Source organism: Lactiplantibacillus sp. DA1, from assembly GCF_032681335.1.
Lineage (GTDB): Bacteria > Bacillota > Bacilli > Lactobacillales > Lactobacillaceae > Lactiplantibacillus.
The window spans coordinates 173,014-230,684 of the sequence record NZ_JAWHTQ010000007.1; the positions used below are offsets into that span (position 1 = coordinate 173,014).

55 protein-coding genes (2 of these 55 only partly in view) are annotated in these 57,671 nt (G+C 43.9%); 15 read left to right on the plus strand and 40 right to left on the minus strand.

Annotated features, from left to right (window positions below):
* A protein-coding gene (locus RXV91_RS12265; RefSeq protein WP_316440084.1) for an NADP-dependent oxidoreductase crosses the window boundary here: on the plus strand, window positions 1-160 show its 3' end. The gene continues 755 nt to the left of window position 1, outside the view; 160 of the gene's 915 nt are visible here — the last part of the coding sequence; its start codon lies off the left edge, out of view; the stop codon is at window positions 158-160.
* Between the two features lie 156 nt (window positions 161-316).
* Here RXV91_RS12265 and RXV91_RS12270 read toward each other — a convergent pair whose 3' ends face one another.
* Genes RXV91_RS12270 through RXV91_RS12280 form a run of 3 tightly spaced genes read right to left on the minus strand, consistent with a single transcriptional unit; the run spans window position 317 to window position 4,480 of the window.
* Window positions 317-1,993: an alpha-glucosidase gene (locus tag RXV91_RS12270; RefSeq protein ID WP_316440085.1), complete on the minus strand. Its 1,677-nt coding sequence runs from the start codon at window positions 1,991-1,993 to the stop codon at window positions 317-319.
* Between the two features lie 20 nt (window positions 1,994-2,013).
* Window positions 2,014-2,994 carry a LacI family DNA-binding transcriptional regulator gene (locus tag RXV91_RS12275; RefSeq protein WP_316440086.1) on the minus strand — a complete coding sequence of 327 codons (981 nt, stop codon included), beginning with the start codon at window positions 2,992-2,994 and terminating at the stop codon, window positions 2,014-2,016.
* Window positions 2,975-4,480, minus strand: coding sequence for a sucrose-6-phosphate hydrolase (locus RXV91_RS12280; protein WP_316440087.1), 1,506 nt, complete (start codon window positions 4,478-4,480; stop codon window positions 2,975-2,977). The genes RXV91_RS12275 and RXV91_RS12280 overlap by 20 nt, the downstream gene beginning before the upstream one ends.
* 255 nt (window positions 4,481-4,735) lie before the next feature.
* On the opposite strand from RXV91_RS12280, the gene RXV91_RS12285 reads away from it, so the two are divergent.
* Both RXV91_RS12285 and RXV91_RS12290 read left to right on the plus strand, forming a co-directional pair.
* Entirely contained in the window at window positions 4,736-6,691 is a 1,956-nt protein-coding gene (locus tag RXV91_RS12285; protein WP_316440088.1) for a sucrose-specific PTS transporter subunit IIBC, read from the plus strand.
* A 137-nt stretch (window positions 6,692-6,828) separates the two neighbouring features.
* Entirely contained in the window at window positions 6,829-7,695 is an 867-nt protein-coding gene (locus RXV91_RS12290; RefSeq protein ID WP_316440089.1) for a fructokinase, read from the plus strand.
* Between the two features lie 78 nt (window positions 7,696-7,773).
* Here the strand turns inward: RXV91_RS12290 and RXV91_RS12295 are convergent, their stop codons facing one another.
* From RXV91_RS12295 to dhaK, 15 genes are all read right to left on the minus strand, one after another.
* A complete protein-coding gene (locus RXV91_RS12295; RefSeq protein WP_003641779.1) occupies window positions 7,774-8,046 on the minus strand; it encodes a SemiSWEET family transporter in 273 nt (90 codons plus the stop codon).
* A 323-nt stretch (window positions 8,047-8,369) separates the two neighbouring features.
* Window positions 8,370-10,640: a glycoside hydrolase family 65 protein gene (locus tag RXV91_RS12300; RefSeq protein ID WP_316440090.1), complete on the minus strand. Its 2,271-nt coding sequence runs from the start codon at window positions 10,638-10,640 to the stop codon at window positions 8,370-8,372.
* Between the two features lie 26 nt (window positions 10,641-10,666).
* Window positions 10,667-11,773 carry an ABC transporter ATP-binding protein gene (locus RXV91_RS12305; protein ID WP_316440091.1) on the minus strand — a complete coding sequence of 369 codons (1,107 nt, stop codon included), beginning with the start codon at window positions 11,771-11,773 and terminating at the stop codon, window positions 10,667-10,669.
* Between the two features lie 98 nt (window positions 11,774-11,871).
* On the minus strand, window positions 11,872-13,194 hold the full coding sequence (locus RXV91_RS12310; protein ID WP_316440092.1) for an alpha-amylase family glycosyl hydrolase: 1,323 nt from the start codon (window positions 13,192-13,194) through the stop codon (window positions 11,872-11,874).
* A 33-nt stretch (window positions 13,195-13,227) separates the two neighbouring features.
* Window positions 13,228-14,058: a sugar ABC transporter gene (locus RXV91_RS12315; protein ID WP_316440093.1), complete on the minus strand. Its 831-nt coding sequence runs from the start codon at window positions 14,056-14,058 to the stop codon at window positions 13,228-13,230.
* Between the two features lie 27 nt (window positions 14,059-14,085).
* Window positions 14,086-14,970 (minus strand): sugar ABC transporter permease, encoded by an 885-nt coding sequence (locus RXV91_RS12320; RefSeq protein ID WP_396426777.1) that lies wholly within the window; start codon window positions 14,968-14,970, stop codon window positions 14,086-14,088.
* 4 nt (window positions 14,971-14,974) lie between these two features.
* Complete coding sequence (locus RXV91_RS12325; protein ID WP_021730465.1) at window positions 14,975-16,264, minus strand: carbohydrate ABC transporter permease; 1,290 nt, start codon at window positions 16,262-16,264, stop codon at window positions 14,975-14,977.
* 108 nt (window positions 16,265-16,372) lie between these two features.
* Complete coding sequence (locus tag RXV91_RS12330; protein ID WP_316440094.1) at window positions 16,373-17,626, minus strand: extracellular solute-binding protein; 1,254 nt, start codon at window positions 17,624-17,626, stop codon at window positions 16,373-16,375.
* A 255-nt stretch (window positions 17,627-17,881) separates the two neighbouring features.
* Window positions 17,882-19,555 carry an alpha-glucosidase gene (locus tag RXV91_RS12335; RefSeq protein WP_316440095.1) on the minus strand — a complete coding sequence of 558 codons (1,674 nt, stop codon included), beginning with the start codon at window positions 19,553-19,555 and terminating at the stop codon, window positions 17,882-17,884.
* Between the two features lie 15 nt (window positions 19,556-19,570).
* Window positions 19,571-20,533, minus strand: a complete 963-nt coding sequence (locus RXV91_RS12340; RefSeq protein ID WP_316440096.1) for a LacI family DNA-binding transcriptional regulator — start codon at window positions 20,531-20,533, stop codon at window positions 19,571-19,573.
* 37 nt (window positions 20,534-20,570) lie between these two features.
* On the minus strand, window positions 20,571-21,590 hold the full coding sequence (locus RXV91_RS12345) for a LacI family DNA-binding transcriptional regulator (protein WP_021730461.1): 1,020 nt from the start codon (window positions 21,588-21,590) through the stop codon (window positions 20,571-20,573).
* 152 nt (window positions 21,591-21,742) lie between these two features.
* Complete coding sequence (locus tag RXV91_RS12350; RefSeq protein WP_251898083.1) at window positions 21,743-22,450, minus strand: MIP/aquaporin family protein; 708 nt, start codon at window positions 22,448-22,450, stop codon at window positions 21,743-21,745.
* A 14-nt stretch (window positions 22,451-22,464) separates the two neighbouring features.
* Window positions 22,465-22,833, minus strand: a complete 369-nt coding sequence (gene dhaM, locus RXV91_RS12355; RefSeq protein WP_316440097.1) for a dihydroxyacetone kinase phosphoryl donor subunit DhaM — start codon at window positions 22,831-22,833, stop codon at window positions 22,465-22,467.
* Entirely contained in the window at window positions 22,830-23,411 is a 582-nt protein-coding gene (dhaL, locus tag RXV91_RS12360) for a dihydroxyacetone kinase subunit DhaL (protein WP_316440098.1), read from the minus strand. Before dhaL ends, dhaM begins: the two co-directional genes overlap by 4 nt.
* 13 nt (window positions 23,412-23,424) lie before the next feature.
* A complete protein-coding gene (dhaK, locus tag RXV91_RS12365; RefSeq protein ID WP_316440099.1) occupies window positions 23,425-24,423 on the minus strand; it encodes a dihydroxyacetone kinase subunit DhaK in 999 nt (332 codons plus the stop codon).
* 159 nt (window positions 24,424-24,582) lie between these two features.
* On the opposite strand from dhaK, the gene dhaQ reads away from it, so the two are divergent.
* Window positions 24,583-25,572 (plus strand): DhaKLM operon coactivator DhaQ, encoded by a 990-nt coding sequence (gene dhaQ / locus RXV91_RS12370; RefSeq protein ID WP_316440100.1) that lies wholly within the window; start codon window positions 24,583-24,585, stop codon window positions 25,570-25,572.
* Here dhaQ and dhaS read toward each other — a convergent pair.
* Window positions 25,569-26,087 carry a dihydroxyacetone kinase transcriptional activator DhaS gene (gene dhaS / locus RXV91_RS12375; protein WP_316440101.1) on the minus strand — a complete coding sequence of 173 codons (519 nt, stop codon included), beginning with the start codon at window positions 26,085-26,087 and terminating at the stop codon, window positions 25,569-25,571. The two genes, dhaQ and dhaS, sit on opposite strands and share 4 nt — an antisense overlap.
* 223 nt (window positions 26,088-26,310) lie before the next feature.
* Between dhaS and RXV91_RS12380 the strand changes: the two genes are divergently transcribed.
* Window positions 26,311-26,829, plus strand: a complete 519-nt coding sequence (locus RXV91_RS12380; protein ID WP_316440102.1) for a folate family ECF transporter S component — start codon at window positions 26,311-26,313, stop codon at window positions 26,827-26,829.
* 154 nt (window positions 26,830-26,983) lie between these two features.
* On the opposite strand, the gene RXV91_RS12385 is transcribed toward RXV91_RS12380, so the two are convergent.
* The 10 genes from RXV91_RS12385 to RXV91_RS12430 all read right to left on the minus strand — a co-directional run bounded on the left by RXV91_RS12385 (window position 26,984) and on the right by RXV91_RS12430 (window position 37,030).
* Window positions 26,984-28,525 carry an FAD-binding protein gene (locus RXV91_RS12385; protein WP_316440103.1) on the minus strand — a complete coding sequence of 514 codons (1,542 nt, stop codon included), beginning with the start codon at window positions 28,523-28,525 and terminating at the stop codon, window positions 26,984-26,986.
* 162 nt (window positions 28,526-28,687) lie between these two features.
* On the minus strand, window positions 28,688-29,347 hold the full coding sequence (locus RXV91_RS12390) for a TetR/AcrR family transcriptional regulator (RefSeq protein WP_316440104.1): 660 nt from the start codon (window positions 29,345-29,347) through the stop codon (window positions 28,688-28,690).
* An 18-nt stretch (window positions 29,348-29,365) separates the two neighbouring features.
* Entirely contained in the window at window positions 29,366-30,982 is a 1,617-nt protein-coding gene (locus tag RXV91_RS12395; protein WP_316440105.1) for an ABC transporter permease, read from the minus strand.
* Between the two features lie 5 nt (window positions 30,983-30,987).
* Window positions 30,988-31,905, minus strand: a complete 918-nt coding sequence (locus tag RXV91_RS12400) for an ABC transporter ATP-binding protein (RefSeq protein ID WP_316440106.1) — start codon at window positions 31,903-31,905, stop codon at window positions 30,988-30,990.
* Between the two features lie 451 nt (window positions 31,906-32,356).
* Window positions 32,357-33,151, minus strand: coding sequence for an SDR family NAD(P)-dependent oxidoreductase (locus RXV91_RS12405; RefSeq protein ID WP_131509166.1), 795 nt, complete (start codon window positions 33,149-33,151; stop codon window positions 32,357-32,359).
* 167 nt (window positions 33,152-33,318) lie between these two features.
* The gene (locus tag RXV91_RS12410; protein ID WP_316440107.1) at window positions 33,319-33,810 is read right to left on the minus strand and encodes an alcohol dehydrogenase; all 492 of its coding nucleotides are present in this window, start codon (window positions 33,808-33,810) and stop codon (window positions 33,319-33,321) included.
* Window positions 33,811-34,140: 330 nt separating this feature from the next.
* A complete protein-coding gene (locus RXV91_RS12415) occupies window positions 34,141-34,968 on the minus strand; it encodes a hypothetical protein (protein ID WP_316440108.1) in 828 nt (275 codons plus the stop codon).
* Between the two features lie 7 nt (window positions 34,969-34,975).
* Window positions 34,976-35,761, minus strand: a complete 786-nt coding sequence (locus RXV91_RS12420; RefSeq protein WP_316440109.1) for a hypothetical protein — start codon at window positions 35,759-35,761, stop codon at window positions 34,976-34,978.
* 35 nt (window positions 35,762-35,796) lie between these two features.
* Window positions 35,797-36,126, minus strand: coding sequence for a helix-turn-helix transcriptional regulator (locus RXV91_RS12425; protein ID WP_021730445.1), 330 nt, complete (start codon window positions 36,124-36,126; stop codon window positions 35,797-35,799).
* Between the two features lie 151 nt (window positions 36,127-36,277).
* Entirely contained in the window at window positions 36,278-37,030 is a 753-nt protein-coding gene (locus RXV91_RS12430) for a GntR family transcriptional regulator (protein WP_050584241.1), read from the minus strand.
* A gap of 570 nt (window positions 37,031-37,600) precedes the next feature.
* Here RXV91_RS12430 and RXV91_RS12435 point away from each other — a divergent pair.
* From RXV91_RS12435 to RXV91_RS12450, 4 genes are all read left to right on the plus strand, one after another.
* Window positions 37,601-38,161 (plus strand): ECF-type riboflavin transporter substrate-binding protein, encoded by a 561-nt coding sequence (locus tag RXV91_RS12435; protein ID WP_021730442.1) that lies wholly within the window; start codon window positions 37,601-37,603, stop codon window positions 38,159-38,161.
* Window positions 38,162-38,165: 4 nt separating this feature from the next.
* Entirely contained in the window at window positions 38,166-39,866 is a 1,701-nt protein-coding gene (locus tag RXV91_RS12440) for an ABC transporter ATP-binding protein (RefSeq protein WP_316440110.1), read from the plus strand.
* On the plus strand, window positions 39,867-40,706 hold the full coding sequence (locus RXV91_RS12445; protein ID WP_316440111.1) for an energy-coupling factor transporter transmembrane component T: 840 nt from the start codon (window positions 39,867-39,869) through the stop codon (window positions 40,704-40,706). It begins immediately after the preceding gene.
* 276 nt (window positions 40,707-40,982) lie between these two features.
* Window positions 40,983-42,092: an NADH-dependent flavin oxidoreductase gene (locus RXV91_RS12450; protein WP_316440112.1), complete on the plus strand. Its 1,110-nt coding sequence runs from the start codon at window positions 40,983-40,985 to the stop codon at window positions 42,090-42,092.
* Window positions 42,093-42,166: 74 nt separating this feature from the next.
* On the opposite strand, the gene RXV91_RS12455 is transcribed toward RXV91_RS12450, so the two are convergent.
* A complete protein-coding gene (locus RXV91_RS12455; RefSeq protein ID WP_316440113.1) occupies window positions 42,167-43,684 on the minus strand; it encodes a hypothetical protein in 1,518 nt (505 codons plus the stop codon).
* Window positions 43,685-43,988: 304 nt separating this feature from the next.
* On the opposite strand from RXV91_RS12455, the gene RXV91_RS12460 reads away from it, so the two are divergent.
* Window positions 43,989-44,219, plus strand: a complete 231-nt coding sequence (locus RXV91_RS12460; protein ID WP_316440114.1) for a hypothetical protein — start codon at window positions 43,989-43,991, stop codon at window positions 44,217-44,219.
* Window positions 44,220-44,565: 346 nt separating this feature from the next.
* Here the strand turns inward: RXV91_RS12460 and RXV91_RS12465 are convergent, their stop codons facing one another.
* The 8 genes from RXV91_RS12465 to RXV91_RS12500 all read right to left on the minus strand — a co-directional run bounded on the left by RXV91_RS12465 (window position 44,566) and on the right by RXV91_RS12500 (window position 53,370).
* Window positions 44,566-46,260: an oleate hydratase gene (locus RXV91_RS12465; RefSeq protein WP_316440115.1), complete on the minus strand. Its 1,695-nt coding sequence runs from the start codon at window positions 46,258-46,260 to the stop codon at window positions 44,566-44,568.
* Window positions 46,261-46,844: 584 nt separating this feature from the next.
* Window positions 46,845-47,042 (minus strand): hypothetical protein, encoded by a 198-nt coding sequence (locus tag RXV91_RS12470; protein ID WP_316440116.1) that lies wholly within the window; start codon window positions 47,040-47,042, stop codon window positions 46,845-46,847.
* An 830-nt stretch (window positions 47,043-47,872) separates the two neighbouring features.
* The gene (locus RXV91_RS12475) at window positions 47,873-48,328 is read right to left on the minus strand and encodes a nucleoside 2-deoxyribosyltransferase (RefSeq protein WP_316440117.1); all 456 of its coding nucleotides are present in this window, start codon (window positions 48,326-48,328) and stop codon (window positions 47,873-47,875) included.
* A gap of 120 nt (window positions 48,329-48,448) precedes the next feature.
* Window positions 48,449-49,321 carry an aldo/keto reductase gene (locus RXV91_RS12480; RefSeq protein ID WP_316440118.1) on the minus strand — a complete coding sequence of 291 codons (873 nt, stop codon included), beginning with the start codon at window positions 49,319-49,321 and terminating at the stop codon, window positions 48,449-48,451.
* Between the two features lie 76 nt (window positions 49,322-49,397).
* A complete protein-coding gene (locus RXV91_RS12485; protein WP_316440120.1) occupies window positions 49,398-50,246 on the minus strand; it encodes an aldo/keto reductase in 849 nt (282 codons plus the stop codon).
* 243 nt (window positions 50,247-50,489) lie between these two features.
* Entirely contained in the window at window positions 50,490-51,683 is a 1,194-nt protein-coding gene (locus RXV91_RS12490) for an MFS transporter (protein ID WP_060677520.1), read from the minus strand.
* Between the two features lie 64 nt (window positions 51,684-51,747).
* A complete protein-coding gene (locus RXV91_RS12495; protein WP_033610932.1) occupies window positions 51,748-52,047 on the minus strand; it encodes a helix-turn-helix transcriptional regulator in 300 nt (99 codons plus the stop codon).
* A gap of 90 nt (window positions 52,048-52,137) precedes the next feature.
* Window positions 52,138-53,370 (minus strand): MFS transporter, encoded by a 1,233-nt coding sequence (locus RXV91_RS12500; RefSeq protein ID WP_316440141.1) that lies wholly within the window; start codon window positions 53,368-53,370, stop codon window positions 52,138-52,140.
* A 230-nt stretch (window positions 53,371-53,600) separates the two neighbouring features.
* Between RXV91_RS12500 and RXV91_RS12505 the strand changes: the two genes are divergently transcribed.
* A complete protein-coding gene (locus RXV91_RS12505; protein ID WP_316440121.1) occupies window positions 53,601-54,044 on the plus strand; it encodes a LytTR family DNA-binding domain-containing protein in 444 nt (147 codons plus the stop codon).
* Window positions 54,041-54,496, plus strand: a complete 456-nt coding sequence (locus RXV91_RS12510) for a DUF3021 domain-containing protein (protein WP_316440122.1) — start codon at window positions 54,041-54,043, stop codon at window positions 54,494-54,496. Before RXV91_RS12505 ends, RXV91_RS12510 begins: the two co-directional genes overlap by 4 nt.
* Window positions 54,497-54,575: 79 nt before the next feature.
* Here the strand turns inward: RXV91_RS12510 and RXV91_RS12515 are convergent, their stop codons facing one another.
* Window positions 54,576-54,998: an Hsp20/alpha crystallin family protein gene (locus RXV91_RS12515; RefSeq protein ID WP_003641733.1), complete on the minus strand. Its 423-nt coding sequence runs from the start codon at window positions 54,996-54,998 to the stop codon at window positions 54,576-54,578.
* A 145-nt stretch (window positions 54,999-55,143) separates the two neighbouring features.
* A complete protein-coding gene (locus RXV91_RS12520) occupies window positions 55,144-55,617 on the minus strand; it encodes a MarR family winged helix-turn-helix transcriptional regulator (protein ID WP_316440123.1) in 474 nt (157 codons plus the stop codon).
* A gap of 112 nt (window positions 55,618-55,729) precedes the next feature.
* On the opposite strand from RXV91_RS12520, the gene RXV91_RS12525 reads away from it, so the two are divergent.
* The 3 genes from RXV91_RS12525 to RXV91_RS12535 all read left to right on the plus strand — a co-directional run.
* Entirely contained in the window at window positions 55,730-56,332 is a 603-nt protein-coding gene (locus RXV91_RS12525) for an NAD(P)H-dependent oxidoreductase (protein ID WP_316440124.1), read from the plus strand.
* 65 nt (window positions 56,333-56,397) lie between these two features.
* Window positions 56,398-56,592 (plus strand): PspC domain-containing protein, encoded by a 195-nt coding sequence (locus RXV91_RS12530; RefSeq protein ID WP_316440125.1) that lies wholly within the window; start codon window positions 56,398-56,400, stop codon window positions 56,590-56,592.
* Between the two features lie 398 nt (window positions 56,593-56,990).
* On the plus strand, window positions 56,991-57,671 hold the start of the coding sequence (locus RXV91_RS12535) for a cation-transporting P-type ATPase (RefSeq protein ID WP_316440126.1). 2,058 nt of this gene lie beyond the right edge of the window; 681 of the gene's 2,739 nt are visible here — the first part of the coding sequence; the start codon lies at window positions 56,991-56,993; the stop codon falls past the right edge of the window.

Below are 57,671 nucleotides of genomic sequence, written 5' to 3' on the forward strand. Positions count from 1 at the left end.
CTCTGATCAGGCCGCCCTACAATTACTATTAAAGTTGCTAGACACTGGCCAATTGACCACGACGCTCGATGAACAACTACCGTTTAACCTCACGGGCTTCATTCAAGGTCACCAACGACTAGATGAGCCCCACGTGGGTCAAGTGGTCGTCGCGCGCTAAAAAAACTGCTTTCAAAAGTTATCCTTTTGAAAGCAGTTTTTTTAGTCAGGTGGTCGCTTATTAAGATCATCGCAGAATTTTGAGCAACCCAATTCACACTAATCGTAACGATTGGGTATATTTCAAAGACCGCCTCAATTAGCCAAGCTCCGTGTACTATGCGAGTTGGTAGACCCAAGCCTCATAAGGCCGTAATTTATTTGGCTGCCGCTCGCCATAATTACTAATTAAGCATTTGGCCGTGGGCGTCAGATATTGATCCAGTGGTCGAGACAGGGTATCGGCTGTGAAATTGCAACAAACTAGCCAGGTCCGCCCTTCCCATTGCCGTGCATATAAGAATACCTGCGGATCATCAGCCCACAAGAGCTCAAACGAACCTAACGTCACTAAGGGGTATTGATGTCGTAATTGAATCAAGTGCTGGTAATAGTACCACACTGAATCCGGATCAGCCAAAGCTGCGGCAGCATTGATTTGATGATAGTTGGGATTGACCGTGAGCCATGGCGCCGCGTCACTAAAACCCGCGTTAACCTCCGTGTCCCATTGCATCGGCGTTCGCGAGTTGTCCCGAGAACGCGCCGCTAATCGGGCCATCATATCTGCCGGTGATAGTAGTTGGCGCTCAGTCACTAAATCACGATAGGCATTGAGCGATTCAATATCTCGGTAACTGGTTAATTCAGTAAAATGAGCGTCAGTCATCCCCAGTTCCTCACCTTGATAAATATACGGGGTTCCCTGCAAGAGGTGTAAACACGTTGCGAGCATTTTAGCCGAACGTACCCGATATGCTGGTCGGTCATCACCAAAACGTGAGACCGCTCGTGGCGTATCATGATTGTTCCAAAACAGGCTGTTCCAAGCCCGCCCTTCAAGTCCGACTTGCCAGTCACTAATGACTTTCTTTAGTGCCACTAACGGCGTCTTACGCGTACTCCACTTACCAAGACCATGCTGACTATTATCAAGTCGCAGATGTTGAAATTCAAAGACCATATCTAATTCGTGCCGATCAGCGCCCGCATACTTCAGCGCATCCGCTGGTGTCACTCCGTGGGTCTCACCAACCGTCATGATGTCAAACTGTGACAACACTTCTCGGTTCATTTCTTGCAAGAATTCATGAACTCGCGGTCCGTTCGTTACTCGAGCATCGCCAAACTGACTGTGCGGTTTCAGTGGGCCATCTGGTAACCCGGGTAACTTGGAGATTTGGTTAATGACGTCCATTCGAAAACCGTCAACCCCCTTGTTCAGCCACCAGGTCATCATCGTATAAACTGCCTCTCGTAAGGTCGGATTCTCCCAGTTTAAATCAGGTTGTTTTGTTGAAAACGTGTGTAAATAATACTGCTGGGTCTGCTCATCATATTGCCATGCTGAGCCACCAAAAGCCGCATCCCAATTATTGGGCGTCTTTTTGTCGTTACCTGAGCGCCAAAAGTAGAAATCACGATATTGATTGGTGCGGTCCTGGCGACTGTGTTGGAACCACGGATGCTCATCAGAGGTATGGTTAACAACCAAGTCCATGATGATCTTTAAGCCCCGGTCATGGGCGGCTTGCAGTAGTTCATCAAAATCAGCCATAGTACCAAAGTCGGCCGCAATTTGTTGATAATCACTAATATCATAACCATTATCATCGTTGGGTGAACGATAAATGGGATTGAGCCAAATGACGTCGATTCCTAATTGCTTTAAGTAGTCTAGGTGGGCCGTGATCCCCTTTAAGTCACCAATACCATCATGATTGGTATCTTGAAAGCTCCGCGGATAGATCTGATAGACAACGGCTTGTTGCCACCACTTGATTGTTGCTGCCATAATTACGATTAACTCCTTAGTTACGCGGTAATGCCCTTGATGAGCTTAACTGGTAACGTATATTTTGATTCCAGTGTACAATTCGCATCCTCAATCCGCTGTAATAGTAGAGAAACCAGTAACGTGCTAATATCCGCTAACGGTTGTTCTACTGTTGTTAATTCAGAATGATAATCACGTATGAGCGCCGTGCCATCATAACCAACAACGCGTAATTGATCAGGAACCGTTAATGACAGTTGTTGCGCGACGTTGAGCACTAGTAAAGCGGTCAAATCATCACTACAAAAAATACCATCATACTGATGTTGTGTCATAATCGTCTTAATTTCCATCATCTTCAGCGCGGGGGTCAATTCAAACGGTAATTCATGGACATGGGGTGTTAGCTGTTGGGCAGTCAAGTAGGCTTCATAGCCTTCACGGCGACCATTCGTTGGCGAACCAGCGTGGGACTTACCAGTAAAAATAGCCACGTTCGTCGCCCCCGCCTGATGCAATGTTTGGGTTGCTAGCCAGCCTCCCTGGTAATTATCCGAACTAACGATGGGAATATTGTCGGATAAGTACCGGTCAAATGAAATAATCGGCAGGCCGTATTGTTGATATTCTTCAATACCTAAATTGTGGGCACCAGCAATAATCCCATCGACCTGATTAGCCATCAACATTTGTAAGTAGTCGCGTTCTTTTTGCGGATCATCCGCACTATTACATAAAATCACCTTATAATTTTTAGCAAATAAGATTTTTTCAATCCGGGACACCAGTTCACCAAAGAACGGATTACTAATATCTGAAAAGATGACGCCAATTAAACGCGTATTCTTTCCTTGCAGTGAGCGTGCCATATTATTCGGCTGATAATGCAGTTCTCGCATCGCCGCGAAAACTTTTTCTTTAGTCTGACTACTCAGGTAGCCATGGTTATTAATAACCCGAGAAACGGTTGTCGCTGAGACCCCCGCTAGCTTCGCAACATCATTTAATTTTGGTTTCATTGTTATCGACTCCAGTATGCTCTGATTGGCGCCATTCCCAGACTTTACCGGTAACTGCCGTAGTGTCACCTTGAACGTTAAGGCGACTCGGGGTAGCGTTTAAGAAGAAACGGCCGGTCATCACGGAATAGCCATTATCAATATAGCATTCAAAGACTGACACATCTATGATTAGCCTTATTTTTATTGTCTGATGGGCCGTTAACTCAACTTGACGAGTCTGACCATAATCTTCGGCAAACGAATTCCCCGTCTGCCGCCGATCAATCATGACCTGACCATGGCTGGCATCAATAGTCACCTGCAGCTGGCCACTTTCCTGCTGATCAGCGATGTTAACCGTGACCGTCTTATCAGCGGGAACCGTCAGCAAGAGTTCAAAGCTGCCATTCAAAGCGGCCACCGTCGCCCGTTGTTGCTCAAAAATTAGGTCATGCGCCGTCGTCCGCAAATCATCCACCGCTGCCACTGGATTTTGATAGAGGTGCCCATTTTTAAGCGTTAGTTCCTTAACTAAGCTCAAACAATGGGCCCAATTTTCACGATCAGTTGGATAGGCAATTTCAGGTAACCCAATCCAGCTAACGGCTAACGCGCGGCCATCCGGCGCATTGATGGCCTGCGTGGCGTACACGTCAAAACCATCATCTAATTGCGTCAGGGCGTGGGGTTCAGTGAATTGTGCCTGGGCTAGGTCCAATTGATCGGCAACTAAGTACATGTTCGGATAAATATTCTGATACGGGGTCGTTGCTTGTGATAACCCTTGGGGACAGAACAATAAGACGGGCTGTTGATCGATCCAGACCAGATTTGGACACTCAATCATATAACCCCGCGCATTTGCGGGAACGTTCAACTCGCCTTGACACGTCCAGGTGGTCAGATTCTTTGAGAAATAAACCAAGATAGCACCGATCTCAGTAGTCGTCTGCGCACCGATCAGCGCGTAGTAGCCGTGGTTAGTACGGATCACGTCCGGATCACGAAACGAACTCGTGTACCCAGCCGGAGCATGCGCAATTAGTGGCCGGGACAGCTTTTTAATGTGATTATCCGTGTCCATCCAGGCACCTAATTGATACGATTCACGTTGCCAGTCGGCAGTACGGACATTACCCGTATACATAATAAATAACTGATCATCAATTGGTAGTGCCGTACCCGTGTACGCGCCGTGTGAGTCGTACGGCGTATCTGGTCGAATCGCTAAGCCCTCATCATGCCAATCCACCAAGTTCTTAGAGGTTACGTGTTGCCATGACTTCAGTCCGTGTACCGGACCGAACGGAAAGACTTGGTAGAACAGGTGCCACTGACCATCAAAGTATGAAAAGCCATTGGGGTCATTTAACAAACCTGATGCGGGCTGAATATGATGTTGCATCCGCCACTTAGACTGGCGTGCCTGGGCAACGAGCTGTGGTAGCTTAGTTGCTGGCCACTGTTCATAAGGGGTATAACGGGTTTTACGATTCCATATCATGACGATGAGCTCCTTTTTAACGTTCGACTTAATTGTCACTATTATAAAACCGCTTACACCGATATGTCAATCGTTTGACATTTTTATATTATATTTTCATGTCAGCGTTTCAAATTCGGCTTTTTAACAAGATTATCAAGCAATCCATTTTTGTATCAAACGCTTGACATATTTTCCAAACTTGTTATTATTGGGTCTATAAAGCGCTTGCATTATTAAACTAAAAATAATTTTAGACTCAGGGAGTGAATTATTATGAATCATCAAGAAGTTGCTGACCGCGTACTTAATGCAATTGGTAAAAACAACATTCAAGCCGCCGCCCACTGTGCGACACGCCTCCGTTTGGTCATCAAGGATGAATCCAAGATTGATCAACAAGCCTTAGATGACGACGCGGACGTTAAGGGGACCTTCGAAACTAACGGCCAATACCAAATCATTATTGGCCCTGGCGATGTCGATAACGTCTATGACGCCTTAATCGCCAAAACAGGTCTTAAAGAAGCGACCCCCGATGACATCAAGGCAGTTGCCGCTGCGGGTAAAAAGAAAAATCCATTAATGGACTTCCTCAAAGTCTTATCTGATATTTTTATTCCAATCGTCCCTGCACTAGTTGCTGGGGGTCTATTAATGGCACTAAACAACGTTTTGACTGCCGAGCATCTTTTTATGGCCAAGTCAGTTGTTGAAGTTTACCCTGGCCTCAAAGGTATCGCCGAAATGATTAACGCGATGGCTAGTGCCCCGTTTACTTTCTTGCCAATCCTCTTAGGATTTTCAGCAACGAAGCGCTTCGGCGGCAACCCCTATCTGGGTGCTACGATGGGCATGATCATGGTCTTACCATCACTTGTTAACGGTAACGTGGTCGCTGCGACCACAGCGGCTGGCAAGATGACTTATTGGAACATCTTTGGTCTCAACGTTGCCCAAGCCGGCTATCAAGGCCAAGTGCTCCCAGTCTTAGGCGTCGCCTTCATTCTAGCTACCCTTGAAAAATTCTTCCATAAACACATTAAAGGGGCATTTGACTTCACGTTTACCCCGATGTTCGCCATTGTGATTACTGGTTTTCTAACTTTTACAATCGTTGGTCCCGTCTTACGAACGGTGAGCGATGCATTAACTAACGGTTTAGTAGGCTTATATAACAGCACCGGCTGGATTGGTATGGGAATCTTTGGTTTATTATATTCTGCAATTGTTATTACTGGTCTCCATCAAACTTTCCCAGCAATCGAAACCCAGTTGTTGGCCAATGTTGCCAAAACTGGTGGTTCCTTTATCTTCCCAGTCGCCTCAATGGCCAACATTGGACAAGGTGCCGCTACTTTAGCCATTTTCTTTGCTACTAAGAGCCAAAAGCAAAAAGCCCTGACTTCTTCTGCCGGGGTCTCAGCGTTACTCGGAATTACGGAACCTGCTATTTTCGGGGTCAACCTCAAGATGAAATTCCCATTTGTCTTTGCAGCGATTGCCTCAGGAATTGCTTCAGCTTTCTTAGGGCTATTCCACGTTCTGTCCGTGGCGATGGGTCCCGCATCAGTTATCGGGTTCATTTCGATTGCTGCCAAGTCGATTCCAGCGTTCGCACTCGGTGGTGTCATCTCGTTTGTCGTCGCATTTATTCCAACCTTTATCTATGCCAAACGAACACTCGGTGACGATCGTGATCAAGTGAAATCACCAACACCAACGAATACCGTCATCAATGTTAATGATGAGATTATCAGTGCACCCGTAACGGGGACTAGCGAAAGTCTCAAACAAGTTAACGACCAAGTCTTCTCGGCCGAAATCATGGGTAAAGGCGCCGCAATCGTGCCAAGCGCTGATCAGGTCGTCGCACCAGCTGACGGTATCATCACCGTCACTTATGATAGCCACCATGCTTATGGCATCAAAACAACTGCCGGTGCCGAAATTCTGATTCACTTAGGATTAGATACGGTCAATTTAAATGGCGAACACTTCACTACTAACGTTCAGAAGGGCGATACCGTTCATCAAGGTGATCTACTCGGAACGTTTGACGTCGCTGCCTTAAAAGCCGCTAACTATGATCCAACCGTCATGCTAGTCGTCACAAATACGGCCAATTACGCTAATGTTGAACGACTCAAAGTCACGAATGTCCAAGCCGGTGAACAGCTCGTTGCGCTGACTGAACCGGCAGCTAGCTCAGTTGCTGCTACAATTGTCTAAACCGATAAAACAAGTATCAACACACGCATAGGCAGCATTATTTACGTCAAAGTTAATGTAATCGTTAACAAAGTTTTTAATTAAGCGTATACTATTTAATAAATAAGACTACATTTTTAATTATTAGGAGGCACACTATGCTTTTAGGTGCAATTGAAGCTGGTGGCACAAAATTTGTTTGTGCCACGGGCACTGAGAACGGACAAGTTAGCGACCGGATTTCGATCCCCACGACAACTCCCGCTGAAACCATGGCGGCAGTTGACGACTATTTTACGACTCATCCCGTTGACGCGATTGGAATCGGATCATTTGGTCCCATCGGTGTTAACCCTGATGATCCTAAATATGGTTACATTACCACTACTCCCAAACCTGGTTGGGGCGACTTTGACTTTCTAGGTCATCTTAAAAGTCGCTTTGATATTCCATTCTACTGGACAACCGACGTTAACGAGGCTGCTTATGGCGAATCAATGATTGGTATCGCCAAAGACGTTCCTAACAGCATTTATATGACAATTGGGACTGGTGTCGGTGCTGGTGTTATTAGCCACAATCAGATTTTTAATGGTCGAACTCATACTGAACTGGGCCACATGCGACTCAATCGGTTACCTGGGGATAATTTCAAATCTAGCTGTCCCTACCATGATATCTGCTTAGAAGGCTTAGCTGCCGGACCAGCAGTTGGTAAACGGACCGGTAAGGCCGGCAAAGATATTCCCATTAACGATCCGGTCTGGCCAATCATTGCCGACTACATCGCGCAAGCATGTGTCAATCTAACCGTCGCCTTCGCACCGGATAAAATCATTCTTAATGGTGGCGTCATGAATCAACGACAGCTCTTCCCGATAATTCGCGAAAAATTTGCGGCCTATCTCAACGGCTACGAAGAAGTCCCACCACTGAATGATTACATCGTTCCCGCTGGATTAGGTAACAATTCTGGAATTGCCGGTGGTCTGTTGCTAGCTCAGGCTGCTTTAAAGAACGCTTAATACCTTGCAAAAAAAGTCCGTCGATACGTGTTTAAACGTATCAGCGGACTTTTAGTTTACAGTCAATTTGTCATTCGGTTAATGAATATATACAGTTAAAACAGTGATAAAGCCAAAAATCACCCCGGGAACATTTGAAATAATAACGGGCCAATCCTTATAGGTCTTGAACCAGCCATAGCCCGTCCATAATATCCCGTTAATCATTGCCACAAGTGGTTGTAGCGGCGATACTGGATCACCTGAGAAATTCGAAATAATTTGCGGAATATACGACACGTACATCGCAATACACGTAAATGTCGCCAACTTACTAATCAGTTTCAGATATTTAACTCGCTTGGGATCAATAGCATCCTTACCACTAGGGTATGCACCATTATCAACTTTGTACTTAATAAATAATCACCCTCCTAAAGACAAATTATACGACACTAACTAAATAATTCAAGGATAGTCATATGTCGCCTGCTATCAATTCGCTATAACTGAGCTCATAGCGAATTGTCTTTGTATTGTGGTCAACCGTTTCCTATTCACACGCACAAACCAAAAGACCCGTATCAACTGCTACGGGTCCATTTAGAAGTTAGGTTGGAATGATTCTGAGATCATTCTGGGGTGGATACTTGACTGCGCTCAGTTACGGTCAGACCGCAATCAAGTCTTCTCAGTTATTTAGTTGTGACCGTGTTGGCAACCTTAACAGCTTGACCATTGAGTTCGATAGTCAGTGGTTCCCCACTAACCAGTTCAACGGTCGTTCCTTGCTGATCAACATCTACTTTAATCAATCGACCACGGAAGTTAACGTGGAATTGATAGTGCGACCAGGCCTTAGGCACAAATGGCGCAAAGGCTAAGGTATCATCCTTCACCCGCATGCCGGCAAAGCCTTGAACGATTGCAAGCCACGACCCCGTCATCGACGTGATGTGTAGGCCATCGACCGTATCATTATTATAATTATCAAGGTCAAGCCGGGCCGTGCGTTCATACATCTCTACCGCTTTATCTTCATAGTGCAAATCCGCCGCCAAAATTGCATGGACGGCTGGTGAAAGGCTGGATTCATGAACGGTCAACGGTTCATAGAAGTCAAAGTTACGTTTCTTCTGTTCCGCCGTAAATTTATCCATGAAATAATAGATTCCTTGTAAGACATCCGCCTGCTTAATATAGGGTGACCGTAGAATATGATCCCATGACCAGTGTTGATTAATCGGCCGTTGATCGGCAGGAATGCTTGTAACCGGCTGAACATCCTTATCCAGGAAACCATCTTGTTGCACGAAGATTCCTAGCTGATCATCATGTGGAAAGTACATCCGATCAACAATATCTTGCCACTTAGCAAGCTCGTTATCTGTAATCTGAAGGTCCGCGCGTTTAGTGGCATCAACTTTTTTCAAGCTAGCCAACGTGTATTCTAACGTCCAGCGCGCCATAAAATTCGTGTACCAATTGTTATTCACGTTGTTTTCATACTCGTTAGGACCGGTGACACCGTGAATCATGTACTGCTGATTCCGTTCTGAGAAGTGAACCCGATCAGCCCAGAAACGTGAAATCCCCGTCAAAACATCGATTCCTTTAGTCTTCAAGTAGGTCTCATCGCCGGTATAACGCGTGTAATTAAAGATGGCATACGCAATTGACCCGTTCCGATGAATCTCTTCGAATGTAATTTCCCATTCGTTATGGCATTCGATCCCGTTGAAGGTCACCATTGGGTATAGGGCGCCGGCTAAGCCTTGCATTTTAGCATTATGGAAGGCCCCAGCAAGCTGATTATAACGGTATTCCAGTAAATTCTCCGTTACTTCTGGTTTCGCCAATGAGAGATAGAATGGTACCCCGAACGCTTCGGTATCCCAATACGTTGCACCACCATACTTTTCACCAGTAAAGCCTTTTGGCCCCAGATTCAAGCGCTTGTCTTCACCATAGTAGGTTGAGAATAGCTGGAATAAGTTGAAGCGAATGCCTTGTTGTGCCGCATCGTCACCGTCAATTAAGACATCCGATAACTGCCACCGTTGGGCCCAGCCATCAATATGAGCCTGCCGCAAGTCTTCATATGAATGCGCACTGACCTTCTCACTTAGTTCAGCCAAACCAGCCCGCATGGCCGCCATGTCCGTATAATCCCGTGAAGTCACCACGAGAACCCGCTTTTCAAAGTTTTTAGTCTCGTCCGGTGCTAACGTTCCCCGGAAGATATTCGTGACCGCCTTTTCAGTTTCCGGTGCATTAACGCCCCGAAAAGCCGTCGCATGTAGCATTTGCATGCCCAGTGTAAAGCGTGGGGTTCCGAAATCATTGGGCTTGGTCTCTGCAAACATACTGCCACCAGTAATCGCATGGCTCTTGTCTAGCACTTGCCAGAATTGTTCATCGTAGTTTGCATCTTCATTGAAGACGTCCGCATCAATTTGAGAAATAAAACTAATTTGGACCGGGTCCGCACTCAAGTTATGAACACTGTAGTGAACATCAAATAATTCTTTTTGTGCCACACTGACAAACCGATCAATCATAAACCGGACGCGCTTTTCACCCTTAGTAATAACAAATGAACGCCGTAAGATCCCCGTATGCATATCAAGATCCAATGTAAAGTCACTGACCGTATCCTTAGCCAAGTCAACCTGATCACCATCAATCGTCATATTGACTTTGATGAAGTTAACTGAATTGATCACTTTACCAAAATAATCTGGATAACCATTCTTCCACCAGCCAACTCGAGTCTTATCGGGATACCAAACGCCACCAATATAAATTCCTTTCAGTGTGTCGTTAGAATAGTGTTCTTCAAACATCCCACGCATGCCCATATAACCGTTACCGATGCTGGTCATACTTTCTTGTAATCGCTTATCCGTTGGTACGAGTTCATGACTAATGACGTGCCACGGATCTACTTCAAAAATACGTTTCATGGTTGTTGCTCCTCCGTAGTTCGAAATTACCGAATAACATCCTTAGTTTTAGGGTCAAAGAAGTGCGCTTTCGTCATTTCAAAAGCAACTTCTACGTTTTCGCCCGGATTATGATAATCACGTGCATCAACTTGCGCCGTAAACTTGGACTTACCAGCCGTGCAGTAAAGCATGCTTTCAGCACCTAAGAATTCAGACACCATGACCTTGGTCTTGACGATTGAATCTGGCATAGCTTCGAGTGCAATTTGTTCAGCGTGAATATCTTCTGGCCGAATCCCAACAATCATCTTTTTCTGATCATAGCCTTGTGCTTTCAAAGCTTTTAATTGGCCTTCTGGAACCGCAACATCTAGACCTTCACCATCCGTTACACGACCATCATGCAAAGTCGCATTAAAGAAGTTCATTGATGGTGATCCCATGAAACCAGCAACAAATTGATTGACTGGTTCGTTATACAATTCGTGTGGTGTCCCAACTTGCATAATCTTACCATCATTCATAATCACGATCCGGTCAGCCATCGTCATCGCTTCAATTTGATCATGGGTAACATAAATCATATTGGTCTTCAAACGTTGATGCATCTGGGCAATTGTCGTCCGCATATCAACACGCAATTTAGCATCCAAGTTAGATAATGGTTCATCCAATAAGAACGTCCCCGCATCCCGAACAATTGCCCGGCCTAGGGCTACCCGTTGCCGTTGACCACCAGATAAGTTGGCTGGTTTCCGTTGCAGATAATCCGTTAACCCTAACTGTTCAGCGGCATTATCAACACGCTTCTTGATTTCAGTATTACTGTAAGTTTTCCGTATCTTTAATCCAAAGGCCATGTTGTCAAAGACTGACATGTTAGGATATAGTGCATAAGTTTGGAAAACCATGGCAATATCACGATTCTTTGGTTCTACGTCATTCATGACCTGTCCATTCATCTTGAAGTCACCTTCAGTGATGTCCTCCAAGCCAGCAATCATTCGTAATGTTGTTGATTTACCACAGCCAGATGGGCCAATGAAGAAGATGAACTCACCATCTTTAATATCAAGATTCATATCAGTAACAGAATATTTATCGTTACCTTCATATTTTTTATAAATGTGATCGAGATTCATTTCAACCATCGAAATCCACTCCCTTGTTTTCTCACTTCTAAGCTACTACGCGTGCAACCGCCCGCAAACGGTTGCTTTTTTATCGATTAGTCTAAGCTACCAATCAATCAGTTAGATTGGTCAGCAATTGAGGTTAATGCCGTATCCGTAACGTACTTGACTAGAATTGGTTGGCCATTAACGGTCATTTTATGATTCTTCACTGTAACAGTTGCATCAGTTAGCATGTTCTGATAACTGCTATCTTCTAACTGCGTCGTTACCGTTACAACTTGCCCTTTTAACGGGATCCAAGCAGTTAGGGCTTGACCATCAGCACGGTAGGTTACTTTAATAATGCCATCCTCAACGACGGTCACTTGATAATCAGCAGCCCGCATAATTGTTTGCTGTTTAATTACCACTAACTTCTGAATTAATGACGTAACATCACCATGACGATCATGAATCATTGTGTCCCGATCGAACAAGGATGGTTGGTGTGTTGCCAGAAATTCTTGGCCGCTATAAATCAATGGAATACCACGTTGCATGAAGATCCAGGTTAAATTATTAACGGCTTCCGCTTCGCTATGCATTAAGCTCATCATTCGTGCATTATCATGATTTTCCAAAAAACGCATCTTCACGTAATTTCCAGGGAAAGTGGCATCTTGCCGTTGCAACAAGTCAACATAACGGTCAACCGTACTTCGACCTTGCCAGTAATCCTTGAAATCACCAAAAACATCGTAATCATATGTCATATCAAACGCTTGATAAAGTTCACTATCAGACAGTCCCGTATAACCCTGTGACCGGAGTTCTTGAATAAAGCCATTTCCAGCCGACTCTGCTAACCATAACGTCCCGGGATACTTTGCATTAACCTGTTGCCGTGCTTCTAACCAGAAATCTAGTGGAACTAGTGGTGCCACGTCACAACGATAACCATCAACGAATTGGCTCCAATATAATAACGTATCAATCTGATACTGCCACAATTCATGGTGCCCGTAGTCTAAATCTTTGACATCGCTCCAGTCACCCACTTTATTCATCAACTGACCATCCGCATCGTGATAAAACCACTCTGGATGCTCCGTTGCTAAGACTGAATCAGGCGAAGTGTGATTATAAACAATATCCAACATCACTTTCATTCCTAATTCATGAGCCTTATCCGTGAGTGCTTTGAAGTCAGCTAAAGTCCCGTATTCCGGATTGATCCCACGGTAGTCCTTAATTGCATATGGCGAACCAAGTGTCCCCTTACGATTGACCTCACCGATAGGATTGATTGGCAGTAGCCACAAAATATCGGTTCCTAAATCCTTAATTCGTTGTAAGTCAGCAGTTACGCCAGCAAAATTACCAGCCTCAGAGTAATTCCGAACAAAAACGGAGTAAATCATTTTGTTACGTAATTGCGTTTGCGTATCGCGTGCCATTAATCTTCCTCATTTCTATGCTTACTAATTGATCTAGAGCAACATGGCTTGATCAACTTCTGGATCCTTGAATTTTGTTTTCAGATATACCCATAACACAACGAATGCCAAGCTTAATGACTGCACCGTCAGCTCAATGGTGACATCAAAGTGAATTAAGCCAATCACCATCGCTAACAGACTACCAATGCCCATCATCATTAACGTTAAGTTAACCCCTTCGCGGAAATTACGGATATGCGTAATCTTATTATGCCGCGACAAGAATAAGAAGAAAGCCGCGCCATTCACAAGAATCAGGTTGACCCCCACAATAATCAATCCGAGTGCCATGAGCATAAATAACCCAATCATTACTTTATTACTCTGGTACCAGGAATTAACAAGAAAAGTGTGGGCGTCCGTCTTCAAATCATGACCTGGAACGTACTTGCCCTTAAATTCACTACCGACTGATTTCACCTGAAACGTACTCGTATGCAAGTTAATGACATTTTGCCGTCCTGCCATATCTTCAGCTGTGAGATCAAAGCCAGCGACATTCTCTTTGGTTTTAATAATGACTTGATGTTTAACATCCTTGAACTGCTGATCATGATAATTCGCGACTTTCATCGCCGTTTGCATCTGATTGCTAGCCATCATCTTATCAATATGCGGTAAGAATGGTGATAAGTTAAAATTCGTTTGATGATTATAATAAAACGGAATTGGCATCACCATGACCGCCGTCAAAAAGATAAATATCACGATAATTTGCAACCAGTTGAACTGGTCTCGGTTGGCAAACATTCTTCGAGGTGAGAAGAGGCTACCAAAAAACCGGACCGGAAAGGCGGCTGTTTTGTTTTTCGTACGCTGCATCCAATTTCACCCCTACTAAAATTTGTTTTAACCCTTGCTCCCACCAGCGAGTAATCCAGAAACGAAGAACCGTTGAAGATAGAAGAACAAGGCTGCAATTGGTAACGCCACTAAAATCGCCCCAGCTGAGAATAACACCACTTGTTGATTTTGCGCGTTATTAATAAATGTTTGTAGTCCCACGGCAACCGTGTAATGTGATTCAGACGTCAATAAGAACTTCGCCATCAGGTAATCTTGAACCGGTGACATGAAGGCCCACAATGCTTGAACCGCAATCATTGGTTTAACTAGTGGTAACACAATTGACCAGAAAATCTTAAAGTTACCAGCACCATCTAACTTAGCTGATTCATCCAAATCATATGGAACGTTATCAAAGTATCCCTTCATCAACCAAGTATTTTGTGGAATCCCACCACCAATGTAAATTGCCGTCAAGAACCAGTAATGGTCCAAAGCATTCAACATGTTAGCTAAGACATAGTAAGCAGTCAAAGCGGCCATGGTTGGAACCATTTGAATAACAATGAAAAACGTCAGACTAAATTTTTTACCCGCAAAACGATAACGACTATAGACATAACCGGCTAGTGTGACAACAATCACTTGAACCACCATACATGAAACGGAAATAATCATGGTATTCAGATACCAGCTACCATAAAGGGTTTGCGTAAATAAATTCTTAAAGTTAACCAACGTCCACTTGCCACCAAAATCAAGGACGAAGGCTTGCACGTTAGCATCCTTAAACGCCGTAATGAATGTGATCAGAACGGGATAGATAATAATAATGCCGAGAATGACCATATACAGATACGTAAAGAATTCTTTCCAGAAGCGGTGCCGACGCGCGCTATTTTGTTTTGAATTGGCATTCTTAGGTGCCACTGCTTGTGCATTATCCATAACACTAGTCCCCCATTTCAAACGCGTGGGTCTTCTTGAAAACAATCAACGAGATCCCAATAACTAAGACGGAAATAATTAACGTTACGGCCGCAGCCAATGAATACTGTGGTGATGTCCCCGTCGTTAACTTGTAAATCCATGAGATTAGGATATCCGTCCCACCGGCATTGGCACCCACATCACCAGGACCACCTTGGTTAAACAGATAAATCATCGAGAAATTATTAAAGTTGAACGTATATTGCGTTACGAAGATTGGTGCTGCGATGGCAAAAATCGTTGGTAACGTAATTTTATTGAACTTCTGCATGACTGTCGCACCATCTAGCGTGGCAGCTTCGTATAAATCTTCTGGAATGGCTTGTAGAATCCCAGTAATCATAACGTAGATATATGGGAACCCTAACCAGCCTTGAATCATAATAATAGCAACTTTAGTCCAGAACGTATCTGTCATCCAGTGGATTGGCGCAATGTGGGCAAATGGGACTAAAGTGTTCCATAGACCAATCACTTGCACGTTAATCGCACCAGCAGAATCGTTAAAAATATTTGAAAAGCTCATAATGGAAACAAACGCTGGAATTGCCCAAGGGAGTAGGAAAATCACCCCAAAGAAACGTTTACCTTTGATAAAGTTTTGGTTGGCAATCACGGCTGTGGCAATCCCAATAATAATCTGTAACGTGGTAGCACATACCGTCCAAATAACGGTCCAACCAAAGACAGCGTTAAAGGTTGCCCGATAACTGCTCAGGAAGAACATTGACGTAAAGTTCTTGAACCCAATCCAGTCCAATAACATAGCCGGTGGAATATGGGCAAAATCATAGTTGGTAAAGGCCATCAGTAATGTAACCAGTACTGGGAATACAATCGTAAAAATCATTAAGATATAGGCCGGTGTGGTTAATAAATAAGCAAAACCACCATCCACTAGACTAGCTCCCAATTCTTTAAACGTATGGGAAACCTTTTTACCATTATTAATTAATTGTGCAACGTGTTTAGCATCGTAAAGGTTCGCAATATAAAACACGATGAAAACGATCGTCAATAGAATCTGCAATGTCCCATAAATCATCATGAACAAAGAGTTGTCTTCCATTGAGACAGAACCCAATGTGACTAAGTTAGCAAATGCACTGAAACCACCAAAAATGAATTCAGCAACAAACGCTAATAGAATAACGATGAAGCCGACACCTTTAATGGTCTGACCATTATATAGCTGACCTAGCCCGGGAATAATTGACAGGCGTTGCGCTTTTTTTGCATCTTTTTCTTGCATGTCGCCCGCACCCCTTTCCTAAATAAATTCTGAATTTAGTCCATTTTTTCTTTTAAAAAGGCTGAGACAAAACGAATTTTGTTTCAGCCCCCTTAAATTACAATTTAATTACTTATCATACTTTTGTGAGATATTAGTTAAGATCGTCTTTTGTGCTTTATTAGCAGCTTGCTTTGGTGTCATCTTGCCACTAGCAGCGTTGGTAACCATTGTTTGTGCTGGTGTCCAAACTTCTGACATCTGTGGTAAGTTAATCAAAGGAACATCCTTATCGTATTGCTTTGAAACGGCCGTAGCCATGTCATCACCAGTACTTACAGCTTCCTTACGAGCAGCTGTATTTGCTGGGATTTCGCTAGCAGACTTGTACAACTTGTTTTGGTTAGTCTTGTTAGAGATGAAGTCTAACCAAGCTTGTGCAGCCGTCTTGTGCTTAGAGTAGTTTGAGATTGCCCAAGCTTTACCACCGGCAAACGCTTGATAATCCTTACCGTTGTTTAACTTAGGTAAGACAGCAACACCATAATCGATGTTAGATTTCTTATAAGTGGCAGCCATCCAAGGACCATCGATAACAGCAGCCGTCTTGTTAGACGTAAATTGTGACGTTACAAAGTTTTCGTTTGACGTTACATTTTGCATCCCACTTGGCCAGTACTTCGTAAACCACTTGGTCATGTAAGTTAAACCTTCGACGGCACCGGAATTATTCAAGCCCATCTTCTTAGCATTTGTGTTATCATCAGCAAAGACATAACCACCGTAGCCTTTGATAACACCAAAGGCATTGTAGAAGTTTGTCCATTGAGTCAAGAAGGCAACTGACTTCGTCTTATCATTAGCGTAAGCATACTTCTTGTCAGAAGCTAACTTTTCAAGTTCCTTGAAGTTCTTAGGTGCAGTCTTGATTAACTTCTTGTTGTAGTACAGAACGTCAGATTCGATCGTTACAGGCGCCGCATAAACCTTGTTCTTATAAGTAACAGATTTTTTCCCCGTTGCATTGTAACGACCACTAGCCAACTTAACTGTTGATAATTGACCTTGTGACGCCATTTGACCAACCCGATCGTATGGTGCCATTAAGACGTCAGGACCCTTACCTGAAGGCCCATCCAGCTTCAAAGCATCATCTTCATCAAGCATAGCCTTGTATGAAACCTTGACCTTAACGTTGTACTTCTTTTCAAACTTTGGAATCACCGACTTCATATATGACTTATATGAAGGATCCGCTGAAACCTTTAACGTCTTGTCCATCTTTGAACTACTAGATGAAGATTTACTATTACCACAACCTACGAGCGTGAGTGCTAAACCAGTGGCTAGGACACCCATCCCCAACTTTTTCCAAGTACTCATAGTGCTTCCTCCTTGCGAAGTATCTTAATTCATTTACCATAATTTATTATGCAACTGTGCAAACGCTTTCGCAAGCGTTTTCGTAATGTTAACGTTAACAGAATAATACTAAAAATAAATCCTAACGTTTGAAAACGTTAGGATTTATTTTTATATCAGTCTTCATACCAATTAATATAAAGATAGATAGGTTACTTAAATTTCATCACACATTTAATATATACCAATTTAAGGATAAACTTGCACTAGCATTGATTATACCGACTTGACCACTAAACTGCCCCAAGCTGGTAAAGTAACTTGTCGTTGCTCACACGTTGTCTGTCCCTGTGTGAGCAACACTTCACCACCTACAAATGGGAGCGTATAAGTTTGTGTCTGTGCGCTTAAATTGCAGACAACCGCAGCCCGCTCGTTACCATCATCAATGAGGTAAGTAAACAGCTGTTCAGTACTTCCCAACATAATAAACTGTCCGTTAGCGAAGAGTCCACACTGTTTTAATCTTAATAGTTGCTGATAATAGTGATAGATGCTATCGGGATCAGCTATTTCTGCTTGAGCGTTCATGCCATCGGTCTCACCATGCTTCCATGGTAAGTGATCAGAAAAACCATGATAAACCGTATTATCCCACTGCATTGGTCCCCGTCCTGCCATTTTATGTGTCCGATTCAACATCATCATGATTTCAGCCATCGATTTGCCAGCAGCTTTTGCGCTGGTAACAAAAGTCGGTACCGTCTGATCTTCAAAATCATCAACATTTTGGTAACGAATATTCGTTAATCCTAGTTCTTCACCATAATAAATAATTGGAATTCCACGTTGCAAATACAAGGCCGTCGCCAGTGCTTTAGCGCTTTCTTGTGGATAGTCAGGGTCGCCATAACGAGTCGCTACCCGCGCCATATCATGATTATTCCAATAAAGCGTGGGGAGGCTGGTGTCTGCTAGCGCCGCTTGAATACCGACCGTGCTTTGCTTATAAGCCGTCACATCCATCGGCCGGGGCTGAAACATATCAGAAAAGCTTGAATCATCCTGAGTATTGTCATCCGCAAAAGTCCTGAACGTAATCACCTGATCACACCCATCCGTTCCTGGCTTCGTATAATCAACCATCAAATGTGGATCCGCGGATGATGCTTCGCCAACCACATAAGTCTCAGGATGTTTGGCCTTAATGGCAGCCACAAAATCATGCAAGTACTGATGAACTTTTGGCAAATGCGCATAAAACATATCGCTAATAATCGGGGTTACCTCACCACCCTTGCTTGGATAGGTTTGGCGAAAATCGGCCTTAGCAAGATGAATAAAGGCATCTAAACGAAGACCGTCAATCCCTTTTTCAACCCAAAACTCAGCGACATCGCGCATCGCTTGTTGAACCGCTGGATTTTTCCAATTAAGGTCCGGCATCCGTTTATCAAACAAATGAAAATAGTATTGTGGCCCACCCGCTGGATCTTTCGCCCAGACGCTACCACCAAAAAACGAACCCCAATTATTGGGTCGCCCACCATCAGCTGCGGGGTCTTGCCACAAATAGTAGTCCCGATACTTGCTCTGCGGATCGGCTACGGCTTGCTTGAACCACGGATGCTGGTCTGAGGTATGATTTAACACAAAATCAAAGATAAGATACATGCCATGCTCATGAACCGTTTCAATCAGCGCTTCAACATCTGCCATAGTTCCCAAACTAGGATCCACCTGATAATAATCGGAAACATCGTACCCATTATCAACCTGTGGGGACCGATAAATCGGATTTAGCCATAATGTTGTAATGCCTAGTCGTTTCAAATAAGGGACCTTTGCCGTAATACCCGGAATATCACCGATACCATCATGATTACTATCATTAAAGCTTTTAGGATAAATTTGATAAATTGTTTGCTGCTCATACCAATGCTTGCTCATCTGCTTAAACTCCTCTTAACGGGTCGATTCGGCAACCGACAACCGTGAATTAATGATTATTTTTGCTTGATCATGTGGTTTTAAAAGACTACTAGAATTAGTGATGTTGGCTAACAATAACCGTGCAGCAGCACGCCCCATCGCTTCAAGCGGTTGCTTCATAGTCGTCAAACGTTTGGCCGCAATCTGATTTAATAACACCCCATCAAAACCAATAACCCCATATTCTGTAGGAACTTGACTGCCTTGATTGATAATTGCTGTCTCAACACCAATTGCCAGCCGATCGCTCGCACAAATAAACGCTGTATTCCGTGGAAATCCGGACCAATGAGCCTGCACGTATGCTGTTGCAACGTGCGAATGATTTGCTAAACGAATAATTTGAGCACTAATATGATGGGCTGTAACATACTCTTGAAACCCTCGCTCACGATCCAGCTCAAAGGGCTCCGCAACTGCAATTCCAATAAAAACCAGGTGCGTATATCCCAATTCTGCTGCATAGTGCGTACTTTCATGAATCGCCTGATAATTATTCGTATCAACATAGTCGTATCCCTGGCGATTACTACCAACAAAAACCACCGGCTGATTTAAGCGCTCAACCCACGCATAGTCATTTTGACGAATACCAGTCAAAATGTACCCATCACATTCACCAACCTCATAGCTATTTCGAGTGGCAATTTGTAAGGCGTATTGATGTTGATTTAATTCATTCGCAATACCTGCAAGTAGCATCATGTAATAGGGTTCCGTAGTATCCATATCTTCAAAAATCGTTAGTTTAACAACTCGGGTTCGCCGCCCTACTAGCGCCCGCGCTGCCGCATTAGGGTGATAATTCAGTTGTGTCATGACGCTTAAAATCATCTCCCTTAACTCAGGACGCACCTGCTCTGGATGATTAATGACCCGCGAAACGGTCATTTTTGACACATTGGCTTTTTTTGCGACATCGTTTAGCGTTACCATACTCAAAAGTGCCCCCTATTAAACAGTAATATACTGACTACTGTAAAGATTTAATTTGGTGAACTGAGTGACGTTTAACAATTTGATGCGGCACAATCACGGCTGTCGATAGCTCATCAGCTGGATGATCAGCCATCGCAATCTTGGCAGCTTCTTCACCCAAACGTTGTGGAAAGACTGCAATCGATGTCAACATGGGATGCGCCAAATCAGAAAAAATCGAATTATTAAAACCAATTAGTGAGAATTGTTTTACTTTCCAGTCCGGATCATTATGAAGAACCTGTTGCAGTTTCAGTGCCAGCATATCGTCGACGGCCACAAATCCAGTAACATCGGGATACTGCTCAAAAAACTTATGTAGTGTTTTTACACCCGCTGCATGAGTTTCAAACCGTTCTTCCAGCATTATATTTGGTAAGTGATTTTGCATCATCACACGTTGATAACCAAGCATCCGGTCACTTTGAACCATCCGTGACAAATCAGAATATAAAAAACCAATCCGGCGATGACCATGGTCAATTAAATATTGGGCCGCATCCGTACCAGCTTGAATATTATCATTATCAACATACGATGTTTTATTGACTTCTTGATAAGGCTTACCAATCACAACGTATTGAACGTCAAATTGTTTCAACCGTTCAACTACCGGATCATCCTTTTCAGAATACAGTAAAATGAAAGTTCTAATATGTCCCTGTGCAATCATGACATCAATATTATGCACCAGCTCGTCACTTGAAATACCCGTGGCTAATGTCGTCATTGACCCATTTTTACTGCATACTTCATTGATACCCCGGATCATCTCTAAGAAAAATGGGTTAGAAAAGATCTCGTGATGATCCACAGGTAGTACCACCCCGATTGTATTGCTAGCCTTAGTTGCTAGGTTCTGCGCATTAAAGTCTGGCGCATAGTTTAATTCTCGCGCCGCTTTAATGACCTTATCACGTGTTGGTTTACTAATAATCTTACTACCATGCATTGCACGTGATGCTGTAGAAGGTGAAACACCCGCACGCTGGGCAACATCCTTGATAGTTGCCATCATGATCCCCCCGATCTATTTGAATCTATCCTACTAAATATAAAACGTTTTCATCTCTATTGCAAGCGATTGCATAAATTTGCATTATTTTATTAATTATACCCTATGACAAAACAACTGTGGCTAATAAAATAACCACAGCTGTTAAAAAACTATCCAATTATCGTTTCCAATCCGGCCGCTAAAATCCCGCCTAGTAATGGTCCAAACATCGGCACCCAAGCATAACTCCAATTAGCAGTACCTTTATTGGGAACTGGGAGTATCGTATAGGCTAACCGTGGGGCCCAATCTCGCGCTGGATTGATCGCAAAACCAGTCGTTCCACCCAAAGTTTGTCCTACAACTACAATGAGCAGCCCCACCATCAATGGTTTTAATCCTTGAGTAAAATTACCTAAATTCAACAACACAAAGATAAAAAAGAAGGTCGCAATCGTTTCACTTAGAAAGTTAAATACAGGATTACTAATGGCCGGCCCAGTCGCAAAAATACCGACTTGATTGCCATCTGCTGATGTTTTGGCTGCTTGAAAGTGTGGATAATACTGAATAATAATGATAATGGCACCGACGAAAGCACCAAAGAATTGTCCCAATAAATACGGTAAAACGTTGGTCACTGGTAAATAACCAAATAGCGCGAAACCAACTGTTACCGCTGGATTCAAATGACCATCTGAACCAAATTGGCCAGCAACATACACACCAAATGTGACCGCTAGTCCCCACGCCAAACAGATAAACGTCCAATTTTGATGCCGTGCATAATTACCTTTCAAATTCATGGCGGCACCACTACCAACACCAAACACAATTAAAACCATGGTGCCTAAAAACTCACCTAAAAAGCCGTGCATGCTTAATCACCGTCCTACTTTATTTTTAATGGCGTTAATTGAGCTTCAACATCCGTAAGTGAAACATCCGCTTGCAACAACGAGGCTGCCGTATAAGCACTTTCAACCAAAGCCGTATCATACAAATGAACAGTTTTGTCACTCATTTCAATGGCCATTTCTAAATTCATTTTGGCACTACCGAGATCATAAAAAGCTAATAATTCGTCCGCCGTATTGGCCTCAAATGCTTGTGTAATCTTAACCATACTGGTACCAACTTGATGATCATCCGTTCCACCAGCAATCGTTATCGAAACATCCTTCGCAACTTGTGCTAATAGACGTTGAACACCAGCAGCAATTTCTGGAACATGTGAGACAATGACAATTCCCAAACTCATAAGATTCCCTCCGTTGCTAATAACGTTGTAAATAAATAGCCACTCGAAACGGCACCTGGATCAAGATGACCCACTGAACGTTCACCTAGATACGAAGCCCGCCCCTTTTTAGCCACCATCGGTTTGGTGCTAGCAACTGCATCATCAATAACGGTCTGTGTTAACTCACCGTCCTGAACAGCTTCAACAACTGGCGTCCACACGTCAATTAGCGTTTTGTCGCCAGTTGTGGCCCCACCTCGTTTTTCAATTCCAGCTAACGCGGCTGCTAACAAGACGTCTAAGTCTGTATCAGTCTTACTTTGCTTGGCCATTTCTAAGAACGCCGTCCCATATAATGGCCCCGAAGCCCCACCTACCTTGCTAATTAATGCCATCGCCGTGACCTGAAAAAGTTTGGTCAAATCATCCGGTTGAGTAGATAATGCTGTCTTAACCGCTGCTAAGCCACGAGCCATGTTACCACCATGATCGCCATCACCAATCGGTGTATCTAATTCGCTTAAATAGCTTTGGTGTTGCTCAATCTGTTCTGCAAACTTGTTCAACCATGTTGTTGTGTTTTCAACTGTTAACATTTTCAGTTCCTCCTTATGACCACGCAATTGTTTTAACCGGATACAGTAAGTAATCTAACCATTGTGGATCAGTTATCTCAAACATCGTCAATGAGATGCCAGCCATATCAATAGAAGTCATGTAATTACCAACTTTCATAAAAGCTGGTTTAATTTGACGCAATGCCAACTCATCTAATAGGTCATGACAAAAAACATATTGATCCATCAAAGGGGTTGCCCCCATTCCATTCACCAAAACTGCGTATTGGTGATCTGACTGAAGATTTCCCTCATCATCCAATTTACCTAACAATTCTTGGACAAGCTGTTTCGACGGCTTAATTTTTTCGCGCCGATAGCCTGGTTCACTATGAATGCCAACGCCAAACTCAATTTCATCATCGGCTAACTCAAAACCTGGTTTGCCAACCTCTGGCACCGTGGCCGCGGATAATGCAACCGCAATGGTTTTAATCTTTGGCAAAACGCGCTTTGCTAAGCTTGCCAAATCATCCAGACTAGCGCCTTGATCAGCCGCTGCCCCGAGAATCTTGTGCATAAAAACGGTTCCCGCAACCCCCCGCCGACCCTGAGTATACAAACTGTCCTTAACAGCAATATCATCATCAACCACTATCGATTTGACTTGAATATCATCTAATTCGGCCATATCCTTAGCCATATCAAAGTTCATGACATCACCAGAATAGTTCTTCACGACCAAGAAAACACCCTTGCCCTGATCAACAGCTTTAATAGCAGCGTAAATCTGATCTGGCGTTGGTGACGTGAAAACTTGCCCTGCCACGGCTGCACTAAGCATTCCTGGGCCAACAAAACCGGCATGGGCAGGTTCATGGCCACTACCACCACCGCTAACAATGCCAACCTTATCTTGCATTGACGCTTGATCACTTCGAACCATTGCTTCTGTATCCGGTAATTTAGTTAGGTACTGTGGATAAGAACGTACTAATCCGTCTACCATCTCGTCAACGACATCTTTGGGATCATTAATTATTTTTTTCATATTGTTGTCCTTCCCTTCTCGAATTAACAAGTTCATTCTATATGAATCCGCTTTCAAAAATAATGGACACTTTCCTCGTTTTGTCCGCCACTTTACGATTAGTCCATTAATTCGGATGCGTTATAATAAAGTTAAATTGACCGTTAAGAAGGTGTCTCAATGCAAATCATTAATGAACCCCAAAACGCCCTAAATCAAGCTATTCAGGGTATTCAATGGGCCTATCCAAATTTAACATGGGTTCCTCATACATTGGGATGCTATGACCGCAATTTTCAAGATAATCAAATTCCATTAATCGCTGGCGGGGGTAGCGGACATGACCCAGCACACTGGGGCTATGTAGGAGCTGGTATGCTGACAGCCGCCATTATGGGGCAAGTCTTTCAACCACCCACACCACAAGAAATTATTAAAGTTACTAAGCAAGTGACACAACAACGCCGGGCCTTTTTTATTGTTAAGAATTTTCCAGCAGACGTTGCGGCATTCACTGCTGCTCAACGACAACTACAAGCAGAACACTGGCAAACCGGACTATGTATTGTCGCAGATGACATTTCAGTTGATAATGCGTCCCTCAAGCAACGACGTCGGGGCGTCGCTGGTACCATTTTAGTTCATAAAATTCTCGGAGCCGCTGCTGTTCAAGGCGCCTCCATTAACGAACTTAGTCAACTTGCATCCACATTAGTAGCAAACATTCATACCATCGGTGTTGCGGCAAGTGGCGCGCATATTCCAGGACAAGCAGCGGTATCGTTCGCCTTAAATCCGGGAGAAATTTACTATGGCATTGGTATTCATGGTGAGCCTGGCTATCGACGTGAACCGTTCCAGTCATCAGAACTACTGGCACAAGAATTAATCAGTAAACTTCATCTTAATTTTCAATGGCATGCTGGTGATCATTACGCGGTGTTCGTTAATTCACTCGGTGGTACAACACCAATGGAGCTCATGGTGTTCAATAATGATGTTCATGAGTTACTCACTTTAGCTGCATTGGAAATTGACTTTAATAAGGTGGGGACCTTTTTAACTTCTAACGGAATGCACGGCTTGTCCCTAACCCTGCTAAAATTAGCTGATCCTGCTTGGTTGACTGGCTTAAATCAGCCAGTTACAACGTCTGCCTGGCCTAACTAGCGCAAAATTTTGAGTGTCATTTCGATTGCGGCAATTGCATCCTGTGACAATGTTTCGTAATCTTCAGGATGATTAGCCACTATATTATGTGTTAATGATTGTGCAATCCCTAAACACAGCAGCCAAATCAAGGCCGCGGTTTCAGCTGTTTGCGTTTGCATCAATTCAGTTAACAATGCTACTAAGTGATTGCCAACTAATGCTGTCACATCAATTTCATGTTGGGAATTGATACATTCTGCGTAGAACCGGCGATTGGCATCTAGCTCGTAACAAACTAGCTTAATAATATCAATCCAAGGCAAATAATTCAGATTACGTTCAACCGTTTCCGCCAATGTGTCATCAATAAACCAGGTTAATAATTCATATTTATCTTGAAAATAATCATAAAATGTTTGCCGCCTAAAATCGGCAGTATCCATAATTGCCGTCACGGACGTCCGACTAAAGCCTTTCGTCAAGACGACATCATGAAATGCTTTCGCAATCTTTTTCTTCGTGATATATGCCATCTAGACGCCCCCCATGCTAAGTTTTATCAACATTGTATCGATAACTATGAGTCCTGTCCAACAGGAGCTAGATATTAATCATCACATGAAACGCTACGAAGAGTTATAGCGTTTTTCATGATGATATTTTTTATACTAACTATAACTAACAAAATCAAGCCTAGCATTTCACCATTATTTACACTAAAATACATTCAACACACTCAGGGGGGCTTCAACTATTATGACATCATCACTCACAGTTAAACGAATTCCGTTACTTGGCGTACTAATCGCCATGCAAATTATCTTAGGTAGCTTACTTTCAATCCAATTATTGCTAACTAAAATTTCCTTTGCTTTCATCATCATTGCCTTAACAGCACGCTTGTTTTCACCTTGGATTACGGCGGGCAGTGCCGCGTTTGCCAACCTTTTGGGGATGTTACTATTTCCTAAATTTACTTTTTTTCCTGGCTTTCTCCTGACCGCATTTTTAACCGGACTAATCTTTGGCCTGGCATTTCACCACCAAACTTCCTTAGTGCGTGTTCTGGTTGCTAACTTCATCGTGGCTTTTATCCTTAATCTATTTTTGAATAGTTTATGGCTACACATCATGTATTTAACGCCATGGTCAGTTTTGCTGACGACTCGTATTATTCAAGAAATTGTTACCTATATTTGTTACTCAGCTATTTTGATTGTCTTATTTAAAATTCCAATTCTGGATAAACTAACGACTCGTTTTAAGTTACAGTAGTCACTAATTATTTCACTGATTAAGTGATGACTACTAGTATTCAATCCAAATAAAACACGAAAAAATATGCGATGTGTTCTCACAACCCATGTTTTTTCGTGTTTTTTGGAGGCCACCACCCCGAACCTACAGGTGCCCTATTATGAAATTTCTATTAATTTAATGCCGCGACCATCCCGGCCAAGAACTCTGCCGCTGCACCCACAAAAATTTGTTGGGAATGGTTAAAAATCGGCGCTTGCTCATCCACATTAACGGAAAGGACGTGCTGAGCACCAGCCATCCCGGCCAAGTAATCATCATCACCAGCGACCCCAATATTAATCAATACTTCGGGTGCAACGGTCACTGCCATTGCACCAATCTGTTGTTCAATGCTGAATTGTTCCATGGCTGTCAACGGCTGAGTAACGGCAATTGCCGCTCCAATCCATTTTGCCAATTGTTGTGCTTGCAGCAACACGGCTGGCTCCATGGCACCTCGACCCAAGGCCACAATTCGCTTAGCTGTTGCAATACTCCCAACATTGACTGGCACATCCTTGGTCAAGTTCAAACGTTTCACCACACGATGCAAGTCGGCCACAACCAAGTGTTCAGGTGCCGTTCGTACCCCAGTTGTTGGTACGTCAGCATCTTCATCATTCAAACTCGTCGCAGCAAATGTCAGTGCTAGTTGGGCAGTTGTCCCAACAATCAACGGTAGCGTCGCCACGTCATTTCGCAACGCAACTAATGGCGAGTGCTGCGTATACGCCAACTCACCCATCAGCGGCATCAGCTTTTCGAATGGCGTCAGCGCATTCTGGCTAGCAAACAGAGCCGCCAATTGCGCAGCATTCGTAAATGAACGCTCATCATCCGCTTGCTGAGCCGCATTAAAAACACTTGTCTGCAAGGCCGCTATGAGTGCTAATACTGGTGACAATTCCGCTAACGGTGGTTGCTCTGTCAACGTCAATTGACGCGTCTGATCCGTTGCATGTTGCCAGATTCCCGCTATAATTGCCCCAGCAAATAACTGCCCCAGACTTTGCGCACGCTGCATCACCAGTTGCCCTCGGCCCAATTGACCAATTTGCTCAGCTGCCGTAACTGGTACACTAGCAAGTTGAATGTCAGCCATCGCCAATCCATGCAGGCCCAACGGTATCACTTGGCTACCGACAGTGACGCCTGGCTGATCAGCAGTAACCATAAAAGTCCCCATCGCATCCGAAGGTGTTTGTGCTAGGATTAAATAATCGGTCGCCTGTGCAACATTCAATACCGCTTTAACTGTACCCGTTAATCGCCAGCCAGCCGTTACAGGTGTCGCCTTGACTGTGCTACTAGTTGTGACTTGTGATGGTAATGTCGCCAACCCAAAAATTCGTTGTTGTGTAAAATACCGTTGACGCTGTTGCAGCGTTCCAAATGTCAACACAACATCTTCAACCTGCCAGTTACTTGCAAATATCTGTGCTAGTCCAGCCGAACTCTGTGCCAAGGCCAACGTACTTAGAACACGCTGGCTCAGCCGATCATTCGGCAACGGATCATCTAAACCAAACTGTTGTGCAAGCGTTGTAAGCATCCCTGAATCAACTTGACCGGTCGATTCAATCTGCATTGAAAGCCCCATTAGCTGACCCCGTGTCAGTGCCAACAGCCGCTGCCACAATTCTGTTTGTCGTGCCGTTAAATGTAATTCCATTCCGATCCCTCACTTCATCCGTCATCTAATAAGTCTAACTTACCACATTTTTGGTCTTCAAACGAAAAAAGCGAATAGCCCTGATCATCAATAGCCGCTATCAAATCAGAATAGAGCAATAGTCCAAACTTACATTAGACTACTGCTCTATTTCAATTATTACTACTCAGATTTTAAATTAGACGCAACAAAGCCATGTTCTAAAATCCCCATATAAGCCTTTGCGCGACTGACCACCCATTCGACATCATCCATCGATTGAACGTCATGGTTCTCCCGCATGTATGCCTGAAATTCCATAAAAATCTGATTATAGACTCCCATGATCAAGGCAATTGTTGCCTCACGATCAATATCCTTGCGGAGCGGCATTTTATCAAGTACCCGGCCAATCATTTCCCGGGAAATAGCCATTGCTTTTTCATACAAAATTTTTATTTGTGCTTGTATTTTTGCTGGCAATCGCTCCAAAGCACCATAAGCTTCAATCATAACTTTCATTTCATCCGGATGGTCTTTACCAAATGCTGCCTTATACTGAGCGCTTCGAACCATTAAGGTTACTAAATCATCCGGCACATCAAAAATCTGCTGATTAATTGTGGTAATAATCGTATCCGTTGCCGTTTGAACGGTGGCCATGTACAGCCCCTGCTTACTGCCATAATAATGAAATATTAGTCCCTTTGATACAGATGCCACAGATGCAATCGCATCCGTCTTAGCATCACGATACCCATACGCCGCAAATGCGTGCATAGCTGCCTGCATAATCCGTTCAACTTTGGCAGGATCTTTAGGGACTGATCGCGTTACCGCCATGTGACGCACTCCTTTCGTTTACTGAGCTAAATCGCGCCGCCGATAACCCAATGCCGCTATTACTAATAGTAGCACAGTTAATGCTAGACACCAGCCACCAGTGACCCAATCCAAAGACTTGATTGGAACCTTATTAACAAAACCAAGCGGCGTCAAATGACGGGCCCACTTCGGCAAATCTATCAAGTTACCGAGATATAATGAGAAAAAGGCATAAAACAACCATGCCCAAGCAACATAGCGCCATTTAGGTAGCCAACCAGTTAAGACACTCGCCACCGCTACCATCACTAGCATCGCTGGTCCATAAGCACAAAAGACGTGCCAATACGTTATCCAATTGATTGGATCTTTCATGCTAACTAAGCCCATCAAGTACATGCCGCTGAGACCAGCTAATAACACGGCCATGCCAGTTATGAGTGACCATCCAGTGTAACTAGCCCACACATGCCACCGTGATGTTGCCGTTGCATAGACTTGATGAAGATACCCCTTCTGCTCATCATTAACTAGTTTCAACATTAACTGAAGGGCTGGGATCAGGGCAACAATCACCATTACAATAGCCAAAATCGCAATAAAATTTTTAACAATCATCCGGTTAGCTGCTGCTAAAGCCGATGCACCCAATAATTGTTTAATCATCGGGTTGCTCTTAGCCAAATCACCGATTGTATTGAATACCGAAGCATACGATGCGCCTAGAATAAAGTTACCTAATAGCCATGCAATAATTAAGCCATGCGATTGGCGCCACAATAAGGTTGCCGGACCACGCAATAATAGACTAGCTTGACGGCGACCACGGCGTTGCTCGATCAAGCCCGCACCCAAATCAAGTTGAACATTTAAAAGGGCCGCAACACTCAAACAACCGATTCCTACCAGCAAGTACAGGCTAACTGGTAACCATTGATTTGTCTGATAAGCATCTAGTTTTTCAATCCAACCAAAGGGAATCCACCATGTCAATCGTGGGTGACTGACATCCGTGCCCATTCGTGCGACATACATAATCCCCAGCACCACATAGCTCAACATCGTCGTTCCACTAGCGCTATTCATGACTTGGGCAATTAATAATGTCAACATTCCAAAAGCCCAGCCCAGTGCACCTAATCCTAGACCAATCAACCAGTTACCTGGGGTCGTCGCCCCGGGCAACTTAGCAACCGTCAGCCCTAATCCAAAAAGGATTCCCACTAAACCATTCAGCGCGGTCAGCTCGACCGCGCTAGCCAGTAGTGGAGCCAACCGACCAACAGCATGAGCCCGGACTAACTCCAACAAGCCATCATCTTCATCACCCCGAGACGTGGCAACGGCCACCATAATATTCATAATAATCATGAATATGGCAATAAAAACCACCATTTCGGTTGCAAATACTTTGGCAGTCGTATAAGGAGACTTGGCCGTGAACGCTCCAAATAGGGAAATCATCGCTGGCATTTTGAGTGTCTTAACAATTTCATTTAATGCTGTTTGAGTCCCATAAATACCGTCAAATTTTGCCGCAATTGCCGTGAATAGCCCCGTTAATACAACAACCCAGATAAGTAATTTTTTCCAATCACGTCTTAGATTAAACTGAATCAGTAATCCAGTTCGAGCAAATAATCGCATTGCCATCCGTTTCACTTCCCCTCAACCGTCCGTTTATCCGTCGTATAATAACGCATAAACAAGTCTTCCAGTGTTGGTGGCGTCGTCGTTAACGTTAAGAGTTGGCGACTAGCTAAATATTGCACCACTGTCGTTAACTGATCAGCATCAACTGCTAAGCTGACATGGTTTTCACCATGACGTTCAGTGACGCCGTGGACACCTGCTAATGACGCTAGATCCGTTAATGGTTGTCGGGTTTGCACATCAACAGTGGTTCGGGTCAAATGTCGCATTTCAGCCAGGGTCCCCGTCTCAACGATTTGACCTTCTCGAATAATTCCAATACGATCACACATTTTTTCTACTTCTGAGAGAATATGGCTGGATAGCAAAACACTCTTGCCTTGTTGCTTTAAGGCAAGAACTTCGGTTTGGAAAGTCTGCTCATTTAACGGGTCCAAGCCTGATGTCGGTTCATCAAAGATATAAAAATCAGCCTCCTTTGAAAATGCCGCAATCAACGCAACTTTTTGTCGATTTCCTTTAGAATAAGTACGAGCCTTTTTACGCGGATCTAATTTGAAGCGCTTAACCAGAGCATCTGTTTTAGCAGTGTGCTGACCACCATTTAATTTTAAGAATAAATCAATGATCTCACCTCCGCTCAAATTCGGCCATAGGTAAACATCCCCTGGCACGTAAGCAATCCGTTTATGAATCGCAACACTATCCTGCCAAACCTCCTGTCCAAAGATTGTTGCCTGACCAGCGCTTGCCTTTAAAATTCCAAGTAGTATTCGAATCGTCGTCGACTTACCAGCGCCGTTTGGTCCAATAAATCCAAATACCTCCCCAGCATTAATCTCAAAGTTAATATCTTTGAGTGCTTGGAATTTTCCAAATTTTTTCTGTAAATGTGTAATTTTTAATAATGGCTCATTATTCATATAACACACTCCCATTCCTAACAATAGCTACCAACTTAGGACGTCCTTTTTATTGATATCGCTATCATAGGCGCTATTGACTAGCAAGTCAATGACTAGCTGGTCAATAAAAAATATTTCTTTAAAAGGGCTCACTTAACCCTTCTTCATCAATCTCTCGTGCTAGTTGTGTCACCTAAGAATCGCTACCCACTTACATTTAATGTCCAATTACCGCTTTAAAAGTTGCTAATTTTCAGGCACCCTCACGATAGACTAAAAAACGAGCGCGGAAGCAGCAACCTTTTGCGCCTGTTTCGACAATATTGACAGAAAAATTGTGCGCAGTTTCTTAAGAAAAAACTTCTTCTCAAGAAACTGCGCACAATTAGTTTTGTCCCAGATTCGTTTTTTAGTGTGACTCGCGCCCTACCCAAGCTAAGTTCAAGTCGTGCTTGGTCATAATTATTTACTAGAATATAGTTGGCACTAAGCCACCATCCGCACGTAATGCTTCACCAGAAAAGCTGCTGGCAAACGGACTAGCAACAAATACAGCTAAGCGGCCGATTTCTTCCGGACGAATTAAACGTTGGATTTGTGATAACGGCCGGTGGTTGACCATGAAATCATGTTCCCACTGATCCCTTGGCAACTCCGAATCAGCATACATCTCGTCCAACATTGACTGAACGCCTTCAGTCAATGTTGACCCCGGCATGACCGTATTAACAGTTACATGGCTACCAACTGTTAGCTTCGACAGACTCTTTGCCAAAGAAAGGTTCATCGATTTAGTCATCGAATATTGTGGCATTTCACCCGATGGCATAACTGCTTCTTCACTCGCAATAAAGATAATCCGACCAAAATCTTGGGCCAACATGGCTGGTAAATAATGTTTCGCCAACCGATTGCCAGATAACACATTCACTTTAAAGAAACGCTCCCAAGTCGCATCATCGATCTCATCATAAGCCATTGGGCCAAAGATTCCCATATTGTTGACCAGTACGTCAACCGTTGGAATTTGTTGAAACATTTCATCGGCTTGCTGCGGATCACTAATATCATACGGTGCGGCCATCGGATTTGTTGCCGGATAAGCCGTAGCTAACTCATTGACAACGGCTTGCACAGTATCCGCACGTCGACCATTGATGATTACGTCGGCACCTTCCTTAGCAAAAGCCACGGCAATGGCGCGACCAATCCCCTTCGTTGAGCCAGTGACTAACACTGTTTTTCCTGCTAAACCCATTTCCATGATTCAAAATCCTCCGTTCTGATTTAAATTGCTTGTTTAGTCTAACTAGTTTGCCTAACAAACACAACTGATTAATCTTCACTTTATCCATAATGCTTTAATTATTTCCCGGGTAATAAACAAAAAAGCCCGCCAGTTTTTTCGGCGGGCTTTTTTATGTACGCGACTTAATCCGCGCTTGTTTTAGCATATTCCTCTAACACTGGCATCACATAGCGCTGTTCTGCCTGTTTGCGAGCCATGATGGCGTCATCCATGTCAGCAAACTGCTGATTCAAAACTAAGCGGCCCCGATACATTAACCGTGCGACCCACTTCTGTGAGCACCGGTCAAAGGAAACCCCAATGACCCCGCTCCGATTCCGGCTATTCGGTTTCAATCGATCGACCGAAGTTCCTTGATAAAGTGGCAAATTATCACTACGTCCCATGTTTTTACGGGTTTGCGGATTTTCAAAAATATTCTTTCGACTAACATCTGCCCGTAAACAACCGCAGCTCTTCGTGATCCCTTTCCGTAACCGATAACTATCGACAACTACTTGTCGTCCACATGAACACTGACACAACCACCGTGCATTACCATTCGGCGCACTTTCAGCCCGTTCGATAACGGTCAAACGGCTGAAAGTCTCACCCGTTAAATCCTTAAGTCGCATCAAAATCACCTCACTAAGCTTTCTACGTAATCAGTCCGATTATTTTCAGCACAACCGAGCTTATACTATATAATTTAACCCGATTATATGAAATATTTGTGATAAATAAAAAATTTTTTATAGTGAAATATGCGTATTAAACCATATTATCTAAATGATTTGCGTGCACTCCACCTATTCCAGCTTTGTCTTTTATTTAGAATACTACTATTACGATTATATGTCACTTTTTATCATTTACATTATCTTTGACCATGTTGACACAAAATAGCGTTAGCCTTCATACAGTCTAACGCTTTATACGTTAATTTTACAAACGATTTTAAACAGTTAAATAAACCAGCCCACCGGCGCAAGTCCCAGCCAACTAAGCACATCAACACTAGTATCGGTCGAAACAAATGGTTGTAGGGCTTGTTTAATTTCTGATGTCGTGGCCAGTGTCTGTAAATCATACCAATATAACCCTTGCTTATTATGGCCAACCAGCGTCCAGCGCCCTAATGATTTTAACGTTGGCACTTCAGTATCGAGTTCCGCAGACAGACCTTTCACAAAGACGTGCATTGTTGGCAACCAAGCCCCATCATACTGTTCTGTGTCTCGCCGTAATTGACTAATCTGTTTCTGTAAATTATTAGCCGTCCGATACAACCCTAGTACAGCCAAGATACCGATCAGTAAGAATAATATCCATACGCCTATTAAGTCCGTATTACCTTGCCGAAGTATTAAAATCAAGAACAGTCCCCACACGAAGACCCCCGCATAAAGACTCACGTTAATTGTGTTCATTGCTTGATCACGTAGGTGTAATGCAACTTGTAACCGAACCTTGGGATCACCGGACGTCACGGTCGTTTGTTGTAGTGCCGGTTGGTCACTACCAGTATACACAATCTGGATATCTGGCTCTTGTACTTGTACTTTGGCTAATACTTTAAACGCACTATTATGTTTATTCAGATCCGCCACAACGGCTTGTGGTACATACTCAGTAAAAATACGATAACGCGTTGCAACTTTTTTGAATTGATACCAATTACCCCGAATGGCCGTTAATAAATACCGACGATTAGCTTGTGCATTTAACCACGCTAATTCCTGTTCGGAACCCTTTATTAAAAACCGATGCCGCCACATACCAACCACTTCCATTTTTAAATTAAATAAACCCAATCGGTGCTAATCCAAGCCAACTAACAATCGATATAGAAACGCTATCTCCCACGACGGGCTGTAGCGATTGTTTAATTTCAGTTGCACTTGCCAGCGTCTTCAAGTCATACCAATACATCCCGTGATGATCTTGACCCACGTAAACCCACGCCCCCAGACTAGTTACTTTTTCTGTATCCAGCTCGGCAGACATATTTTTCAAGAAAACATGCATTGTTGGCCGCCAAGCATCATCATACTGTTGCGTAATAACTCGTAGCGCGTTCGCCTGCTTATGAATCCGACTCGCTTGCCACGCGGGATAGAAGGTAAAAATCAGCCATACAAACATTCCCCAACTGGCCACGTTATCACTCACGTTCAGGCCAATCACGATCACAGCCAGTATCAGGCCAACCACTAGCCTGATATTCATGACATTTAACAAATGTCCTCGTTGCGCCAGTGCAATTTTCAGCTGCAACGGCGCGTCTTGGTGATCCACTCGCGTCCCCTGCAAACCAGCCTGAGCCGTGCCCGTATAAATCACCTGTACGGCGGGCTTCGTCAATTGTAGCTGCGCTAACAATTTGAACGGTGTGTGCTGGTCATCAATTTCAGTTGCAACGGCACCACTAACATATTCACTAAAGACTTGATACTGCGTCGTCGTTTTTTGAAATTGATACCAGTTCCCCCTGATATGCCGCAGTAATTGCCCCCGTTTTGCCTGTTGATTGAGCCATCGCAATTCCTGCTCTGAGCCCTTAACCGCCATTTGATATCGCCACATATACTCACTTCCCCGTTAAATTAACCCGTAACCCGCTACAATCCCGCCTGCTCACAAATTTGATTCAATAATTGCAGTCGTTTTCGCTCGGCTGCTAAAACTGATTCGCCACTCCCCGTAATTTCATAAGTATGGACATCATTTTCGTCGACCCGCTCTGTCATCAAATAATCTTTCGTCATAGCATGCAAGTTCGTAAATAAGGTTCCTAAGCCCAACTGTAGCTGATTATTCGTCATTTCGGCAATCTTTTGCGGAATAGCTTCACTGGTAATCGGCTGGCGAACGCTGACCAAGACTAAAAAAGCCGCTTCCGTCATTGGTTCATACTTATCAATTAATCGTTGATAAAAATTAGCTGGCATAATCTTATCCCCCAAAAAAATCATTAGTTTATAAAAGCGCTTTCTTTCTCTATTAATTTAATTATGGGCCACCGTTTTCTTAAATGCAACTCCATTAGCTAATTCCCACCAAAAAATCGGTAGCCACTTATTAACGCGGTTACCGATTACTTTAATGTATTTGAACATCTGCCACGACCGTACTTGTCTCATACGGAAAATGTGATTCAGAGACTTCAAAGGGCTGACCATCATCCATATAACTAATTTGATTGATAACTAACACAGGATCGTTTAAAGTCGCACCCATTGCGGCTACATCATCAGCTGTGACTCGCGATGCCGAAATGATTCGATGTGAGCCCGCAATTTTCTTACCACTATTTTTTTCTAAGTAGCCATAGACGGACCCCTCTAAAACTTGTTTTGTCAGTGTCACAATACTAGTTGGCATAATCGTATGTTCATAAGCCCAAACTTTACCCTCAACGTACCGCGTCCGGCGAATGACATAAACTGGATCCATTTCATCAATTAATAATTGTTCAGCTTCTCGCTTAGTTGGCAAGCGGGCCTGTAATTCAAGCACCTTACTCGTTACTTTTTTACCCGCATTAGTTTGTGTCGTCCCAAGTGGCCGATCTACTAACGTTTCCTGGCGCCGTTCAGTTAAACCGAAATCTTTACGAACAAAGGTCCCAGCACCACGCTTTGAGTAAACCATTCCTTCGATAATTAGTAATTGAATGGCTTTATGGATCGTAATTCTTGTCGTATCAAAAGTCTCAGCCAATTTATTCTGATCAGGCATCAGTTCACCCGGCGTATATTTACCGGATTTAATATCTTGACGCAGACTATCCGCAATCGTTTCATATTTATAAGCCAAATTTCTCACATCCCTTTTATCATTTGGTCTTGTCAACTAGTTTACCCCTTTTAGTAGCTAAAGGAAATCATTTGTATATACTTTTATTGGCTTTGTTTAATTAACAACCATTCTGACTGACTATCCGTGCTTATTTTAGCTTAAAGACCCGAATAACCAAGGTGACAAGACCAGAATGTTACTATTATTATCTTGATTTTCCGTTTATTTAAGATGTAACCGGCTTCACTCGTTCGGTTTTACTTGCACCGCTATCAACTTTGGCGTATGCTTTAATAGTTAAATTCAGATTAAAAAAAGCTGTGACAAGATGAGTAGTCTAACTAACGTGCTTAGAGAGTCGTGTTCCTCGGTGCAAAACGATGACGTGATTAGTTGAAGATGGTCTTGAAGAAGCTGCTGGGCCATCCCAGTCGGAGCGATTCGTTACAATCATGATGAGTCCCGCATGGGGAAAATCTCGGTGGTAACACGCAAACGCGTCCTAGAAAGCATTCGCTTTTAGGCGCGTTTTTTGTTCCCTTATTAATCTGAATTAACCGATTTGATCTTTTATCAACGGTTATTAGAACTTATTCATTCTCAATATTTAAGGAGTGTTATACCATGCAAAACAAGCAATCTAATTCAATTCGTACCGTCGTGGCCACTGGGATCGGTGCCGCCGTTATCTTCGTTCTCATGAAGTTCGTTGCTATCCCAACAGGTGTCCCGAATACCCAAGTTAACGTTGCTATGGGCTTCTTGGCCTTATTAGGCGCAATTTTTGGACCGGTCGCTGCTGGTTTGGCCGTCTTTATCGGCCATGCCTTGAACGACTTTGTGACTTACGGCTCACCTTGGTGGACCTGGGTCATCGTTGATGGTCTGATTGGGGTCGCTTTCGGACTAGCCAAGAATCGACTCAAAATTGAAAATGGTGTATTAGGAACGGCAAAATTAGTCTGGTTTAATATTTACCAAATCATCGTCAACTTTATTGGTTGGGTACTTTTAGCACCAACTGGTGATATTATTATTTATCATGAACCGGCCAACAAAGTTTACCTTCAAGGTGTCATTACTTGGATCGCCGATTCCATCTCAGTTGCCATCATTGGGACCATTCTGCTAGTCCTGTATGCCCGGACACGGACCCAACGCGGAAGCTTAAAAAAGGAACGTTAATAACATGAGCGCACCTATTATTAGCTTTAAAAATTTCTCATTTCAATATAATAGCCAAACGGAACCGACCTTACGCGATATTAATCTCGAGATTTATCCGGGGGAAAAGGTGTTGATTGCGGGGCCGTCTGGTTCTGGTAAATCCACATTAGGGCGCTGTCTGAACGGCCTAATTCCACAATCCTACCCAGGAACAGTGACAGGTCAGGCAACCATCGCTGGACAAACAGTTACTGAAAGTTCAATTTTTACGTTATCCCAAGACGTCGGCACCGTGCTTCAAGATCCCGATAGCCAATTCGTGGGGCTAACCGTAGTTGAGGATATGGCTTTTTCACTCGAAAATGATCAACAATCACAGCCGGTCATGCGACAAGCAACCCAGCAATGGGCTCAAACCCTCGATCTCCAAAATTTGTTGACTCATCGGCCACAAGAATTATCTGGGGGGCAAAAACAACGGGTTGCCATGGCCGGTGTCCTGATTGACAATAGTAAAATTCTACTGTTTGATGAACCGTTAGCGAGTCTTGATCCGGCATCGGGTAAAGCCTCGATGGCACTGATTGATCAGCTCACTCACACGCAAGAACTAACCGTTATCATTATTGAGCACCGTATTGAGGATGTCTTACAACAACCGATCGACCGACTGATCGTCATGCAAGACGGGACGATTGTGGCTAACGACCGGCCCGAAACGATTCTAAGGCAATCACTCATGACCCAATTAGGCCTACGCGAACCGCTATATCTTTCCGCGCTCAAACTAGCCGGTGTTGATCTAGCGACCTGCCAACATTTAGATAACCTCCAAACCTTACAAGTGCCCGATCTCACCACTACATTGCAACACTGGACGGCAGGTGTTGAATTACAAACACCCGTCGTTCATAATCAACCGTTACTTGCAATTAAACACCTAACATTTGGTTATGAGCCCACTAAACCGATTATTAATGATGTCACCCTTACACTCTATCGAGGTGAGATGATCAGCCTCGTGGGTCAAAACGGGACTGGTAAGTCAACGTTAAGTAATCTGATCACCGGATTCTTGACCCCGCAATCCGGTGAAATGCAGTTTAATGGCCATTCGTTAGCTGACCAATCAGTCAAAGAACGAGCTGACCAGATTGGCTATATTCTTCAAGACCCTAATCAAATGATTTCTAAAACGATGATTTATGATGAGGTTGCTGCCGGTTTGATCCTCCGAGGTGTCACTGACGATGAAGTAAAGCGCCGTGTCCAGGCCGTCCTGAAGGTCTGTGGTCTCTATGAGTTTCGCCACTGGCCTATTTCTGCGCTCAGTTTTGGTCAAAAAAAACGCGTCACGATTGCGGCTATTCTCGTCTTAGAACCGGCCATGCTGATTCTGGATGAACCAACCGCGGGCCAAGACTTGCAACACTATACTGAAATGATGACCTTCTTAACTAAGATCAATCAGGAGCAACACATGACGATTATGTTGATCACGCATGATATGCACCTAATGTTAGAATACACGGATCGCACGATTGTCTTGGGCCACGGCAACATTTTGATGGATGCTCGCCCAGCCGATGTGTTGACCAATGCATCCGTTATTCAGCAAGCTTCCTTAGCTAAGACAAGTTTATACACCCTGGCGGAAGAACACCAATTGGACCCGACGGAATTCGTCGCCAAATTCGTCCAAGCTGAACGGGAGGCGCGTTAGATGCAACATGAATTATTGATTGGGTACAACGACCGCCATACCTTTTTAAACCGACTCAGTGGCAGTACGAAACTGCTCTGCTTTGTTGGCTTATCAGTTATTGGGATGATGACCTATGACACGCGCTATCTAATCGGTGTAATGCTTTTCTCACTGATTCTGTTCCGCTTTTCAAAAATTCACTATCGCGATATTGCGTTCGTACTTAACGTCATTATTGGCTTTTCCGTTCTAAACTTAGTGATGGTATACGTCTTTGCGCCCCATTATGGCGTCTCGATTTATGGCACCGAACACTTACTGCTAGGATCTTCTGATCATTATTTTAACTTGACGGCCGAACAGCTCTTTTACGAATTTAACTTGCTATTGAAGTACACTTTTGCCGTGCCACTCGCCTTGATTTTCCTAATGACGACTAATCCTAGTGAATTTGCTGCGAGTCTCAATAAGATTGGCATTTCTTATCGCATCAGTTATTCGGTAGCGATCGCGTTGCGTTACATTCCAGACGTTCAAGCTGATTACCGCACTATCAGCCTTGCACAACAGGCTCGGGGCTTTGAAATGTCGAAAAAGGCGCATTTTATGACCCGCATTCGCGGTGGTATTCAGATTCTACTTCCCCTGATTTTTTCAAGTTTAGATCGAATCGAAACCATCAGTCAGGCGATGGAATTGCGGCGTTTTGGCAAGGGCAAACGGCGCAGCTGGTACATGGCCCAACGTTTCAAACGTAACGACTATCTCGCGTTAACGCTAGTTGCTCTGCTGATCATCCTCGGCATCGCCCTCTTTAAGGTCAACGGTGGGCGTTTCTGGAATCCGTTTAAAGCTTAAATGTTGCCACGACAAGTTATGACTAGTCTTTCGTACTATCCTTGAATAACATTTCAAAATACCTTTGCCGACCGGTTTAACGTCGACAAAGGTATTTTATTTATCTCTAACCTTATCTTTCATGGTCACGAGACCATTATTCTATTCAGCTCACACCATTATGCCAAAGCCGACTTAAAACGGCGACTTTAAAATTGATAAACCCAATTTTAACGGCTAAACTGAAGTTAAGCCTTACAAAAAGTAAGTATAACTGACTCGAAAGGATGTTTTATTGTGACTAGTTTTAACGAACCACTCAAATTCAAATCTGGTGTCACTTTACGCAACCGCCTAATGATGTCGCCGATGACGACCACTCAAAGCTTTTACAACGGTAGTATCACCCATGACGAAATCAACTACTACACACAAAGGGCCGCTGGCTTAGGTGCCGTGATTACGGGGGCGGCCAACGTTGAAGACCTTGGTAAGGGGTGGCATGGCGAACTTAGCATCGCTCATGACAGTATGCTACCCGGTCTAAGTGGACTTGCTCATGGTATTCAAAGTCAAGGCGCCAAGGCCATCGTTCAGATTTTTCACGCCGGTCGGATGACGCACCGAGACGTCCTAAATGGCGAACAGATTGTCTCTGCTAGTGCCGTTGCGGCCCTGCGTGACGATGCGGAAACCCCACGCGCAATGTCGATTGATGAGATCCACGCAACAATTGCGGCATTCGGCGAAGCGACTCGTCGTGCGATTCAAGCCGGCTTCGATGGGATTGAATTACACGGTGCTAATACTTACTTGATCCAACAGTTCTTCTCACCACATAGTAATCGCCGCACGGATGAATATGGTGGTCACACACCACAAGCGCGGTTCCGTTTTATTGACGAATTATTAAAAGCCGTCTTTGCAGCCGTAGATCAATATGCTGACCGGCCCTTCATCGTTGGCTATCGCTTCTCACCAGAAGAATTCGAAAAACCAGGTATTCGGTTTGAAGATACCCTTTGGCTACTCTCACAACTACGGGAAAGTCGGTTAGATTACGTTCATGTCTCACTCAACAACTATGATCGTGTTTCACGAGACTCGCAGTATCAAGATAAATCCATCATGACCTATGTGCACGAAGCGTTACAAGGTAAATTGCCGCTAGTTGGTGTTGGCGGCGTCCGGACCCGCGACGATGTCAAAACTGTGTTACAAACTGCCGAACTTGTCGCAGTGGGCCAACAATTACTTTATGATCCAACTTGGGCCGTCAAACTCGCTAAGAACGCTGACGACACCATGGTTACGGCACCATTTGAAGAAGCCGTTGAGGTCACACCACTCAACCGGCCGCTGTATGAATTTGCGGCCGCTCGCTACCACAGCGTCATTAATAGTTAATAACATCATCGACTGAATTCAAAACGGCCACTGAAAATTAAAATCAGTGGCCGTTTTTGTTTCACGTGAAACATTTAGGCTTTCAATAACCAATTCAGTTGTTGTAACGCACGCTGATGGTCACCTTGATATTGACGCGCAATATAATAATAAGCCAACGTTTCATGGGCCGTTGCTTGCCGGTCGACGGGCAATTGATACTGTTGGTCAAAGACCTGTTCAAATGCTTCTAATGTCGGCGCAGCGGGTTGTTCACGCAAACAAAACTGGCGCAGTTCCGATCTAGTCATCCGATCACGGGCAATCGGTTGGCGGTCTTCATGCGCAGCTAAACGTTGCTGTAGTGCTGCTTGCATACCGGCATCCGCATTGTCCGCAAGCCACTGTTGAATTTGTAACCTCGTCGTTTGCGTGGCTAATTGTTCAAACCAAGCCAGCGACAATGATTGGCCCCACCGGGTCGTCAATAAGTGCTCCCAATCCGCACGTTGGGTCACCTGCTGATGATACTGCCAGCCCCAACAACTATTGAAGACATCGTCATAAAAACGCGTCGTTTGTTGTTCATCTAACTGTTGAGTCACCTGATTAAGTGCGGCAACGAACCGATGATCAAGCATGGCTAGGCGCCGAACTTGAATCTTTCCAGTCTGTCGATATTCAGTCACCATTTGCCCGAATTGATAAGAGTTCACCAAAGGGCGTTCGGTCGCTGGTGGCGTAACTTTTTCAAACTGTTGTTTCGCCATTGGTCGCTCCGGACGCATCACGATAATGGCCGCCAGCCGCTGTAAATAACGTTGATAGGCGTGACTCTGGCGCAAGGTTTGCTCGGCCTTCACAGCACTTTGCTGCGCTTGTGCCTGGCGTTGTTGTTGATTGGCCACAATTGCTTGACGTGCCGCCTGCTCAGCCGCTTCGATCACAGCTTGTTCATCATGGACTAACCACTGATAGGTTTGTTCAGCGGGCTTTAGTTCCTGTAATGGTAGTTGCTTGGTACGACGTTTTAGGTACGTCGTGACGGTTTGGGTCGTTGTTTGTCGCAACTTGCGCGCTTGGGGGGCTTGCTCAGCTGGTAATTGCGGTAGCCATGGCTGGGCAAACATGATTGTTGGTACTGTTGGTACAGCGGTAGTCAGTGTCTGATACTGGGCCACCGCATAAAAGTTATCTTCTGTCGTAATCACCATCAAGTAACGCGTTTCGGCGTTCATGAACTTTTTGACGCATTCAGAACCGACAATCAACTCACGATGATTATGCTTGTTTTGAACATGGTACTCATAACGAACCGGCTTATGACACAATTCGCAATGATGCCATGCTTGTCGGCTTTCATTCGGATTAACAACGTACGGCAAGCTCGCCAAAAGTTGCCACTCATGACTACAGTCAGTCAGCCATTGGCCATGATCTTGTAAGATCAAATTACGCACAGTCGGTTTCAAGAAATCGCTGTCAGCCTTTACCGTTACGTGTGCGCGTAATAACGCACTAATTTGTTGGAGCGTGGTCCGCCGTCGAGCTCGTTCACTTAACAGAAAGAAACGATTTTCAGCGGGGGTTATTAAAGTTGTTGCTGCCGGCAATGCCGTCCACCCCTTTCAGTAAAAAATACCGTTCTAGCATACCATAACTTCCCTACTAGATGCGAACGTTAGTTCTTTAATTAACGACAATTTTTAGTGGTCTTACAGTTATCTTGCATCACAGTTCGTTTGTTATCAGGCCTTTAATTATTACGATTAAATCTCGGCACTTTTTGATAATTTTATTGATATTACGATTGTTGTCAAACAGCCCAGGTGCTAAACTATCCGCGAATCAAAAAAGATTCACTTTAAAGGGGATTTTGAAATAAAAAAATTAACATCAGTCGTTGCAACACTTGCTTTGGCATTACCATTGGATGCCAGCCCATTTGCCATGACCACCACGGCTAATGCCGCCACGGTAACCCCAAAAGCCACTACCCATGCACTCACTAAAGTGACTCACTTCCCCGCCATCACGATGCATGCGAAAGCCACCACGACTTTGAATACAATTCACTTTGCCGCCAATCGGGCAATCGCCTTTGTTAGTCCCGTCAAAGCGAAACTAAACACCCCAACGTTAGCCTAACGAAAGCTAAGAAAGTAGCACCAAAATTAATCAAAAAGGCCACCCAGAAGGGCCCTAAAAAGACACCTAAGACTGTAATCAAAAAGCACAGTACGGTCAAAATCACTATTAAACATGCTACACCAAAATTGACGCTTAGAATACCTGCCAAAATTTGATCAATTTCGTAGAAAATAATGAGTAGGCCGATTAGCTAGAAATTTGATCTAAGTTAAGCTAGCGTTTTGACGGCCATTACTAGCAATCACTGTGCAAATTAAAACGCCCCCATGAAAGTCACCTTTCATGGAGAACGTTTTTTTGTTATGCCATCATCAGTATTAACCACTGACAGACAAGCATTTAATTAATCAAACATCTTCTTAGTTGCCTTTAACAAGGTCTTTGGATCCTTATCGTAACGTGGTGTCTTGACCAAGTTATCCATTGGGACCCCAGCAAAGTGATAAGCGGCAATCTCACCAGAGCGGACCGCACTCTGTTCCGTGAAGATCATCTGGTATGGCTGTTCCGCAAATTCACCCGTAAAGGCTAAGTTCGTCGAGTGCTTTGGTAAGACTTCTGGCCGATCAGACTTAGCCCGGTTATTAAAGAGCGCGGAAGCATATGGCATGTATACCGGAATATTGTTCACGATACTGTCCAAGATTTCCTTTTCCTTATCCTTAATATTGCCTGGACCCGGATCCACCTTGGAAAGTTGGCCGATTAATTCTTGAGCCATTTCCTTACCCGTCATCTTGATATACGGCTTGTTAACAAACTCACCTTGACGCCGTGGATACAAGAAGTAGCCCCACAGAACTGTTTCGTTTGGTTGCTGTGTCGTAAAGTGTGGTTGGTGGTGCACCACGATCGACATATTAACATCCTTTTGGTTCAACGGCGTAATTGGCGTAGTTGATAAGAAAGAGTTCAACGCATTCCCGGGTTCCTGGGTGGTGATCCGAACGATTTCATTTAAGAATAAATGGTTCTTAGTCGTCAACGTGAAGCTGACCCATTCGCTAGCATTCCGATCGTTGAAGAACTTATCTGGCGTCCCTAAGTTATAGAACCGCTCAGTGGCCTTTTTCCACAAACTAGCACTGACACCATAATCAATATTTTCGGGTGCGGGCGTGTTGTAATCACCCATCGTTGCAGAATCGGTAATCGAACCGTTAGTAAAGATCACCGCGGTGTCCTCGTCAACTTCGACTTCTTCTGTTTCACCAGTCTGCGCATCCTCAATGACTAAGCCCGTCACCGTAATTTCGTCTTGCATTGGCGTGTCTTTAAATTGCCAGTCCTTAACAATCTTGTTATCAATGAAGGTCACGCCTTGCCCTTGCAAGTACTTGATCAATGGCAAAATCATGCTTTCGAATTGATTGTAACGTGTCCGGTTAACACCAACTAAGTGTTCAATTTGTGTAAATTCATAAATCATTTGATGCATGTAACGCCGCAGTTCTTGAGCAGAGCTTTGCGTTCTAAAGGCAAATGTTGTTTCCCACATGTACCAGAAATTCGTCTGGAACATGTGTGGATCATCCTTGAAGTACTCAGCAATCGAAACGTTGTCAAGCTTCGTTTCTTCACTATCAGGCATCATAATCAACTTAGTCAGCAAAGTCCGATCCTTATTGTTGAATCCTAACTTACCAGCATTAATAATGCCTTTACCGCCCTGCATCAAGCGGGCAATATCATACGTCCGATGTTTCGCATCAAAATCACGCGTATCTTCGGCTGCCGTCATCCCAGGCTCAGTTACCGATGGAATCCGGTCCAATAAATCCATTAAGTCAACGTACGTCCTGTAATTCAACATCCGACCGCCGCGAGCAACGTAGCCGGTTGTGTTCTCCATCGGATGATTCTTATTCCAATACTCATTGGTAAAATCAGTTGTGGCACCACCATCGTTCGCACCGTGCATATCCACACCATAGAATGTGATGTCCTTACCATCCCAATGACCATCTTGAATCAAGTAGACCGCCGCGGCCATGTTCGATAGCCCGGCACCAATCATAATTGCTTTACTTTTGACCATAAATAACGCCCCCAAAATAGGAATTAGATTCTGATAACGCTTACAAGTACATTATACAACTTGGATAGTGATTGTCTAGTTTGAACTAGAAGTTTTTATGTTCTTGGTGCTTTCTTAATATTTGTGCTAGTCAACCAATTTCTGCCCATAGCGTAACACCTTTTGATGACTTTTCTCCAATTAAATACATTGTTTTTAAGAAATATTACAATTTTTCAATTGACCCATCGCTACCACGAGTTCTGACATTTATTACATAACAAATTGATCAAAAAATAATCGGTCAAAATTTTCAAGATTCATTTTTACATTATAGATTTATTGCTATTAAAAATCTGTTTTAAGTATGTTTAAATCTGCCATAGTATTTTCTTATACCCAATCCTATACTAAATGTCAACGCACGCCACCGCTATGCCTAACAGTAAGCGATAAATACACTAAGGTACCCAACAAGCAACTGTACCATATCACACTACACAATATCAGTGCGTCTAAAACGTCTCAGCACAATTCCTTAGAACTTTCACCTGCCAATTTAATAACTGCTATTTAAATCATAACAAAATAAAAAGACGCTATTACTAGCGTCCCAATTCTTTATATAGATAATCTAACAGCGTTTGCGCAGTCTTAACGCTTAAGTTATCTATTGAGCTTTCACCGGTCTTAAGCCGTTGTATAGCCGTGATAGATAATCCTGTATCCTTCCCAATCCGATAAGCAGTTAATTCACTGTCTAATAAGTGTTGTATCTGTTGCGCTATATCAATTCGTTGCACGCTTTTAACCCCCGTGTTATAATGTTTTATGTAAAAGACAAGGCTAGCTGCTCTAACCTTGTCCCGCAAGTACGACGCAATATCTTGGTTGCTATCTCTTATGAGGTAGCTTTTTTATTGCCATTATAAACTTGAACCACATTAGATCAGTTTCATCCCTGATTCTTTTAGCACGGCTCAAGTTTAGAACTGCACGGCTATAAATATAGTACGCGACAGCAAGCATAACTAATGCTTGCACTGTCGCTAGTACAATTGTCAAAATACTGCACCGTTATGACGCATCGCAACACCCCACCCAATTTAAAATTAGTGAAATGTAGGTGTTGACCCGCGCCGTCCTTGCTGAGTATCCCGCGGGGTAATTACTCCCGTTTCATACTGTATTTGAATCATAACACATTTGTGTTATCGCGCCAATAAAAAAGCAACAACTTTTTAAAACTGCTGCTCAAGTAACACGCTCTTTAATAAAAGCTTCCCGTGAAGAACCCCAATAATAAAACCAATTGATACATATGCTAGGAATCCACATATAGTTGCCATTTCAAAACACTTTATAAGGTACTTAATTTATATCAATTTCAGTCACTCCTATAAACTACTCAGATTATGCCGCCCACATAACGATCATACTCTAACCCATTGTCTATAATTAGACTTGCCTCTCGCCTATCCACACCTTCAGCAGGTGTGTAGCCACATTCACTATAGCAACAATTTTGATAGTCACTATTAATTTTTGACCGTCATGTTTCATGTAAGCACGACAAAAAGCGAGCCCCTGAAATGCAGGTGGCTCGCTTTTTTATTTTGACCAACCGTTCAAATTAACGAATAGTCCCTGTATATTGAAAATCATCGGCAGTCGGATCTTGTAGAAAAGCCTTCAAATCGGTCATGTTCTCAATAACCGCTTTACCGGACTTAGCCAGCATCACATTAAAAGTGCCATCAGCTAACGTTTCGCCATAGTAAGCAACTGGTATATCTAAACCATATGCTGTTCCAGTTTCCCAAATAGTTCCCGTATCAAAGCCATCAACCACGGCCACGACTAACTTGGCCCGTTTTAAATGGTCCACATTGTCCGTAAATACCGCGTTTCGATCAGCTTCGGTCGCATCCGGAGTCAAATCGATGCCATCTAGCCGCGGACTGTAATAAGTCAATTCTAACTCGTCCATTAATTTTTCGATCTTAGCTAGCCGTTCTGGTTGGCCCTCAGTAAACCAAGGTCCTGCTAAATAAATTGTTGGCTCATCAATCATCAAACGCGTACTCATTTGCTCAATCCTCTTTCTCATTCAATGTTTATTCATTTTAACCGTCAACCCCATGAATTTCAAGCGTCGTTTAGCTCGTTTTAGGCAAACAAAAAGGTCGGGAATTCCCGACCTAAATACTCATTTAACACTTAATTGACTTAATCCATTAAAATCGGCCGTTGTTAAATCAACGTTGGCGGCTGCCACATTGTCCCGTAAATGCTCAATAGAACTTGTTCCTGGAATCGGTATGATATTATCGGACCGCTTCAATAGCCAAGCTAGGGCAATTTGCGCTGGGCTCACCTGATACTTTTGGGCCATCGTACTTAGGACACTCCCAGCCTGAGCCAGTTCACCCGTTGCTAATGGGAACCATGGCAGAAAAGCCATCTTTTGTGAAGCCGCGTAGTCAACAACGTCATCATCACCGTGATTGGCGACATTACAAAGGTTTTCGATAGCATCAATTTTGGCTACCTTTTGGGCTTCTTTGATTTGATCAACAGTTACTTGGCTCAAACCGATATGCTTGATTTTGCCTTCATCCTGAAGCTTTTTGAGTTCACCGACTTGATCCGCAATCGAGTAATGAGGGTCAATTCGATGTAAGAATACTAGGTCTTCATGGTCGATCCCCAGTGTCATCATCGAAACTTCTACTTGCTGACGCAGATACCGTGGCTCACCAAGTGGCGTCCACACATTCGGTCCCTGCCGCGTTTGACCAACCTTATCAGAAATAAAGATCTGATCACGATTAGCGGCATCCTTCAAGCCCGCCGCTAAGTACCGGTCAGCAAACCATGGACCGTATGAATCGGCGGTATCAAAGAAGTTAACGCCATATTCCAGTGCTTGCTTAACCACCTTGATCCCATTTTCAGGATCAGCGTATGGGCCCCACGTCCCAGGACCTGTTAATTGCATAACACCATAACCCATTCGGTTAACTTTGAATTGATCATCAAACGCGTAAGTACCCGCATTAGCTGCATTAATCGTTATCATCAAATCGCTCCTTATCGTTCATTAATTATGTTCAGTTTACTCCTATCGACCCAAGTGCGGTCAAACATTTTGTTCGTTAACCTTGCGTTGGGTTGTGCATGTAAGAACCAGCCGCATCTGGCAAATCGTTTAAGGCTTGCATATCGGCCACACTAATTGCGAAGTCCAATTGCGTATTCGCTTCAATATGAGCCGGATTAACCGCCTTAGGCAATGGCAAGACCCCATTTTGCAAAACGAAGCGCAACGCTAACTGCGCCACACTGACGCCATATTTATCGGCATAAGCTTGCACTTGCGGATTATCGAGGATTCCGCCCGTCGCTAACGGCGAGTATGCTTCGACAAGCATCTTATGTTCTTCAGAAAACCGGGTAATTTTAGGTTCTGTGAACCCAAGGTAATATTGAATTTGGTTGACCATTGGCGGTATCGTTGCCTGATTGAGAATGTTTTTCAAATCCCGGACAGCAAAGTTAGAGACGCCAATCGCTTTCGCCCGACCGCTTTGATAAATAGCTTCCATCGCTTGCCAAACATCAAGGTTAGCTTCATCGTAAGCCCGACCAACCTGTCCCCATGGCCACGGTGCATGCACCAGGTAAAGATCAACGTAGTCTAAGCCCAAGTTTTTCAATGAACGATTAAAATCACCCAATGCCCCTTGATACGACTTCGTTTCAGCCGGTAATTTAGTCGTTACGAAGATTTGCTCACGTGGAATACCGGAATCACGAATCGCCTGACCAACACTAGCTTCATTGTGATAGGCCAACGCGGTATCGATATGCCGGTATCCCGCTGTTAAGGCCGCACGAACGGCTTGGTACGTTGCATCGCCACCAGGTATCTGCCAAGTTCCGAATGCGACTTTGGGAATGTTGACACCATTTGCTAGTTGATACGTCGTTGTTAACACTGTCATCTTATTTTTGCTCCTTTACTGGTTTTGACTGTCGTTGCTGAGTGGGATCACCTACAAGCCTTGCCCCGATGATCGCCACGCCGACGACCGTTAGAATTTGAATAACCGCCATATTACTGTGGCCTCCTTAATTGAATAGAGGTTAGTGTAATCCCTTAGAGTAACTCTAAGGCAAAGATAAAGTTTCAAAAAAAGAACGAAATTGACTTGGGCCAATCTCGTTCTGCATTATTGTGATATCAATTACTCATAAATCGTTGCATGCTGGAAAATGATGCTGCCGGATAATGCTAGTAACGCGGAAAGAATGATAGCTAACCAGAGTACTGGTCCCCAGCCTAATTGACCGCCTAACCAACCGAATAGTACGGGCCCCACTGCAGCTAACAAATAGCCCGCGGACTGGGCCATACCAGATAAGTCAGCCGTTTCAAACCCATTGGTCGTTTTTTGTGTAAAGAAGACGACTGCCAAACTGAAGGCTGCTCCAGATCCTAATCCTAGCAAGACGCAGGACAGTGCTGCCACCCAAAAACTCGTTCCGGAAAGTAAGATACCACCAATTCCCGCAATAAAACCGACACCTACCACCATAATCATTGCCCAAACGCCGCGCCGATGACCAGAAGTCGCTGGCACTAAATATGACATCGGTAGGCCGCTCAATTGCATGACCGTAACTAAATTGCCAGCCACAATCAAGGAGAAGCCGTGGGCAACAAATACCGTTGGTAACCAAGTCAGTAATGAATAGTAGACTAGTGCTTGCAAGCCGAAAAAGGCCGTAACGACCCACGCTAACGGCCGCCGCCAAACACTCCCGTGAGTTGCCGTTGACTGCCCATCACTCGCGGTCATCGCAACTGTTGGTGCGCGATGATTGTATTTCAAGTTTGGCAACCAGACGACCAAATTAATTAGCCCAATCACCGATAGCACCGCCATCGTTAGTGGTAACGACCAGTGTGCCGCCAACACTCCCGAAAGTCCCGTTCCCAGTGAACCGACTAATAGCATTGAGAGCGTGTATTGACTAGTTGCGACTGGAATCTTCGTCGGAAAATTATCTTTAATAATCGCTGGAATCAAGACGTTGCCACCGTCCGCGCCAATCCCGACTAGTAACGTCCCAATGAAAAGGGCCGCAATCGTTGGGATGACCCGCAGATAACTCCCAACGGCTAGAAAGATCAACATGACATAAATTGTCAGTTCGTTGCCAAATCGCCGCCCCCAATGTGCAATCAATGGGGACATGATGGCAAACGTCAATAATGGAATCGTGGTCAGTAATCCCGCCATCGAGCTCGGCAAACCCAGTGTCCGTTTCAAAGAACTGATTAATCCCGGCATCATTGTAATTGGTAAACGCATATTCGTTGCCGCTAACATCATTCCAAGTGTTAAATAGCGGCTATGTTGATGGGTTGTGGTCATAAGTAGTTAACATCTTCTTTCCAAGATTTTAGTTCGATAATTGTCGAACTAAAAAGCAAAAAAACTAAAGCGTTGCTAAGAACCCCGGTAAAAACCGGTCAAAGGTCGCTAATTGTAAGGATAGATACTTCGTCTGTGCTTCACGTCGCGTATTGGTGAGACCCACTAACCGCAAGGCCTTAAAGTGATAAGAGACGGTTGACTTGCTGATATTTAATTGCGCCCCCACTTCGCTGCAAGTCATTTCCCGTTGTGCTTGATAGAGCACCCGGATAATCCGTAATCGGTTAGCATCGGCCAGTGCTTTGAAAATCGCCACTCGTTGCTGATCAGCCTGATCTTGTTTGCTTATTTCGATATTCATGAAACTAACAATACACCGAATTAACATCATGTTCAAGGACAAGTAACAAAAAAGGCAGCTAGCCAATTTAATAGACTAACTACCAAACACCTAGGAAACTGTCCGTTTGCCGTTCTTCCAAATATCAGGAACTAACCACAAAATTAAACCTAGGTTAATTAACAAAAGTAACGCCGTCATAATGAATACCGCGTTGTAATTGAACCAACCAGCCACCAAACCACCGAGCAAGGCGCCGAACATATTGCCAATAGCTTGAAAAGATTGATTATAGCTAAAAATCGTTGAGGTAAGATGTACTGGCGTATTCTTAGTCAAAACCGTTTGAATCTCTGGATATAGTGCGCCATCGGAAATCCCAATGGCAAACCGCAAAATACCGAGGGCCACGACGCTCGTAACAATGCCTTGTGGGAAATACATGATCACTGCGAAAATATAGCCAAATAACAATACCTTACCAGAACCGTGCTGATCACCATAACGTCCAAGGCGCGGTGCTGAAAAGATGTTTGAAATACCTGGTAAAGCTGCGATAATTCCGGCCACAACCGTAATCGGGCCACGGTAATGCATCAATTCACGAACGTATAAACTAATGATTGGTGCAATCGAGGCGTTTCCAAATTGGACGATGGCCGTCGAACATAACATCACAATAATCAAGCGCGGATTTTGAAACGCTGCCAAAGGATTGCGACTGTCACCTGGTTCACGATGATGTGCGACTGGTTTGAAGTGTTCTTGTACAAAGAACAGACTCAATAAGAATGCCACCATTAATAATCCGGCCGTGATAAAAAACGTGTTTCGAATCGAAAACAATTGGGCAAGGAAGCCCCCAATCACTGGGCCAAACAATTGACCACTAACGGCACCAGTGATCAAAGTGCTCAACGCCCGTCCACTATATTTACGTGGCGTTTGGGACGCGACTAAGGCTTGGGCATTAGAAATAAAGCCCGCAAACACACCTTGTAACGCGCGCAAGGCAACTAGTTGCCAAACATTCGTGACAAAACCCATTAACCCCATCGCAACTGCCATTCCCAGGGACGCGCGCAATAGCATGATCTTACGGCCCTTTTTATCAGCAAGGATGCCCCACAGTGGTGCCGAAATTGCTGAAATCGCGTAATCAGCTGCAAAAGCTAACCCGCTATAAAATGTAATCTGGGCCTTCGTGAAATCACCCAACTGACTAACAAATAATGAAAGAAATGGCATAATTTCGCTAAATGCCATTCCCGCAACGAACGTACAAAACCATAAAACAATCAAATTACGATGCCATGGTCCGCGTTCACGTTCTGCGTCATCCACGCTCGTCATCTCCATATCTAACTGACACTAATTTTCAGTAAGTATTATACCGTTAATTAGCTTATCATATTTAGCGACCACCAGGGACAATTATTTCCCGGGAAATTTTTTGTCATATTTCCTGACCAGTTAGCCCGTTTAGTTGACCAAGTAGCAATAAGCACTAGTGTCAAGCCGCAGTTTTCACTACAATAAGCTTATCAAAATCGCTATTTAAGGGGGAATCAACGATGCACGTCCAGTTAACCATCTCTGAAACGATTCATCAGGTCTTCGTGACCATTCACGGCCCACAGTTAACTCCGGCAATCAAAGAACTACAACGGAATATTGAAGCATTGACTAATCAGCAATTCATCAATGTTTTTCAAGATCGCTCGCTCATTAAGCTGCCACTTCAATCGGTGTCACGTTTTTACACTGCCAATAAACGACTTTATTGTGAAACAACCACTGGTACTTACCTCGTTCACAGCCACTTACACACTTTAATGGACCAACTGCCACCCCACCAATTTCTACGTATTTCTAGTAGTGAAATTGTGCGAATCGCCTGTGTTAAAAATTTTGCCTTAACCAAATGGGGTAGCTTTCAAGTCAACCTAACAACCGGCACAGTCACATACGCATCACGGCGCTATACCCAACAAATTAGAAAGGCGGCACAATTATGAAAAGACTTTGGCATACCCTTTTGGTTGGCGCCATCGGGGGCATCGTTATCGGCTACTTAATGGCCTTGGGGTTCTCAACCTTCTTTAATACCACCTATTTATTTCCTTCTAATCCCACTTTTGTCAGCCACTGGTCCTCGCCCTTAGCCGCCACCCAGCTTTCGACATTATTGTGGATTCTGATTGGTGAAGTTTGGGCATTCAGCAGCTGGCTGTTCGAAATTGAAACGTGGTCAATTACGAAACAAACCATTGCTCATTGTCTGTGTTCTTACCTAGGGATGACCCCACTTGCGATTCTCTGTGGCTGGTTTCCATTAAACGTTCGCTGGTTTGGCTTCTATACCTTGATTTACACCGGAGCCTATATCGGTCTATGGTTAATCGAAATGGTACTCGCCCGCATCAAAGTCATCCAGCTAAACCAACAGCTTACCAACCACCGGTCATAATTCATACCGATTGTTGATGTCAAAAGCGGCCCACCGATTTGATTATCGGTGGGCCGCTCACTTGTTACTGATGATTTAATTATTGAATTTCGATTTGACCGTCATTCGCGCTCGGCTGGGTCTTAGGTAACGTAATCGTTAAGACACCGTCAGCTTGGGATGCCGTAATTTTATCCGCCGCAACGTTTGGTAACATATACTGCCGTTGCAAGGTGCCAGTATGACGCTCATTCATCACAATGTTTTGGTCTTGATCTTCATGATCCACAAAGCTATCTTTTTGAACCTTGATAGACAACACATTGTCACGATAATCCAACTTCACATCTTGCTTATCAATGCCAGGGACATCAACCTTCACTTGATACTGATCATCAGTTTCGTTAATGTCGGTCTTCAATACTTGATCCATGTTTTCCAATGGTGCCCAGAAGGAGCGTGCCATCCGTTCAAACGGATCCAACATGCCGAAATCGTTCCGATTCATTAAAGTATTAGCCATACTAACAATCCCCTTTCAAAATTTCACTTGGCTATTAATACTGGTCAGTAATTCAAATCCTCGTTTGACCTTTCCTGACCTTCGATATATATACTAACACCATTTTGTGGGAATGCAACAATTTAGCACTCGTTTAACTGGAGTGCTAAATTTTAATTTCACGAATCCGTCGCATTAGGCTAACAAAGCGTCTCAGTTCTGCGTCAGAATAGTCATCAGCAATGGCTTGTGCTTTAGCAGCAATGGCCGCGTCCAGTTGCGTGTGTAAACCAGCGACTGCTTCGCCCAGCGTCGTCAATCGTACGAGAATTTCTTTGTTGTTGGTCAAATCCCGATATTTCGTGGCCAATTTCAATCGGGATAATTTAGTCAAACCGCGAGAAATCGTCGCCTGTGAAAGTTCCGTTGGTGCCGGTAGCGACTTAGCTCGACTGGCACCACGCCGTCCCAGATACGCAATAATTTTAATATCCGTCGTCGATAGTTGTTTTAATGCCGCTTGTAATTGCGGATCAGTCGTTTGTTGCATGGCCCAGCGTTTTTCTTGATCATCAACGCTATCCTGCGTCAAAAATTGATTTAATTCCGTCATCAACTGACTAACTAATGGTGTTGTCATTTAAATAGCTCCTTTTAATTCACGTGAATAAATACTTGCATACTAATATTATTAAGTCTATACTATCATTTTGTATTCATTAGAATCAATAAAAACATCTGGAGGTCCCACTATGTTTAAAATTGCAATCATCTTAGGGAGTACCCGGTCACAGGCTAACGGCCGCGCTTTATTTAACCATCTAAAATTAATCATTGACCAATTACCGACTCATTCTCCGATTCACTACCAATTTTTAGATTTGGCCAACTATCAACTTCCCTTTTTCGATGAACCCGAGCCACCGATGGCGAACCCGCACCGCGAGCTACCTGCTAACCAGCAGCAATGGCTCACCGATATGGCTAGTGCGGACGGTTACATTATCCTGACACCCGAATACAATCACGCGATGCCAGCTGGATTGAAAAACGCCTTCGATTTTTTGGCATTCGAAGGCGCCCGTAAACCGGCTAAGATTATCTCATATTCTGACAATATGCGCGGCGGTCAATTTGGGGCGGCCGCACTAGTTCCAGTTCTCCAACGATTAGGAATGGTCGTCCTCCCTAAACCAACGCCCATTGGTAACGTGCCACAAACTCTTCAAAGTAACGGTCACTTTATCGATCACGCGCCCCTGAGCAATCGCTACGATCATGCACTCCACCAAGCTTTGACTGAAATCACCTACTATACCACGGTTCTTACCACTACGCCGTTTCCAACCGATTAAATTAGTAGCGTTATTGAATCAAACCTGCTACATTATAGTTAGCATTATTAAGGGGGAATTAACTTATGAAGATCGATATTCATCGTTCCGCAACGGACCGGGTGATTGCCGGTGTCATTGGTGGAATTGCCGAACATTTCGACTGGAACGCGAACATTACCCGGTTACTATTTGTTGTTTTAGCTATTACACCCATGTTTCCTGGTATCATCGCTTACCTGGTTCTCTGGTTATTAATGAAGGACCCCATCAAGGATTAACCACTATTAACGAACAGTCATCGACTGCTCGTTTTTTGTTCGCTAATACGCGGCCAAACTTTCCGTAGCTAGTTCAATGGCAACAAGAACACCGCCCGCACCCCAATGTCGCGGATCATAGTGCTCTAGTTCAATTTACCCAACAATTCGAGGAAAACCAGTCTTTTTCAGCGACAAACTAGTAAAAATCTGATATATTATTGCAACCAACGTAATAATTAGTCATGAATTTGTCAAATATTTTAATGGCGTTCACCTAGATTGTTCGTATATAATATTATTTATAATAACGCTAATTAAGAAAGGATGTGGCGAAATTGGCCTATTTAACACGCAATAAACGTCGTGATTTTACAGAACCTCACCGGTAATAACTTTATTTTTAAGGAGCGAATTGAATGATAAAAGATGACAATCAGTCGTTAACTTCTAATGAAGAGCAAAACGACACCCAGAACCCTCCCGATGCGGATAACTTATGGCAGCTTGATGAATCAGCCTTAGCCGCAAAGTACGCCACCGATCCTGAGAATGGATTGAGCACTGCTGAAGCTGCCGAACGTTTACAACATAACGGTCGCAACGAACTGGAGACCAAGCGTACATCCCGGTTCGTCCAATTCATCAAGCAGTTTAATAACAGTATTATCTACATTTTGGCCGCAGCGGCGGTCTTAACGTTCTTCATGCACCACTATTCCGATTCCATCGTTATTGGACTGGTCATTATTGCCAATGCCATCATTGGTTATATCCAAGAACGCCAAGCCGGTAATGCGCTAGAACGGATTCGTGAAATGCTGATTTCTAAAAACTTCGTCATTCGTGATGGAAAAAAACTGGAAATTGACGCCCGCGAATTAGTCGTTGGTGACTTAGTCAACTTAGAAGCCGGTGACGCGGTTCCTGCCGATATGCGCTTGATTTCAGCAGATAACTTTAACGTCCAAGAATCCGTGCTGACAGGGGAGACTAATCCCGTGGAGAAACAAGAAGAACCGATGACAGAGACCACGCCGGCTTTGGCTGACCGTAAGAATATGGTTTACGCGTCAACCGCTGTGACTAGCGGTTCGGCT

Coding starts and splice junctions, on each gene's coding strand:
- RXV91_RS12290 (WP_316440089.1), top strand. CDS start 6,829: ATGCTTTTAGGTGCAATTGAAGCTGGTGGCACAAAATTTGTTTGTGCC.
- dhaS (WP_316440101.1), bottom strand. CDS start 26,087: ATGGCATATATCACGAAGAAAAAGATTGCGAAAGCATTTCATGATGTC.
- RXV91_RS12530 (WP_316440125.1), top strand. CDS start 56,398: ATGAAGATCGATATTCATCGTTCCGCAACGGACCGGGTGATTGCCGGT.
- RXV91_RS12475 (WP_316440117.1), bottom strand. CDS start 48,328: ATGAGTACGCGTTTGATGATTGATGAGCCAACAATTTATTTAGCAGGA.
- RXV91_RS12340 (WP_316440096.1), bottom strand. CDS start 20,533: ATGGTAACGCTAAACGATGTCGCAAAAAAAGCCAATGTGTCAAAAATG.
- dhaL (WP_316440098.1), bottom strand. CDS start 23,411: ATGTTAACAGTTGAAAACACAACAACATGGTTGAACAAGTTTGCAGAA.
- RXV91_RS12345 (WP_021730461.1), bottom strand. CDS start 21,590: ATGGCAACTATCAAGGATGTTGCCCAGCGTGCGGGTGTTTCACCTTCT.
- RXV91_RS12325 (WP_021730465.1), bottom strand. CDS start 16,264: ATGCAAGAAAAAGATGCAAAAAAAGCGCAACGCCTGTCAATTATTCCC.
- RXV91_RS12285 (WP_316440088.1), top strand. CDS start 4,736: ATGAATCATCAAGAAGTTGCTGACCGCGTACTTAATGCAATTGGTAAA.
- RXV91_RS12315 (WP_316440093.1), bottom strand. CDS start 14,058: ATGCAGCGTACGAAAAACAAAACAGCCGCCTTTCCGGTCCGGTTTTTT.
- RXV91_RS12300 (WP_316440090.1), bottom strand. CDS start 10,640: ATGAAACGTATTTTTGAAGTAGATCCGTGGCACGTCATTAGTCATGAA.
- RXV91_RS12275 (WP_316440086.1), bottom strand. CDS start 2,994: ATGAAACCAAAATTAAATGATGTTGCGAAGCTAGCGGGGGTCTCAGCG.
- RXV91_RS12335 (WP_316440095.1), bottom strand. CDS start 19,555: ATGAGCAAGCATTGGTATGAGCAGCAAACAATTTATCAAATTTATCCT.
- RXV91_RS12440 (WP_316440110.1), top strand. CDS start 38,166: ATGAGCGCACCTATTATTAGCTTTAAAAATTTCTCATTTCAATATAAT.
- RXV91_RS12435 (WP_021730442.1), top strand. CDS start 37,601: ATGCAAAACAAGCAATCTAATTCAATTCGTACCGTCGTGGCCACTGGG.
- RXV91_RS12400 (WP_316440106.1), bottom strand. CDS start 31,905: ATGAATAATGAGCCATTATTAAAAATTACACATTTACAGAAAAAATTT.
- RXV91_RS12490 (WP_060677520.1), bottom strand. CDS start 51,683: ATGACCACAACCCATCAACATAGCCGCTATTTAACACTTGGAATGATG.
- RXV91_RS12270 (WP_316440085.1), bottom strand. CDS start 1,993: ATGGCAGCAACAATCAAGTGGTGGCAACAAGCCGTTGTCTATCAGATC.
- RXV91_RS12425 (WP_021730445.1), bottom strand. CDS start 36,126: ATGCCAGCTAATTTTTATCAACGATTAATTGATAAGTATGAACCAATG.
- RXV91_RS12480 (WP_316440118.1), bottom strand. CDS start 49,321: ATGATAACGATTAATGCAGCTAATGCGGGTACTTACGCGTTTGATGAT.
- RXV91_RS12465 (WP_316440115.1), bottom strand. CDS start 46,260: ATGGTCAAAAGTAAAGCAATTATGATTGGTGCCGGGCTATCGAACATG.
- dhaQ (WP_316440100.1), top strand. CDS start 24,583: ATGCAAATCATTAATGAACCCCAAAACGCCCTAAATCAAGCTATTCAG.
- RXV91_RS12385 (WP_316440103.1), bottom strand. CDS start 28,525: ATGGAATTACATTTAACGGCACGACAAACAGAATTGTGGCAGCGGCTG.
- RXV91_RS12380 (WP_316440102.1), top strand. CDS start 26,311: ATGACATCATCACTCACAGTTAAACGAATTCCGTTACTTGGCGTACTA.
- RXV91_RS12495 (WP_033610932.1), bottom strand. CDS start 52,047: ATGAATATCGAAATAAGCAAACAAGATCAGGCTGATCAGCAACGAGTG.
- RXV91_RS12410 (WP_316440107.1), bottom strand. CDS start 33,810: ATGCGACTTAAGGATTTAACGGGTGAGACTTTCAGCCGTTTGACCGTT.
- RXV91_RS12405 (WP_131509166.1), bottom strand. CDS start 33,151: ATGGAAATGGGTTTAGCAGGAAAAACAGTGTTAGTCACTGGCTCAACG.
- RXV91_RS12505 (WP_316440121.1), top strand. CDS start 53,601: ATGCACGTCCAGTTAACCATCTCTGAAACGATTCATCAGGTCTTCGTG.
- RXV91_RS12305 (WP_316440091.1), bottom strand. CDS start 11,773: ATGGTTGAAATGAATCTCGATCACATTTATAAAAAATATGAAGGTAAC.
- RXV91_RS12445 (WP_316440111.1), top strand. CDS start 39,867: ATGCAACATGAATTATTGATTGGGTACAACGACCGCCATACCTTTTTA.
- RXV91_RS12485 (WP_316440120.1), bottom strand. CDS start 50,246: ATGACAGTGTTAACAACGACGTATCAACTAGCAAATGGTGTCAACATT.
- RXV91_RS12525 (WP_316440124.1), top strand. CDS start 55,730: ATGTTTAAAATTGCAATCATCTTAGGGAGTACCCGGTCACAGGCTAAC.
- RXV91_RS12395 (WP_316440105.1), bottom strand. CDS start 30,982: ATGGCAATGCGATTATTTGCTCGAACTGGATTACTGATTCAGTTTAAT.
- RXV91_RS12320 (WP_396426777.1), bottom strand. CDS start 14,970: ATGGATAATGCACAAGCAGTGGCACCTAAGAATGCCAATTCAAAACAA.
- RXV91_RS12420 (WP_316440109.1), bottom strand. CDS start 35,761: ATGTGGCGATATCAAATGGCGGTTAAGGGCTCAGAGCAGGAATTGCGA.
- RXV91_RS12515 (WP_003641733.1), bottom strand. CDS start 54,998: ATGGCTAATACTTTAATGAATCGGAACGATTTCGGCATGTTGGATCCG.
- RXV91_RS12330 (WP_316440094.1), bottom strand. CDS start 17,626: ATGAGTACTTGGAAAAAGTTGGGGATGGGTGTCCTAGCCACTGGTTTA.
- RXV91_RS12310 (WP_316440092.1), bottom strand. CDS start 13,194: ATGGCACGCGATACGCAAACGCAATTACGTAACAAAATGATTTACTCC.
- RXV91_RS12520 (WP_316440123.1), bottom strand. CDS start 55,617: ATGACAACACCATTAGTTAGTCAGTTGATGACGGAATTAAATCAATTT.
- RXV91_RS12350 (WP_251898083.1), bottom strand. CDS start 22,450: ATGCACGGCTTTTTAGGTGAGTTTTTAGGCACCATGGTTTTAATTGTG.
- RXV91_RS12280 (WP_316440087.1), bottom strand. CDS start 4,480: ATGATATGGAATCGTAAAACCCGTTATACCCCTTATGAACAGTGGCCA.
- RXV91_RS12415 (WP_316440108.1), bottom strand. CDS start 34,968: ATGGAAGTGGTTGGTATGTGGCGGCATCGGTTTTTAATAAAGGGTTCC.
- RXV91_RS12510 (WP_316440122.1), top strand. CDS start 54,041: ATGAAAAGACTTTGGCATACCCTTTTGGTTGGCGCCATCGGGGGCATC.
- dhaM (WP_316440097.1), bottom strand. CDS start 22,833: ATGAGTTTGGGAATTGTCATTGTCTCACATGTTCCAGAAATTGCTGCT.
- dhaK (WP_316440099.1), bottom strand. CDS start 24,423: ATGAAAAAAATAATTAATGATCCCAAAGATGTCGTTGACGAGATGGTA.
- RXV91_RS12390 (WP_316440104.1), bottom strand. CDS start 29,347: ATGGCGGTAACGCGATCAGTCCCTAAAGATCCTGCCAAAGTTGAACGG.